49 protein-coding genes are annotated in these 55,030 nt (G+C 54.4%); 6 read left to right on the plus strand and 43 right to left on the minus strand.

Annotated elements, in window-relative coordinates; translation table 11 throughout:
• Positions 1 to 480 precede the first annotated feature (480 nt).
• The 15 genes from serS to E0L13_RS07365 all read right to left on the minus strand — a co-directional run bounded on the left by serS (position 481) and on the right by E0L13_RS07365 (position 18,826).
• Positions 481 to 1,764 (minus strand): serine--tRNA ligase, encoded by a 1,284-nt coding sequence (gene serS / locus E0L13_RS07295; RefSeq protein ID WP_168061397.1) that lies wholly within the window; start codon positions 1,762 to 1,764, stop codon positions 481 to 483.
• A 59-nt stretch (positions 1,765 to 1,823) separates the two neighbouring features.
• Positions 1,824 to 2,468, minus strand: a complete 645-nt coding sequence (locus E0L13_RS07300) for a histidine phosphatase family protein (protein WP_168061399.1) — start codon at positions 2,466 to 2,468, stop codon at positions 1,824 to 1,826.
• Between the two features lie 9 nt (positions 2,469 to 2,477).
• Complete coding sequence (gene serA / locus E0L13_RS07305) at positions 2,478 to 4,073, minus strand: phosphoglycerate dehydrogenase (protein WP_168061401.1); 1,596 nt, start codon at positions 4,071 to 4,073, stop codon at positions 2,478 to 2,480.
• A gap of 55 nt (positions 4,074 to 4,128) precedes the next feature.
• Positions 4,129 to 5,202 (minus strand): 3-phosphoserine/phosphohydroxythreonine transaminase, encoded by a 1,074-nt coding sequence (serC, locus tag E0L13_RS07310; RefSeq protein ID WP_168061403.1) that lies wholly within the window; start codon positions 5,200 to 5,202, stop codon positions 4,129 to 4,131.
• 717 nt (positions 5,203 to 5,919) lie between these two features.
• Complete coding sequence (locus E0L13_RS07315; RefSeq protein ID WP_168061405.1) at positions 5,920 to 6,645, minus strand: antibiotic biosynthesis monooxygenase; 726 nt, start codon at positions 6,643 to 6,645, stop codon at positions 5,920 to 5,922.
• 43 nt (positions 6,646 to 6,688) lie between these two features.
• A complete protein-coding gene (locus E0L13_RS07320; protein ID WP_168061407.1) occupies positions 6,689 to 7,522 on the minus strand; it encodes a 4Fe-4S binding protein in 834 nt (277 codons plus the stop codon).
• Complete coding sequence (locus E0L13_RS07325) at positions 7,519 to 8,124, minus strand: flavodoxin (protein WP_168061409.1); 606 nt, start codon at positions 8,122 to 8,124, stop codon at positions 7,519 to 7,521. Before E0L13_RS07325 ends, E0L13_RS07320 begins: the two co-directional genes overlap by 4 nt.
• 238 nt (positions 8,125 to 8,362) lie before the next feature.
• A complete protein-coding gene (locus E0L13_RS07330) occupies positions 8,363 to 11,575 on the minus strand; it encodes a S8 family serine peptidase (RefSeq protein ID WP_168061411.1) in 3,213 nt (1,070 codons plus the stop codon).
• A 571-nt stretch (positions 11,576 to 12,146) separates the two neighbouring features.
• On the minus strand, positions 12,147 to 14,429 hold the full coding sequence (locus E0L13_RS07335) for an adenosylcobalamin-dependent ribonucleoside-diphosphate reductase (RefSeq protein WP_168061413.1): 2,283 nt from the start codon (positions 14,427 to 14,429) through the stop codon (positions 12,147 to 12,149).
• Positions 14,430 to 14,578: 149 nt separating this feature from the next.
• Entirely contained in the window at positions 14,579 to 15,025 is a 447-nt protein-coding gene (locus tag E0L13_RS07340; protein WP_168061415.1) for a GNAT family N-acetyltransferase, read from the minus strand.
• Between the two features lie 23 nt (positions 15,026 to 15,048).
• The gene (locus E0L13_RS07345; protein WP_168061417.1) at positions 15,049 to 15,993 is read right to left on the minus strand and encodes an alpha/beta hydrolase; all 945 of its coding nucleotides are present in this window, start codon (positions 15,991 to 15,993) and stop codon (positions 15,049 to 15,051) included.
• A gap of 12 nt (positions 15,994 to 16,005) precedes the next feature.
• Positions 16,006 to 16,383, minus strand: coding sequence for a dihydroxyacetone kinase phosphoryl donor subunit DhaM (dhaM, locus tag E0L13_RS07350; protein WP_107195379.1), 378 nt, complete (start codon positions 16,381 to 16,383; stop codon positions 16,006 to 16,008).
• Positions 16,384 to 16,440: 57 nt separating this feature from the next.
• Positions 16,441 to 17,067 (minus strand): dihydroxyacetone kinase subunit DhaL, encoded by a 627-nt coding sequence (dhaL, locus tag E0L13_RS07355; RefSeq protein ID WP_168061420.1) that lies wholly within the window; start codon positions 17,065 to 17,067, stop codon positions 16,441 to 16,443.
• A gap of 14 nt (positions 17,068 to 17,081) precedes the next feature.
• Positions 17,082 to 18,071, minus strand: a complete 990-nt coding sequence (dhaK, locus tag E0L13_RS07360) for a dihydroxyacetone kinase subunit DhaK (protein WP_095630241.1) — start codon at positions 18,069 to 18,071, stop codon at positions 17,082 to 17,084.
• A 92-nt stretch (positions 18,072 to 18,163) separates the two neighbouring features.
• Positions 18,164 to 18,826, minus strand: coding sequence for a TetR family transcriptional regulator (locus E0L13_RS07365; protein ID WP_168061422.1), 663 nt, complete (start codon positions 18,824 to 18,826; stop codon positions 18,164 to 18,166).
• A 158-nt stretch (positions 18,827 to 18,984) separates the two neighbouring features.
• Here E0L13_RS07365 and E0L13_RS07370 point away from each other — a divergent pair, with 158 nt between their 5' ends.
• The gene (locus tag E0L13_RS07370; protein ID WP_168061424.1) at positions 18,985 to 19,536 is read left to right on the plus strand and encodes a flavin reductase family protein; all 552 of its coding nucleotides are present in this window, start codon (positions 18,985 to 18,987) and stop codon (positions 19,534 to 19,536) included.
• A 34-nt stretch (positions 19,537 to 19,570) separates the two neighbouring features.
• The gene (locus E0L13_RS07375) at positions 19,571 to 20,050 is read left to right on the plus strand and encodes a flavodoxin (protein ID WP_240924688.1); all 480 of its coding nucleotides are present in this window, start codon (positions 19,571 to 19,573) and stop codon (positions 20,048 to 20,050) included.
• Between the two features lie 231 nt (positions 20,051 to 20,281).
• Here the strand turns inward: E0L13_RS07375 and E0L13_RS07380 are convergent, their stop codons facing one another.
• Together E0L13_RS07380 and E0L13_RS07385 are read right to left on the minus strand one after the other, a co-directional pair.
• Positions 20,282 to 20,542, minus strand: a complete 261-nt coding sequence (locus tag E0L13_RS07380) for a hypothetical protein (protein WP_087478388.1) — start codon at positions 20,540 to 20,542, stop codon at positions 20,282 to 20,284.
• 139 nt (positions 20,543 to 20,681) lie between these two features.
• The gene (locus E0L13_RS07385) at positions 20,682 to 21,260 is read right to left on the minus strand and encodes an Rpn family recombination-promoting nuclease/putative transposase (protein ID WP_168061426.1); all 579 of its coding nucleotides are present in this window, start codon (positions 21,258 to 21,260) and stop codon (positions 20,682 to 20,684) included.
• A gap of 104 nt (positions 21,261 to 21,364) precedes the next feature.
• On the opposite strand from E0L13_RS07385, the gene E0L13_RS07390 reads away from it, so the two are divergent.
• Positions 21,365 to 22,264, plus strand: coding sequence for a LysR family transcriptional regulator (locus E0L13_RS07390; protein WP_168061428.1), 900 nt, complete (start codon positions 21,365 to 21,367; stop codon positions 22,262 to 22,264).
• Between the two features lie 74 nt (positions 22,265 to 22,338).
• Here E0L13_RS07390 and E0L13_RS07395 read toward each other — a convergent pair whose 3' ends face one another.
• The 14 genes from E0L13_RS07395 to E0L13_RS07460 all read right to left on the minus strand — a co-directional run bounded on the left by E0L13_RS07395 (position 22,339) and on the right by E0L13_RS07460 (position 35,947).
• Positions 22,339 to 23,295 carry an MBL fold metallo-hydrolase gene (locus tag E0L13_RS07395; RefSeq protein ID WP_168061430.1) on the minus strand — a complete coding sequence of 319 codons (957 nt, stop codon included), beginning with the start codon at positions 23,293 to 23,295 and terminating at the stop codon, positions 22,339 to 22,341.
• A gap of 22 nt (positions 23,296 to 23,317) precedes the next feature.
• Positions 23,318 to 24,502 (minus strand): MFS transporter, encoded by a 1,185-nt coding sequence (locus tag E0L13_RS07400; protein WP_168061432.1) that lies wholly within the window; start codon positions 24,500 to 24,502, stop codon positions 23,318 to 23,320.
• A gap of 73 nt (positions 24,503 to 24,575) precedes the next feature.
• Positions 24,576 to 25,685 carry an alpha/beta hydrolase gene (locus E0L13_RS07405; protein WP_206081575.1) on the minus strand — a complete coding sequence of 370 codons (1,110 nt, stop codon included), beginning with the start codon at positions 25,683 to 25,685 and terminating at the stop codon, positions 24,576 to 24,578.
• Positions 25,686 to 26,017: 332 nt separating this feature from the next.
• Entirely contained in the window at positions 26,018 to 26,557 is a 540-nt protein-coding gene (gene pyrR / locus E0L13_RS07410) for a bifunctional pyr operon transcriptional regulator/uracil phosphoribosyltransferase PyrR (RefSeq protein ID WP_168061434.1), read from the minus strand.
• 14 nt (positions 26,558 to 26,571) lie between these two features.
• Entirely contained in the window at positions 26,572 to 27,489 is a 918-nt protein-coding gene (locus tag E0L13_RS07415; RefSeq protein WP_168061436.1) for an RluA family pseudouridine synthase, read from the minus strand.
• 14 nt (positions 27,490 to 27,503) lie between these two features.
• Positions 27,504 to 27,938, minus strand: coding sequence for a signal peptidase II (gene lspA, locus E0L13_RS07420; protein ID WP_087478381.1), 435 nt, complete (start codon positions 27,936 to 27,938; stop codon positions 27,504 to 27,506).
• A 135-nt stretch (positions 27,939 to 28,073) separates the two neighbouring features.
• Positions 28,074 to 28,238, minus strand: coding sequence for a 4Fe-4S binding protein (locus E0L13_RS07425; protein ID WP_087478406.1), 165 nt, complete (start codon positions 28,236 to 28,238; stop codon positions 28,074 to 28,076).
• Positions 28,239 to 28,848: 610 nt separating this feature from the next.
• Positions 28,849 to 29,133, minus strand: a complete 285-nt coding sequence (locus tag E0L13_RS07430; protein WP_087478380.1) for a 4Fe-4S dicluster domain-containing protein — start codon at positions 29,131 to 29,133, stop codon at positions 28,849 to 28,851.
• 1 nt (position 29,134) lies between these two features.
• The gene (locus E0L13_RS07435; protein ID WP_087478379.1) at positions 29,135 to 30,433 is read right to left on the minus strand and encodes an FAD-dependent oxidoreductase; all 1,299 of its coding nucleotides are present in this window, start codon (positions 30,431 to 30,433) and stop codon (positions 29,135 to 29,137) included.
• 83 nt (positions 30,434 to 30,516) lie between these two features.
• On the minus strand, positions 30,517 to 31,227 hold the full coding sequence (locus E0L13_RS07440) for a ubiquinone/menaquinone biosynthesis methyltransferase (RefSeq protein ID WP_168061438.1): 711 nt from the start codon (positions 31,225 to 31,227) through the stop codon (positions 30,517 to 30,519).
• Positions 31,227 to 32,156 (minus strand): prenyltransferase, encoded by a 930-nt coding sequence (locus E0L13_RS07445; protein ID WP_168061440.1) that lies wholly within the window; start codon positions 32,154 to 32,156, stop codon positions 31,227 to 31,229. Before E0L13_RS07445 ends, E0L13_RS07440 begins: the two co-directional genes overlap by 1 nt.
• Entirely contained in the window at positions 32,156 to 33,181 is a 1,026-nt protein-coding gene (locus E0L13_RS07450) for a polyprenyl synthetase family protein (RefSeq protein WP_168061442.1), read from the minus strand. The genes E0L13_RS07445 and E0L13_RS07450 overlap by 1 nt, the downstream gene beginning before the upstream one ends.
• Before the next feature lie 36 nt (positions 33,182 to 33,217).
• Positions 33,218 to 35,386: an L-lactate dehydrogenase (quinone) large subunit LdhH gene (gene ldhH, locus E0L13_RS07455; RefSeq protein ID WP_168061444.1), complete on the minus strand. Its 2,169-nt coding sequence runs from the start codon at positions 35,384 to 35,386 to the stop codon at positions 33,218 to 33,220.
• A 15-nt stretch (positions 35,387 to 35,401) separates the two neighbouring features.
• Complete coding sequence (locus E0L13_RS07460; protein ID WP_087478374.1) at positions 35,402 to 35,947, minus strand: LUD domain-containing protein; 546 nt, start codon at positions 35,945 to 35,947, stop codon at positions 35,402 to 35,404.
• Between the two features lie 906 nt (positions 35,948 to 36,853).
• Here E0L13_RS07460 and cysE point away from each other — a divergent pair.
• Positions 36,854 to 37,600, plus strand: a complete 747-nt coding sequence (cysE, locus tag E0L13_RS07465; RefSeq protein ID WP_277344285.1) for a serine O-acetyltransferase — start codon at positions 36,854 to 36,856, stop codon at positions 37,598 to 37,600.
• 138 nt (positions 37,601 to 37,738) lie between these two features.
• On the plus strand, positions 37,739 to 38,671 hold the full coding sequence (gene cysK, locus E0L13_RS07470) for a cysteine synthase A (RefSeq protein ID WP_168061448.1): 933 nt from the start codon (positions 37,739 to 37,741) through the stop codon (positions 38,669 to 38,671).
• 135 nt (positions 38,672 to 38,806) lie between these two features.
• On the opposite strand, the gene E0L13_RS07475 is transcribed toward cysK, so the two are convergent.
• The 7 genes from E0L13_RS07475 to glpK all read right to left on the minus strand — a co-directional run bounded on the left by E0L13_RS07475 (position 38,807) and on the right by glpK (position 45,703).
• Entirely contained in the window at positions 38,807 to 39,109 is a 303-nt protein-coding gene (locus E0L13_RS07475; RefSeq protein WP_087478371.1) for a hypothetical protein, read from the minus strand.
• Complete coding sequence (locus tag E0L13_RS07480; RefSeq protein ID WP_168061450.1) at positions 39,102 to 39,956, minus strand: Rpn family recombination-promoting nuclease/putative transposase; 855 nt, start codon at positions 39,954 to 39,956, stop codon at positions 39,102 to 39,104. Before E0L13_RS07480 ends, E0L13_RS07475 begins: the two co-directional genes overlap by 8 nt.
• Before the next feature lie 155 nt (positions 39,957 to 40,111).
• On the minus strand, positions 40,112 to 40,483 hold the full coding sequence (locus tag E0L13_RS07485) for a DUF1667 domain-containing protein (protein ID WP_087478369.1): 372 nt from the start codon (positions 40,481 to 40,483) through the stop codon (positions 40,112 to 40,114).
• Between the two features lies 1 nt (position 40,484).
• Complete coding sequence (locus E0L13_RS07490; protein ID WP_087478368.1) at positions 40,485 to 41,753, minus strand: NAD(P)/FAD-dependent oxidoreductase; 1,269 nt, start codon at positions 41,751 to 41,753, stop codon at positions 40,485 to 40,487.
• Positions 41,753 to 43,219: an NAD(P)/FAD-dependent oxidoreductase gene (locus E0L13_RS07495; RefSeq protein ID WP_107195395.1), complete on the minus strand. Its 1,467-nt coding sequence runs from the start codon at positions 43,217 to 43,219 to the stop codon at positions 41,753 to 41,755. The genes E0L13_RS07490 and E0L13_RS07495 overlap by 1 nt, the downstream gene beginning before the upstream one ends.
• Positions 43,220 to 43,442: 223 nt before the next feature.
• Complete coding sequence (locus E0L13_RS07500) at positions 43,443 to 44,168, minus strand: MIP/aquaporin family protein (RefSeq protein WP_087478366.1); 726 nt, start codon at positions 44,166 to 44,168, stop codon at positions 43,443 to 43,445.
• Between the two features lie 32 nt (positions 44,169 to 44,200).
• Complete coding sequence (glpK, locus tag E0L13_RS07505) at positions 44,201 to 45,703, minus strand: glycerol kinase GlpK (protein ID WP_168061452.1); 1,503 nt, start codon at positions 45,701 to 45,703, stop codon at positions 44,201 to 44,203.
• Between the two features lie 348 nt (positions 45,704 to 46,051).
• Between glpK and E0L13_RS07510 the strand changes: the two genes are divergently transcribed.
• Positions 46,052 to 46,996, plus strand: a complete 945-nt coding sequence (locus E0L13_RS07510; RefSeq protein ID WP_168061454.1) for a sugar-binding transcriptional regulator — start codon at positions 46,052 to 46,054, stop codon at positions 46,994 to 46,996.
• Positions 46,997 to 47,159: 163 nt separating this feature from the next.
• On the opposite strand, the gene E0L13_RS07515 is transcribed toward E0L13_RS07510, so the two are convergent.
• The 5 genes from E0L13_RS07515 to E0L13_RS07535 all read right to left on the minus strand — a co-directional run bounded on the left by E0L13_RS07515 (position 47,160) and on the right by E0L13_RS07535 (position 53,120).
• Positions 47,160 to 47,468: a HEPN domain-containing protein gene (locus E0L13_RS07515; RefSeq protein WP_206081576.1), complete on the minus strand. Its 309-nt coding sequence runs from the start codon at positions 47,466 to 47,468 to the stop codon at positions 47,160 to 47,162.
• A complete protein-coding gene (locus E0L13_RS07520; RefSeq protein ID WP_168061456.1) occupies positions 47,461 to 47,802 on the minus strand; it encodes a nucleotidyltransferase domain-containing protein in 342 nt (113 codons plus the stop codon). The genes E0L13_RS07515 and E0L13_RS07520 overlap by 8 nt, the downstream gene beginning before the upstream one ends.
• Positions 47,803 to 47,933: 131 nt before the next feature.
• The gene (locus E0L13_RS07525; RefSeq protein ID WP_206081577.1) at positions 47,934 to 48,974 is read right to left on the minus strand and encodes an alpha/beta hydrolase; all 1,041 of its coding nucleotides are present in this window, start codon (positions 48,972 to 48,974) and stop codon (positions 47,934 to 47,936) included.
• A 1,199-nt stretch (positions 48,975 to 50,173) separates the two neighbouring features.
• Positions 50,174 to 50,590 carry a hypothetical protein gene (locus tag E0L13_RS07530; RefSeq protein WP_168061458.1) on the minus strand — a complete coding sequence of 139 codons (417 nt, stop codon included), beginning with the start codon at positions 50,588 to 50,590 and terminating at the stop codon, positions 50,174 to 50,176.
• 4 nt (positions 50,591 to 50,594) lie between these two features.
• Positions 50,595 to 53,120 carry an autotransporter outer membrane beta-barrel domain-containing protein gene (locus E0L13_RS07535; protein WP_168061460.1) on the minus strand — a complete coding sequence of 842 codons (2,526 nt, stop codon included), beginning with the start codon at positions 53,118 to 53,120 and terminating at the stop codon, positions 50,595 to 50,597.
• Positions 53,121 to 55,030 lie beyond the last annotated feature (1,910 nt).

Below are 55,030 nucleotides of genomic sequence, written 5' to 3' on the forward strand. Positions count from 1 at the left end.
CACTAAAAGGCTGATTTACATGCCAAGATGTTTCTGTCAAATATATACCCACAACAACTTGACACTGTCACGCTGTCCGACACACTTGACGGCCCTATGATAACTCGGTATAATAAAATTGAAAAAGGCATTACACCGACAAACGGTTGTAGCCCCTCATAATTAGCAAAAGTAAACCGCCTAAGTTTAAGGGACTAGAGGCGGTTTATCTCTTTTGTAACAAAAGTACCAACACGATAAGAAGTAACAAAAAGATATTCATATCGTTCATGGGCATCACCCCCATTCATTGGAAAATGGATAGGGGCGATACAACCGCCTGCCGTTTCGTGTGTAATGCCTGTGATAATCATACAGGACAACGCAGCGTTATGTCAATGCCATGCATACAGACGAATGCATCGAAAAAGAACGGGACATTTCTATGATACCATAGGAACGTCCCGTTTCTTTTTATATTTCTATATTATATAGCCAATCTTATTTCTGTTTCGTAATGACGTCGCAGTGCATGTACGGACGGAGGACTTCCGGTACGACGACGGAGCCGTCGGCCTGCTGGTAGTTTTCCAGGATGGCGGCGACGGTGCGGCCTACGGCGAGACCGGAGCCGTTGAGGGTATGGACGTATTCCGGTTTGTCCTTTGGCGTGCGGCGGAAACGGATGTTGGCGCGGCGAGCCTGGAAATCTTCCGTGTTGGAGCACGACGAGATTTCGCGGTATTTGCCCTGGGCCGGGAACCATACTTCGACGTCGAAGGTCTTCGCGGCGGAGAAGCCGATGTCGCCGGTGCAGAGGCAGACGACGTGGTACGGCAGGCCGAGAGCTTTCAGAATATCTTCGGCGTTGTGAGTCATCTTGTCCAGTTCTTCATAGCTCGTTTCAGGAGCGGAGAATTTGACCATTTCTACCTTGTGGAACTGGTGCTGACGGATGAGCCCGCGCGTGTCGCGGCCGGCCGAGCCTGCTTCAGCGCGGAAGCACGGCGTCATAGCCGTCAGGTAGATAGGCAGCTTGGAACCGTCGATGATTTCGCCGCGGTAGTAGTTGGTCAGCGGTACTTCAGCCGTCGGAATCATGTACATTTCTTCGCCTTCGACGTTCAGGCGGTACATATCTTCGTAAAATTTCGGCAGCTGGCCCGTGCCGATCATGGTGTCGCGGTTGACGATGTACGGCGGAATGACTTCGGTGTAGCCGTCTTTATAGACGTGCTGGTCGAGCATGAAGTTGTATACGGCCCGTTCGAGGCGCGCGCCGAGGCCGATGTAGTAGTAGAACCGTGCGCCCGTCGCCTTCGCCGCCCGTTCGGAGTCGAGGATGCCGAGGTTTTCGCCTACGTCCCAGTGATTGAGGGGTTCAAAGTCGAATTTCGGCAGTTCGCCCCATTTGCGGACTTCCGGGTTGTCGCTGTCGTCTTCGCCGACGGGAATCGACGGATTGCACATGTTCGGAATCATGAGCTGGATGTCAAGCATGTCCTTTTCTACGGCTTTGACTTCTTTATCGAGGACGTCGATATCGTCGCCGAGCTTCTTCATAGCGGCGATCTGGGCGTCGGCGTTTTCTTTATTCCGTTTCAGCTTGCTGATTTCCTGGGTCACCGTATTGCGTTCGCTCTTCATGGCTTCTACCTTCTGCAGGAGTTCGCGGCGCTTGGCGTCGAGTTCGACGAATTTGTCTACGTCGGCGCTGGCGTGACGCTTGGCAAGGTTGTCTTTGACTTCTTCAACGTGTTCGCGGATAAATTTCGTATCTAACATTGGTATTCTTCCTTTCGTTATGCAAAACAGCGTAAATTTGTACTGTTATATTATACTCGTTACAGCCCTTTTTGTTCAATACCGCTGAACAAATACCCCATGTGATTTGTAGAATTCAGCAGGACGAGACGCCAGCGGCCGTCCTGGCATTCGAGGACGTTGATGCAGGTGTTGTCCTGCTTGATCTGCCAGAAATGGCTCATGTCGAGGCCCAGGACGTCGCAGATAATCGCCTTGTTTACGGCGTCGTGGGCGGCGACGAGGACCGTCTTGCCGTCGTAGACCGCAGCGTATTCGTCGAAGGCGGCACGGACGCGGCGGCGCACGTCTTCCAGGGACTCGCCGCCCGGGCCGGGCATGGTGACCAGATGGGGCTCCGTGTGCCACTGGTGAAATTCCGTCGGGTACTGGGCTTCGATGTCGTCGGCCAGGCGGCCTTCCCAGTCGCCGTGGTTGATTTCCAGGAGCCGGTCGTCCTTCAGCACGTCAATGCCGTGGAGCTCGGCGCAGAAGGCACAGGTCATGTACGACCGTTCCAAGGGGCTGGAAATGGCTGCGTCGATGGGCGTATCCTTCAATCCCTGGGCAACCATATGGCCCTGCTTTAGGCCCCGTTCGCTCAGGTGTGTGTCTTCCTGGCCCTGATAGCGGCCTTCTATATTCCATTGCGTTTCGCCGTGGCGAATCAGTATGATGCGTACCATAGTGTCCTCCTAGTGCTGCACGTCGCAGTGAATGAGCTTCATATCGAGAATGCCGTCGATGGAGCGGAGCTTGAGCATGATGTCGTTGGGAATGTCGTCCTGCACGGCGATGGCCATGATGTTGTTGCCGGCCTGGGTCATGCGGCCGACCTGCATGCCCGTGATGTTGATGCGGGCCTGGCCGAGGATGGTTGAAATCTGGCCGATCATGTTCGGCTGATCGACGTGGGGCGCGAGAAGCAGGTAGCCTTCGGGCGTAAAGTCGACGCGGTATTCGTCGATCTGGACGATTTTCGCTTCGTTTTTATTGAACAGCATGCCGACGACGGAGTGTTCGCCTTTGGTCGTCTTGATGCGCACCGTCACGGCGTCGAGGAAATATCCGTTGTCGTGGGACTTGATTTCCTTGACGGCGATGTGGCGCGTCTTAGCGACTTCCGGCGCGTTGACGAAATTGACCGAATCCTGCAATATGGGGTTCAGGGCTCCCTTGAGGACGGCTGTCGTGAGGAGCCGCGTTTCCGTGTCGGCCAGCTCGCCTGTGTATTCGACCTGGATTTCCTTCATCGGCCCTTCCGTAAGGTAAACGCCGATGATGCCCATCCGTTCCATGAGGTCGAAATAGGGATGGATGACGTTGTACACGTTCATCGGTACGGGAGCCATGTTGACCGCCGTCGGCACGGGCTCGCCGTTGAGGGCGGCCATGACGCCTTCGGCGACGTCGACGGACACGCCGATCTGCGCTTCCACAGTCGATGCGCCCAGATGGGGCGTAATGACGACGTTGTCCAGTCCTTCAAAGGGATTGATGTCCTGTCCCAGCGGTTCTTCCGGGAAGACGTCGACAGCCGCGCCGGCTACGTGGCCGCTCCGCAGGGCCTCTGCCAGGGCGTTGATATCCAGCACAGCGCCGCGCGATACGTTGATCACCCGCACGCCGTCTTTCATCTTGGCGATTTCTTCTGCGCCGATCATGCCCGTCGTTTCCTTCGTCAGAGGCGTATGCATCGTGATGTAGTCGGACGTGCGCAGGAGCGTATCCAAGTCGACGGCTTCGACGCCGAGCTGCTTAAAGCGGTCTTCGGGAATGTACGGGTCGTAGCCGATAGTCTTCATTTCCATGCCCTGCATGCGCTTGGCAATGCCCGAGCCGATGCGGCCGAGGCCGATGATGCCGATGACCTTGTCTTTAAGCTGAATGCCCGTAAACCGTTCCCGGTCCCATTCGCCGGCCATCAGGGAATCGTGAGCCTGGGGGATGTGGCGGGTCATAGCCATGATCATGGCGCAGGTGTGTTCCGTCGCGGCTACCGTATTGGACGTCGGCGCGTTGACGACGATAATTCCCCGTTCCGTCGCCGTCTTGATGTCAATGCTGTCGACGCCGACGCCGGCCCGGCCAATGACCTTCAATTTCGCCGCCGCATCGATGACCTTTTCCGTCACGTGAGTCATAGAGCGGGTAATCAGGCCGTCGTACTCGCCGATGCACTCGATAAGGCCCGCTTCGTCTAAATTCGTTTTGACGTCTACTTCATAGCCGTGCTCCCGCAGCAGCTCTACCCCTTTGATAGAAACGTCGTCGCTGACTAATATTTTCATGTTCGTATCCTCCTGATCATCTACTGTATCGTGCGGGCTTCGCGCCCGCCGTAGGTTAATGGTTCTTTCTGAATTCTTCCATAAATTCGGCCAGGGCCCGGCAGCCTTCTTCGGTCACGGCGTTGTAAATAGACGCCCGGCAGCCGCCGAGGGACCGATGGCCCTTGAGGCCTACGAGGCCCCGTTCCGCCGCCTGGGCGACGAATGCCGCTTCCAGCTCTGCCGTCGGCAGGTTGAACGTCACGTTCATGAGGCTGCGCGAATCGGCAGCCGCGTGGCCCCGATAAAATCCGTCGCTGCCGTCGATAGCCGCGTATACGATACCGGCCTTCTGCACGTTGCGCCGGTACGCTCCTTCCAGGCCGCCGTTGTCTTCCAGCCAGTGCATGACCTTGTTGATAAAATAAATGCCGAAGACCGGCGGCGTATTATACGTCGAGTCGTGATCTACATAGGTCTTGTACTGGAGCACGACCGGCACGTCTTCCTTCGCCTGCGCCAGGAGCGAGTCCTTGATGATGGCTACGACGACGCCGGCCGGGCCGATGTTTTTCTGCGCGCCGGCATAGATGAAATCGAACTTCGACACGTCTACAGGCTGGCTCATGAAATCGCTGGACATGTCGCAGAACAACGGCACGTCGAAGGACGGATAGCCGTGCCATTCCGTGCCGTGAATCGTGTTGTTCGACGTCATGTACACGTAGTCCGTATCGGGCTGGACGACGAAGGTATCGGCCTTGGGAATATAGGAAAACCCGTCGGCCTTGCTGGACGCCACTTCGTAGACATCGCCGAAGAAGGACGCCGCCTTCATGGCCTTATCGGACCACACGCCTGTATTCAGATAGCCGCCGCGGCGCTTGAGAAAATTCATGGCGTGCATAGCAAACTGCAGGCTGCCGCCGCCCTGCATAAAGACGATATGATAGTCGTCCGGCACCTGAAGCAGCCGGCGCATGAGCCCTACCGTTTCGTCCTGCATATCCTGATAGGCCGCGCTGCGGTGGCTGATTTCTACGATGCTCATCCCCGTATGATTAAAATCGAGAAATTCAGCCTGTACCGCTTTCAATACGTCCAGCGGCATCGCCGACGGTCCGGCGTTAAAATTATACACTCGTTTCATACTTCTCATGTCCCCTCGTGCGGAGAGCCGCAGGGAAACTCTCTCGCTTATAATAAAAAAAACTCTCGTCCCTAAAAAGGGACGAGAGTATACTCCCGCGTTGCCACCCAGCTTGCCTTTCGGCCATCTCGTCGCGCTGTATCGGGCGTACCCGTCAAATTCGTCATTTGATGCTCCGGAGCGGAATGCTTTGCTGCCCTGCTGCCTCGCACCGTTCCGGCAGCTCTCTGTAACAGACACGCCAAGCTTTTTTCTCTTTCATCGCGTTTGGTTTCGTAAAATTAGGTCTATTATAAACACAAATGTATTATCTGTCAAGACACAGAAAGGTAAAAATCACGTATAGCGAACTATATGGCTGCCGCGCTATGACGACAGGCTGTGTTCGTATGCCGTTTGCGCAATAAAACATATATTCTGTTTGTCTGCGTCCTATGCTATATTAAACATGTTGCTCTTCTCTATTCCGGCAACGGAAAGGAGGTGCGCCGTGGAAACCACATTACTTTCTTTTTTACTATCTGTTGCGGCAGGTATACTCGCCAATTATATCTGCCAGTGGCTGAACAGATACCGATAAGAGCAATCAGCCCATAGTAAGACACCCCGGAAAGTCGCTACCTTTCCGGGGTGTTCGTGCGCTGTGGCACATTACTTTCTTTTCTACAATTAGTATAACGATAGTTACAGGTTCTGTCAATGAAAACTGCCCGTATATTATTTCACGCCCCGTTGGCTTAGCGTAATGCGGACGGGCTGATTTTCGATGTGATTCTGCATGACGATCATGTCTTGCGTATCGCGGCAGAAGGCCTGGTATGCCGGCGAAGCGACATACGCTTCATAGCCTTCTTCATCGGTAAAGATACCCATCGTATGGATTCGGGCCGGATTGTCCTTTTCAGCCGTCGCATAGAGTCCGACGACGTGCTCATCATCAGCGGCGGCCCGGCGGATTTCCTCGACCAATCGCTGCTCATAGGCTTCCAGGCATTCCGGCTTGACTTGGATCAAATCCATCTGTACGCTCGTCCCCACGCCGCTGTCTTTTTGTTCCAGGGCGATGCCTGTGGCTTCCAAAATCTTCACGCCCTTCAAATAGGGACGACGCGCTTCGTCATAGGCGCGGAAGCCGTCGCTCGCCGCGTGGATGCGGTAGGCGTCGTCGTCTTCATAGAATTCCAATACGCGCATGATATTGGGACTTTTGGCATCTACGGCTCCATACAGGGCGTAGGTGCCATCTTCCTTCGCAACTTCCGGAGCGACGTGCTTCGCCCCTAACTGCTGCAGGACGCCCATCTGCCCGTCAGCCGATTCGACGACGGCCCAGTGAATCAAGGGCATATTCCCGTCCGGCGTCCGCACGCTCGCCCCTTGGACAGATGCAGCGGCAAACAACGTACTCAGCGCGGCGGCAATACAAAGCAATTTTCTTTTCATCGATTTTGCACCTCCACAATCATACTGTTTGATATATACTCTTTTATTTTCCAAAAGGCCGCCTGATGCGGATGGCCTTCGTCGGGCAGGCGGCCATACAAGCGCCGCAGCCGATGCATTCCCTGTCGCCGACAGTGCGGATATCCATCGGGCACGTCTGCACACAGGCGGAGCAATGAATGCACGCCTTGACGTCTACGGTCATTCCCACGGCGGAAAACCGGTTGAACAGGCCGTAAAACGCGCCGAGAGGACAGAGAAAGCGGCAGAACGGGCGGTATATCCACAGCATCGCCACAAGCAGGGCCATGACCCAGAAAAACTTGGCATTCTGCACGGCAATGACTAAATTGTCGACACTGCCCTGAAACAGCGTCGGCAAAAACAGGGCCTCCAGGAAATTCCCCGGGCAAATCCAGGCGCAGAAGGCCGTAATCCCACGTCCTGTCACCAGCCCCGTATACAAGGGAACGGCTAATACAAACAAAGCGGTCATCACGTATTTTACGTAAGACAAATAATAGGTCATTCGGTTCTTTTTCAGCTTTGGAAATGGCACTTTATTCAACAGCTCTTGCAGCCAGCCCATGGGACAGGCCCAGCCGCAAATCATCCGGCCGAATAAGAGGCCAAACAATACCAGCATCCCCCAAAACTGCCAGGCCACGGCAGAAAAGGAACCGCTCAGCGCCTGCTGTGTCACGCCTAAGGGACACCCGGCAATGGTATAGCGGCAATACTGGCAGTTTAAGCCGGGCACACAGGCCTTGTCATAGGGGAAATCGACAGCCCGGCCCGTCAGGGGCGTAAAGGCGTTGGCGTTATATAACACAGCCGCGCAGAGCTGCACGGCATGGCGGCGAATCTGCAGCTTCATCGGTTCCTACCTCCTTGTATGGCATCTAGTCCCAGCGAATCCAACCACGACGCGACGGCTTCTTTGCAATTCCCAGCCTGGGACGCATGAACGGCCAACCCCTTAGCAAGGACGGCGTCCGGCGCGGCAGCCCGAATATCGTCGATGCTGCTGCCCCAGCCGCTCAGGCCGTAAGTCACGAAGGGAACGATGGTCTTCCCCTTCCAATCCGTCCCTTCTAAAAAGGTGAACACTCCCACAGGCGGCGCATTATACCAATTGGGGAATCCTAAAAGGACGACGTCGTAGCGGCTCATATCCGGCATCGGTTCGGCCAAGGACGGCCGGAGCCCTTCGTTGTATTCCGCCTTGGCCTGGCTCTGCATGGCCGGCGCATTCTTCGGATACGCAATGTTCGTCCGTATATGGTACAAATCGCCGCCCGTTTCTTGCTGAATCGCCTTGGCGACGGCCTCCGTATGTCCGCTCTGGGAATAATAGGCAATCAGTATGCGTTCCGGCGCGGCGGCCTGCACGGACTCCGCCGGCTGCGGATAGGACACAAAGGCCCAGCCAATGGTCACGACTAAGACGACGGCAATGAGTATTCCTCCAACTTTCACGGCGCACCTCCTGCGATGAATAAAACAATTTATTATAATTCGACGACGAAGGAAACTAGCCGCAGCCGTCTCCGGCTAAAAAAAGAAGGCGTCTCCTCGTCGAGACACCTTCATTATAAAACGCGGCCCTGGCTGCGTCTAATGCTTATGGCGGATGATAACATATTCATTTCCCGTATATCTTGGCCTATCCGATACGGCGATTGCCGTTCTCCTCGCCTCAGCTCGCACAGCGGCGTTAGAAGCGATAGGCGACGTTTACGGCGGCGCTCAGGTCGCGGCTCGTGCGGGACCAGCCCTGCTCTACGGCCCCGCCGATTTCCCAGCGGTCGGACAGCTCGGCCGAGGCGTAGGCCGACGCTACGACGTGATCCTTGCTATGGTTCATAGACTGTACGCCGAAGCCTATGCCATTTCCCTTGGCATAGGAAAATCCCGTATGCTGGGCGTCGCCGTCGAAGACGCGCCGATAGGCTACGGACAAGCCGTAAGTCTTGCCGTTAGTCTCCCGCTTCATATCGACGCCGAGTTCGCCCGTCAGGTAGTCGTCGCTGAACCCGCCGCTGCGGAGAGCAAAGACGCTGCCGTCTTCGCCGAAGCAGTCCTGCTGATAATGGGCGTAATCCAGGCCGACGTAGGGGCTGACGTGCCAGCCAGCTTCTTTCCCATAGTGCAGGTCGTAGGCGTATGTCGCACCGACGCCGAAGACCGTGCTGTCGTAGTCGCTCGTCACCTTGCTGGATGCGCCGCTGTGGCTGAAGGTGCTGCCTAAATACCGCGTCAGCTCGTTTTCCTGCCGGCCGTAGCTCACGTAGGCCGTCGCCGTGCCGGGGCGGTTCTTCGTGCCGCCGTACAGGCCGACGCTGTAGTTCTTATACGTACCGTCGGTGTCATAGCCGCTCAGGCTGTTGTCACTGTAGGCGACCAGCGCGCCGGCATAGGCGTCGCCGTCGTCGTAGAAATCATAGCCCACGGCGGCGTTCCAGCTGTGCCGTTTCAAGCCGTCGTCCATGCTGCCCCAGCCCTTGCCGGTAATAGCCCATACGGCGTCTTCCCGATCGGTCCGTTCCTGCTGCCGCACGGCCTGGCGGACGTCTCGGTTCTGCATGGCGTCGTAGGCCAGTTCCAGATGCATACTTTCGCTGCGGCTCAGGCCGTCTATCGCCGCGCGGACGTTTCCGCTGTCCAAGGCGTACAGGCGGTACATATCCTTCTGCTCGTCTTTATCCAGCGCGCTGTACAAGCCGTTTACAGCGGCAAAGCGGTCGGCAGCAATGCCGGCGTTGTTGTCAGCCTTCGTCGTCAAGTTGAGGCTGTCGCCGTCTTGTCTCACTTCACTGTCGAGCAAGCCGCTGAACGAACCGTTCAGGCTATCTGCTCCAGTTATTACGCCTACGCCGCCGCTCGTCAAAATCGTGCCCGTTACACCGGGGGCGGCATACTGCCCGGCTTGCAGGGTCATTTGGGAAAGGTCGGCGTCCTGTTGAACGTGGAGACGGGCATACGTCGTACCGTCTGTATTGGCGATAATCCTTCCCTTTCCACTAAACGTCCCTTTTACGTTCAAGGTCTGCGCCGTACCGTCGTCCTTTGTCACAGCGCCCCAGCTCCCAGCGGCGACGGCTCCATTATTATACAAGTTTCCATTAATGGTACCGCTACCGGCAATGGCGCCCGCATCCTCACTGTAGGCATCGCCGGCGACGGAGCCGTCGATCTGCAGGGTTCCGCCGGCGGCTATCGTCGCGCCTTTATAGGTATTTTTACCGGTCAGGGCCAGCGTCCCGTCTCCGGTCTTTTTCAGGCCGCCTTGGAGGCCTAAAAGGCCGTTGTCATCGACATATTTGTTATAGTCTTCTACATAGCGGTCGGCAAAGCTAACTGTGTCGTCTGTGCTGTCTAGGTCAAAGTTCTCCGTATAGTATACCCAGCGGTCATGCAGATCCTTAATATCGCCGTCTGCCCCGTCAAACGCCGTATTTTCGTCGCCCAAGGGATGTTCGGCAATATGTCCGGCCCGTATTTCGCCGATGTCGTTGCTCCATACCGAGTCATAGCCCTGCGTATCGACAGTGTATAAAGCTTGGTCTTTCTGCTCTCCGCCGACGGTATAATCGCCGCTCACATCGTCTTTCGTCAGGCGGCGCACGTTTATCGCCCCTAAGCCGTTCGTCGCCTTGTCGGCGTCGACGACGCCCTGGCCGAACAAGACGTCCATAGGCACGTCGGTATAGATATTAAGTTTTAGGGTTCCCTCATCGACGAGTTTCCGAATATAGTCGGCAAACTCCTGCCCGTTACTACAATCATAGGTATACCCATAAACATCCTTCATGTGCCAATCAAACTCATCTTTAAGCAATACCTTTAGACTCCCATCATCACTCTGATACTCTTGGTTATAGGCCTTACGAATTAAAGCATACGCTGCCTCCTGTTTTTGCGTTTCGCCTTCTGCGCCGTCGACAAGATATACGGAAAGGCCTTCTAACGAAGACCGGTTTGGTCCAAAGGACAGGGTGACAAACCCATTGTCTGAGTCTGACAGCTTAATGTTTTTATTGGCCGTACTCAGCAGGACGTCGCCGATTTGCTTGCCGCTCAAATAGGGATAGGCCTGCTGCACCAAGGCGCCGACGCCGGTCGCCATCGGGGTGGCAAAGGACGTCCCGTCTCTATAGATCGTCTCCCCTATCTCCAAGGCATCTGGTCCATATATTGTTGTACCGAAAGCGCTCAGGGAATAGTCTTCCGCATACGCAGACAGATTGGTAAACAGCGAAAGGGCGCCGACAGAAGCAAGTATAGAGCCGTCGTCTTGTTCCGCCAAATAGAAATGGCTCGCCGACGTGACGTTTACGATGTGATTCCGCAAGGCCTCGTCGCTGCCGGCATGAACTTGCAGGGAATCGCTTATTACCTGGCCGTCGTTCCCAGCGCTAAAAACAAGGAGTTTGTCCTGCCGCGCCGCTTCTGCCGCCTCGCCGTACCATACGCGCTCATCATTCCGTATCCTATCATAAAGAAACTCGTACTCTGCATCTTCTGTAAACTTGCTGCTGATAAAACCGCTCCAGGAATTATTGATAATTTTTATATTTTCATCGTCCAAAAATCCCGTATACCAATGATCGTTCGTAAAATTGCCGTACGCCGCAAAGGCAAGTCCGGCGTCGAAAGCTACGCCGTGCATGCCGAAATCGTTTTTATCGGCCATGATGATTCCCGACACCATCGTCCCATGTATTCGTAGATCCATATCACCGGGCAGTGCTTCATCGTCTGTCGGCTGCACGATCTGGACGGCCTGATCGATAAAATCGGGAATGTAAGGATTGATATTGTCATCTAAGACGCCGACGGTAACGCCCTTGCCCGTATAGCCCTTGGCGTACGTATCGGACAGGTTCATAAAATCATAGGGGCTTTGAACCCACCACCTTCCGTTCACGCCGTAATACTCGTCGGTTACAAATTCATTAGCCTCTGCAGGAAGTACGCCGGCAGGCATCGCCCAGCCCAACGCCAGCGTGGCTATCAGTGTTAATGTGGTTTGTGGTTTGTGGTTTGTGGTTTTTATTCATCGGTATACCTCGCTTTGATTTGTACCTTTTGCAGGGGTGAGCTTCCCGTCATAGCGCCAGGGTACGTTCTTTTTATAGTATATCATACGATTCTGATTTCTTCCTATAGGCTGCCGACGAGATGTATCTTCTTCGTATCCCATCGGATGGCAAGGGGACATCCCGCCAACGGCAGAACCCTTGTGTTGTCCTTCCTGCATGAAGCCGCATAGACGAGTTCCCATCCCGGTACGTTATTTTAAAATGCTGAAACGATGTTTGCGTCTATATGCTATACGAAGACGCTTTCGTTACAGCGCACCGTAAACTGACTCAGAGTCCTCATAGTACAGCCCATACGCGACGTCATTACCAGGAGCCGCATCGTTCCGCCTGTTCCCATAGAAAAAGCAGGCCGTCTCCGACAGACAGCCTGCTTGCAGTATTGTCGTTATCCTATTAATTGCACTTGCTCCAGCCGCAGTTTTTGCAGGTGTTGCAGCCCCCTTCAAAGACTAAGGGTTCGCCGCACTGAGGGCAGAAGATGCTTTCGGCCGTGACTTTTTTATCGGCCTTCGGTTTGACCGGCGCTTTTTTGACCGGCACGTCGCCCTGGGTCACGGCGGCGGACTGGCGCAGGTCCTCCTGCACTTCGTCGTACATGTCGAGAAGGGCGTTGCCGACGGCCATGGGGCAGCAGGAGCCCTTGCTCGTATCGCCCCGCGTAGCCCGGCGGACCGAGTAGGACGGGCAGTTCCCCGTCGAGTTGAGCTGGTCGATGATGGTGTAGATGTCGATGCCGGCGCGGGCGCTGATGGAAATCATGCGGGACAGGCCAATCATGAAGTTGTTGCAGCCGCCTGTCGAGCCCTTGCTCAGGTACGTTTCCAAGAGGGCTCCCGTTTCGGGATCGAAGAAGGCCAGGCAGTGCAGGCTGCCGCAACCCGTGACGAGCTTGCGTTTTTTGCCGATGACGTTGTCGTCGATGCTGACGATTTCGCCCCGTTCGAGGCCTGCGCCGGCGATGGGGGCGGCCTTCTTGTCGACGTGGGTCGTCAGGATGCCGGCCCGCTTGCAGCCGTCGCGGAACAAGGTCAGGCCCTTGCAGCCTTTTTCATAGGCCAGGAGGTAGAGGTTTTCCGTGTCTTCGACGGTGAAGCTGTTGGGCACGTTGACCGTCGAGCTGATGGAGGCGTCGATGTGCCGCTGCCATATGGCCTGCATGGCGACGCGCTGGTGGTAGTCCAGGGTCAGGGCAGTGACGAAGTATTCCGGCAGCTGGGAGTCGTCTTTAATGTTGTGAGCCTTCATGTACCGTTCGACGATAGGCGTGTAGACCTTATAGTAGACGTCCGTGCCGTGGAGGGACTCGGTTTTCCGTTCGTAGAAGTTGGCGTAAATGGGCTCGATGCCGCCGGAAATGCCCAGCATAGTCGACAGGGTGCCCGTCGGGGCGATAGTCAGGAGCTGGGAATTGCGCAGGCCCTTTTCCTTGACCAGGGCCGCCGTCTTTTTCGTCGTGTTGGCCTTAAAGAAGGGCGTTTCCATGATTTCGTCGATGTGGCACATGTCGAAGGCTCCCCGTTCGCCGGCCAGGTTCGCCGAGGCGGCGATGGCTGTATCGGTCATGGCGAAGCCGATTTCATCGCACAGGGCGACAGCTTCGTCGCTGCCATAGGTGATGCCCAGCTTAATGAGCATGTCGCCGAGGCCCATGATGCCCAGGCCGATCTGCCGCCACTGGCGCACGCTGTCCTGCTGTTCCTGCAGCGGATGGAGGGGCAGGCCTTCGTCGAGGACGTCGTTCAGGGCCCGCACGGCGATGGTCACGCAGCGGCGGAATTCGTTGAAATCAAAGAGGGACTTGTCCGAAAAGGGATCGCGGACGAAGTTCGCCAGGTTCAGGCTGCCCAAGAGACACGAGCCGCCGGCCGGCAAAGGTTCTTCGGCGCAAGGATTGACGCCGGCAAATTTAAATTCCTTCGTATTGGCCAGGAGATTCCACTGGCAGATGCGGTCCCAAAACAGGGCGCCCGGCTCGGCGTAGTCCCAGTTCGTTTCGGCAACGAGTCGGAAGATGTCGGCGGCGTTGACCATGCTTTCGATGACCTGGCCCGTTTCCTTCCGCGTGTAGTGCAGGCGGAACTGCTGGCGGGCCTTGACGGCTTCCATGAATTCGTCGCTTAGGCGAATGGAAATATTGGCCTTCGTCACCTTATTCAAATCGGTTTTCAGCTTGATGAATTCCAGGACGTCGGGATGGGCGCAGTCGATGGAAATCATGAGGGCGCCGCGGCGGCCGTTCTGGCCGATGAGCTCCGTCACGAGGGAATAGAGGGTCATAAAGGATATGGAACCGCTCGTCTCCTTCGCCGCGTTGTTGATGCGCGCGCCTTTGGGGCTGAGGCCGGAAATGTCGATGCCGCAGCCGCCGCCGTAGCTGTACGTGCGGGCCAGCTTTCCGGCGCGGTCGAAGATGCTTTCGATATTGTCTTCCGGCGGCGTCATGACGTAGCAGTTCGACAAGGTAATTTTCTTGCCTTCGTATTCCAATCCGCGGTTGGCCAAAATGCGGCCGCCGAAGAGGAATTTCTGCTCCTTCAGCAGCTGCGCCACGTCTTCGTCATGGCCGCTGACGCGGTCAATCCACTGCTCAAAGGTTTCGCCGTTGTTGCAGTACTTGTTTTTCCAAATATCCATGCCCAGCTGATTCTGTTCGCCCAGCCATTCCTGCTCGTTCATGAAACACCCTCCTATGCATTCTCATATATTATATATGGTATTGTATTATTATTACTTATACTGTATATAGTATTTGCAATGATTCCGTTTCCTATTATAGCAGTCTTGTACGGTCTTCGCAAGGAGATTCTTACTTGCCCAGAGGCCGTTCATAGGTCCCGGCGGAGGTATATCATGTCGACGAGGCGCACGCCACCTTCATAGATAGGATGGTCGTAGTGGTCTATGAAAAAATTTCTGACCCGGTGTGATTTTACAAATCCGCAGGCCTCATAAAAGGGTATCGTCAAGGGGCTGTCGTCGGTGCCGACCTGCAGCGTATGAAAGGCGCCCCGATAGCGCCGCCGGATATATTCGACGAAGGCTCGCCCGTATCCGCAGCGCTGCCACGGCCGGGCGACGGCCAGATTTTTAATCTCCAGCACGCCCTCTCCCTCGTCGGTCACGACGCAGACGGCGCGGACGCCGCCGTCTTCCATGACGTACAGGCGTCCGCGCTCCAAATAGGCGTCGATAGCCGACTCCTGCTCGTCTGCTATCAGCAGCAGGGGCAGGTATTTCTTTTTGTTATCCATTATTTCTTTGTATTCTATCATGCTGTGGTTTCCGCGACCTTTCGTTACTGCGTGTCCAAGAGAAATTCCGTGACGAGCTGCCGGTATTCCCTTCGGTTTGTAGAAATGCCGACGGCGTGGGGTGAGCCTTCGAAGACATGGACGTATTTCTCTGCACTGGCACAGTTTTCATAGAGGCTCCAGACCGTCTTTACCGGCACGAGGCGGTCCTCCTGCCCGTGGAGGAACAAGACGGGACAGCGTATCGACCGTACGGCGTGGGCCGGCTCGATGTCTGATAAAAACTTGCCCGTGTGATACCACATGGCCCCTTGGAAAAAGGGCATGAGAATGTCGTATTCCCAGACGAGGCGGTCGTCTTTTGCCGCCGCCATGAGCTTTTCCCGTCCCAGGGACACGATGTTGCCGTACGAGCTGTCAGCGACGACGAAGGCCGCGTCCCGTCCGGCGTCGCTGCCGGCGTACAAGAGCGCCATAGCCGCGCCCAGGGATACGCCGTGGAGGCCAACGGTCATCGATGCATCTTTTTCCTTCAGCCACTGTACCCATCGGCCAATGTCGTCGGCTTCCTGGACACCCCATTTGGTCTGGCCGCCGCTTTCGCCGTGGCCGCGCTGGTCTGCGAGCAGAACGTTGTAGCCCAGGCTGCGGTACATGCCGACGTAGGGCAGGCACATGGCCCGATTGTGATACAGGCCGTGCAGCAGGATTACCGTATGATGGGAGCCGCCCTGGTCTTCAATATATGTCCCCCGCAAGGGAACGCCGTCACGGCCCGTCGTCTCCGCTTCCTGCCAGTCGAACCGTTCCTCGCCGGCGGCGATTCGCTCTACGTCGCAGGACATGTTTTCAATGCCGAATATGACGTCCCACGGCGCAGAAGCAAAGCGCTCGAAGGCCAGATTGCCGATATACAGTCCCGCGCCGAAGGCCAGCACGGCAGCCAGGCAGACCAGCGTGCAGAGACATTTGAATAAACGCCGTATCATAGTCTCCCGTCCTTACAGCTTGCGGTCCCGTCCGCCTTCGACCTTTTCCTGCATCTCGTCTATGGCCGTGCCGCCTTCCGCTTCGACGGCAGCAATGACGGCGCCTTCGACAAAGGGGCAGTCGAGAAGGACAACGCGCTTGTCGTCCAGGGCTTCGACGACCATCTCGGCCGTCATGACGGCGCTGCCCATGTCCATGATGACGACGACGCCGTCTTCCGAATATACCGACTCGACGGCGGCGCAAATTTTTTCAAAGCTCGTGCCGAGGCTCCCGTCTTCCATGCCGCCGGCCGCGGCGACAGGAGCCGCCGGTGCCATCATCTTCGCCAGCTCGGCCGCGCCTTCCGCCGCCTTTTGGCTGTGCGATACCAATACGATGCCTACCATGTTTTTTTCCTCCTTCACAGGTAAGGCCGGCAATACAGCCGGCCCGTTTCTCTATCCTTATTCGTCTATGTGCTCGGCCATGGTTTGCAGCATGTACCACGACGACGTCGCTCCCGGGTCCTGATGGCCCAGGCTGCGCTCGCCGAGGTAGCTGGCCCGGCCTTTAGTGGCGATGATCGTCTTCGTATAGGCCACGCCCTGTTCGGCGGCCGCCGCGCCGTCCTGCAGGGCTTCTTTCAACGATTTGCCGTTTTCTACGGCCGCCTTGACCGCCCGCAGAGCCGGGCATAAGGCGTCGAGCATGGTCTTTTCGCCTTCCGTCGCCTTGCCGCGCATCTTGATGCCTTCGACGGCCGCTTCCATGGCCGCGGCGAAGGCCGGACCGTCCAGCTCGGTCATCCCCTTGCAGGCCATGCCGGCCTTCATGAACGCCGTGCCGTACAGGGGACCCGACGCGCCGCCGACAGTCGATACGAGCTGCATGCCCACGCCTTTAAGAAGGGTGCCGATGTCCGAATTGGCCCAGGTCGGCAGCTTTTGTTCCACGGCGGCAAAGCCGCGGGCCAGGTTGATGCCGTGGTCGCCGTCGCCGATTTCATTATCGAGCTGCGTCAGGAACTCTTTATTTTCTTCTATGGTTTTCGCAATGGCCGCTATGACTTCGGCTAATTTCTGCGTATTCAATCGCCCGTCCCCCCTTATTTCTTCCAAGCCAGCGTGTCGGCTTTGGCGTCGTAGAGCTTCTTCATTTCTTCGTCCAGCCGCAGCAGCGTCAGGGAGAATCCGGCCATTTCGATAGACGTCATGTAGTTGCCGACCATCGTGTCGTAGACGCGGACGCCCTTTTCCTTCAAGTAATCCTGCACAAAGTTGTTGACGATATACAGCTCCATGAGAGGCGTGCCGCCCATGCCGTTGACCAGGACGACGACGTCGCTGCCTGTATAATCTAAATCGGCGAGGATGCTGTCGAGAAGCATCTTGGCGATGGAATCAGCCGTGCCCAGGGCTTCGCGGTGCGTGCCCGGCTCGCCGTGGATGCCGATGCCGATTTCCATTTCCGTATCGGACAGCTCAAAGCCCGGCTTGCCCGCTGCCGGCACCGTGCAGGGCTCGATAGCCATGCCCATGGAGCGGACGTTGGCGATGACCTTTTCCGCCGCGGCCTTGACTTCTTCCAGGCTCGCGCCTTCGGCGGCCTTAGCCCCGGCGATTTTGTGCACGAAAATCGTGCCGGCTACGCCGCGCCGTCCCGTCGTGTATAGGCTGTCCTTGACGGCTACGTCGTCGTTGACGACGACATAATCGGCCTTGATTCCTTCGTCGGCAGCCATTTCAATAGCCATTTCAAAATTCATGACGTCGCCGGTATAGTTTTTGACGATGCACAGTACGCCTTTATCCGTCGCGACGGCCTTGATGCCTTCCAGCACCTGATCCGGCGTTGGCGACGTAAAGACCGTGCCGGCTACGGCGCAGTCCAGCATGCCTTCGCCGACGTAGCCGCCGTGGGCCGGTTCGTGGCCGCTGCCGCCGCCGCTGACCAGGGCGACCTTGTCTTCTTGCTTCGGCTCCCGCACGACAATCGTCCCGTAGTCGAGCTTGCGCAGCTTCTGCGGCGCCGCCTTGACCAATCCCAGGATCATTTCCTCTTCTACGTTTGCCACGTCGTTTATGATTTTTTTCATCGCGTCTTCCTCCCCTTTTCCATAAAAAATAAATGATGCCTGTCATTTGACTTTAGTATAGCAACATTTCAGAGAAATCACAATATATGCCTTCATCCCTGCGGTTGCTTCCGCCCTGCGCCGTAATAGTCCAAGTTCATGGCGATAAACCGCTTCATATTGTCCTGAAAGTCGACGGGCTCGACGGCGATGCCGGCCCGCTCCAAGGCCTGCCGCAGCAGGGGATTGTCGCAGCACATGCTGCATATGCCGACGGCGTGGAAATATACGGCCAGGATGCATTCGCAGGCCTCTTTCGTTTCGATTCCCAAATTTTGCGACAGTACGTCGGCCAGCTGTCCGGCCTTGTCAAAATACAGGGCTTTGAATTCTGCCAGCCTGTTGACGGATACATTGGTCTCGATAATGGATGACAAAATATCGCCGTAGCGCAGGTAGTCCCGATGAGCCGACAGGATACCGGCCCATACCTCGGCGTATACGCCCACGGCGTAACCGCATCCCCGCGGAAAGGCTGCCAGCAGGGCGTCCATATAGGCGCTCATCTTTTCGCCGCACAAGACCAGGAAAATGTCTTCCTTGCTGGTCACGTATTTATACAAATTAGCCCGGGTCCACGACAGCTCGGCGGCGATGGTCGTCAGCGTGATTTCATGATAGGGCTTGGCGGAAAACAGCCGATCGGCAGCCCGTTTCACTTCTTCCATGCGCGCTTCCTTCTGTTCGGCGCTCCGCGCCCTGACAAATTCCGACATATAGCCCTCCTCGTACGCAATCCTTCATGATATAACTCCATTATAGCCCATGAAGCTATACATTGACAAGAATCATCGCGTATGCTATTATTTTATTAAGTTACGTTATGTTATTTATTCATCAATTACTATACAGTGCGTTTTTACAGGAGGAATCTATGAAAAAGAATATCGGCGCCTTTCCCGCCTTGTATCCGACGCCCCTTACCCTGGTCGGCGCTATGGTCGATGGCAAGCCGAGCTGGATGACCGTCGCCCACGTCGGCATCATCGGTCACGACCGCATCCTCATCAGCTGCGCGAAGATTCACTATACCAACAAAGGTATCCGCCGGCACGGCGTCGTCTCGGTCAGCCTCGTCGACGAAGCCATGCTGCCTAAAGCTGACTGCGCCGGCAGCGTCAGCGGCCACCGGGACGACAAATCGAGGCTGTTCGAGTGGACGGCCGGCGAAACGGGCGCGCCGATACCGACGGAATCGCCCCTGGTCATGGAATGCCGCGTCGTTGACAATTACGAAACGGAAACGTTTGATAATTTCATTTTGGAAATCAAGGCCGTATGGGCCGAAGAAGGCGTCCTGACAGCCGACGGCAAGCCGGACTACGAAAAAATCGCACCGATCCTATTTGAATTTCCGACGTACACCTATCTCCGCACGGGCAAGCGCCTCGGAAAATGCCTGTCCTTCGCCGGAACGAAAAGGTAAGATTCTATATATATTTCATGACAAGGAGGATTTTATGATGAACAAACCCTTAGTAGCGTATTTTTCTGCCAGCGGCACGACGGCCAAGGCCGCGGCCGTATTAGCCCAGGCAGCCAAAGCTGATATCTATGAAATCGTACCGGAAACGCCGTACACCCCGGCCGACTTGGACTGGACCGACCGCAGCAGCCGCACGACAAAAGAAAAGAACGACCCGTCCTTCCGACCGGCCATAGGCGGCAAATCCATCGATGTCAGCTCTTACGACACCATTTACCTCGGCTTCCCTATCTGGTGGTACACGGCCCCGTCAATCATCAAGACCTTTTTGGAAAGCCACGATTTTTCCGGCAAGACGATCGTACTCTTCGCTACGTCCGGCGGCAGCGGCCTCGGCAGCACAGCCAAAGACCTGCAGCCGTCCTGTCCCGGTGCGACGATTAAATCGGGCAAGCTCCTCAACGGCCGCCAAACCGTCGAAAGCGCGACGAAATGGCTGAACAGCTTTAAATAATAGAATATCCCTACATATAAAACACACGAGTCCGATGGCCCTGCCCTAAAGGTGCCATCGGACTCGTGTGTTTTTACATAGTAACGAATAGGATGTCGTACTGCCGCCTTTCCGTCTGCGTATCTCAAAAACGCCTGCATATCCGGGCCCAGCGGTTTGCCATTGGTTTCTCAAAAAACGACTCCTATCTTACGACATAAGGCGTCCACTCTCACAGACGCCTTATACAGATTATAACAAATGATTCTTTTTCCCTAATTCCATGATATATTCTACCGAGGTTTGCGCACACTCTGCAATACTTTCTACGGAAAATCCCTTCCGCAGCATAGCCAATATCATCATGGTTTCTTTCTTTTTCTCGCCCGTTTTTTCACCTTCGGCAAAGCTCGCCAGCTCGCGCCGTTTGGTTTCCATTGCGTACGTCATATATTCTCGCCTCGTTTCCTTATGTTCCTTCACCCTCATGACTTCATCTTCTACGGCTTTCATAAATCTCCCCTCCGCCGCCTTTCCGTCTACGTATCTCAAAAACGCCCGTATGTCCGCCAACATCTCACTGTCGTCTTCGCAAAATCGAGAGCCTATCTTGCGAAATAAGACACCTGCTCCCGCAGATGCCTTAGTCAGACTACAATAAACAATTCTTTTTCCCTAATTCCGTAACATAGTCTGCCGATACACGCGCGCACTCAGCAACCTTACCGTCGACGTAACGCAAGAACGCTCGTATATCCGGGTCCAGAGCTTTGTCGTCGCCTTTACAGTTTAAAAATAGTTTTGTTCCTTCGTCTCCCAGTTCTATAGCTTCCTTTTCGATGCAGTGATTCCGAAAGGTATAGACGGGCAGGCCGTCGCCAAAAGCGTCGAAGGTGCAAATGAAGATAATGTACGACGGATTTAAGCAGTCGTAATCTTCGCCTGTCTCTAATATTTCCATATCAATCATGGCCTGATAATATCGCGTCCGCTTGGTCAGGCCACCGTTCGGTTCGTTTTCGCACGGCATTTCAATATCGAATACTCGTCCCGTATCATCTTTAACATATACGTCAAGACGGACGCTCTTGCTGTCCAATCGGATATCTATCGTTTTTTCCACATCTGGATAGGTAATGTCGGCGATTTTGATGTTTAAAATTTTTTCGATTAAATATTGACACAATCGTTTATTTCTCATTACTTTTCTTACTTGTAGTATATCAAACATCCGTACGTTTCGACAATATACCGGGCTATAACAAAACGGAAATGAAGGCTCCGCTGCATCTCGTATGATATAATACAGATAGATATTATAAAGGAGCTGAGGTCATGGAAATCCGCGTACTTCGATATTTTCTTACAGTAGTGCAGGAAGGCAGCATCACCCAGGCGGCAAAGGCCCTGCACGTCACGCAGCCGACCTTGTCGCGGCAGCTCATGGAGCTGGAAGGGGAATTGGGGCAGCAGCTGTTTATCCGCGGCAGCCGCCGCATCAGCCTGACCGAAGAAGGACTTCTCCTGCGCCAGCGGGCCGAAGAAATCCTCAGCCTCATCGACAAGACGACGACGGAGTTTTCCGCTATGGACGACGCCTCAATCCGCGGCGAAGTGCGCATCGGCTGCGGCGAAGGCGAGCCCATTCGCTTTATCGCCCGCACGCTGACGGCGATGCGGCGTTCCTATCCTTTCATCCAAACCCATTTCTACAGCGGCAACGCGCCCGACGTGCTGGACAAGCTGGATAAGGGCCTGACGGATTTCGCCGTCGTCTTCGGCCCCCTTGATTTGACTCCCTATCACTACCTGCGCCTGCCCGGAGCGCATCACTGGGGGCTGCTCATGCCCAAAGGCTGCCCCCTCAGCCAAAAAGACACTATCAGCCCTGCCGATCTCTTGTCTTTACCCCTCATTTGCTCAGCCCAGGCATTGGAACAAAATGAATTTGCCGGCTGGCTCGGCGTGCCCGTCGAGCAGCTTCATATCGTCGCCATATACAACCTCTTTTACAACGCATCCCTGCTGGTTCAGGAAGGGCTGGGCTATGCCACCTCCTTCGACAATCTCGCCCCAACCGGGCCGGACAGCCCGCTGTGCCATCGCCTCTTCCATCCGCCCCTCCAGGCGATCCCGTACTTGCTTTGGAAAAAATCGCACCGCTTTTCCAAAGCCAGCCGCATCTTTCTGGAGCATATCCGCAAAGATTTAACGGCCATCTCATTAGACACGTAATATCAAACAGCAGCAAATCCTCCCTATGTCCTATCATCAGGACACAGGGAGGATTCTTTATATTATCAGAAAAATTATGGCTTTGTGTCCGGGACGACGACGTAGCCGCCGTCCTTATCCTTGCGGACTTTGCCGATTTGCGGGAAGTGCATGCCTGCAATCAGGCGATCTGTCCGGCTCAGTTCTGACAAAACGCGTTCCCGCGTCTGCGCAGCCAATGCGGGATCAACGTCGTAAACGCTGCAATATTCGGTATGGCGCATCTGAATGGGCGCAACGTGAATCATATCGCCGACAATAGTCAGCCCCTTATTGCCGGACGTAACGTCATAGCACGTATGGCCCATAGTGTGGCCGTTGGCGTTGCGGGCCGTAATCCCCGGCAGGATTTCTTCGTCATAGTCAAATAAGGCAATACGGCCTTCATAAGCCTTTGCCACCTTTCGTGCCAGAACAATGTATTCCGCTTCCCTGTCGGCGCCTTGGACAATCCAGCGGTTATATTCCTTCGCGGCAATATGGAGCACAGCGTTGGGATAAACGGCCTTACCGCCGTGAAGCAGGCCGGAAATATGGTCTACGTCCATATGGGTGAGCAAAATATCTGTTACGTCGTCCGCAGATACGCCGTATTTCGCCAAGTAGTCCACTGTCCTGCCGTCTACGCCGCTTTCCGTGCCCCAGCCGCCGTCGACAAGGACCCGTCTATCTCCCGTTTGAATCAAATAGGTACGGGTAATCGTATGGAATTGCCCCTTCGGCATGAGGGCCATGCGGTCCGGGTACTGAGATAGGTCGGGAAAAATACTGCTTTCTAAAGTCAATGGGCTTTCATCAAAGGCATAGACAGTAATATCATTCAAGACGACTTCCTGGGCCGGCCCAAGGTCGGCATACTGCTGTACGACGGCCGCCGGCTTTGCCGGAACCGTCTGTGGAGCCGCCAGCACGGACGGCATCATCATCGCGGCTATGGCCGCAGCGAACACGGCTTTCGACAGAGTACGCCGCGTAATAAAATGCAAATTCATATCTATTCCTCCTTATAAAATATCATGAAACCTGAGCTATCGTTTCCTCTTTGCCAGAGCGGTGAAAAGCAAGCGACCGCAGCCGCAGGAACACGACGCTGACGGCGGCAAAGGCCGCGCCGCCCAGGAGAACCGCCGCCGTCCCCCACTGGGCAATGCACCAGCCGCAGAGGGCCGACGCGGCCATGGTACCGGCATTGGCTGACGTGAGGAAGATGCCGCTGGCAAATTCCTTTGCTTCCGGCGCAGTCTGGGTGAGGATGTACTGCTGCGTGCTGGCGTTGACGCCGCCGACGAATCCCCAGGCCACGACGAGGACGGCCATGACAGCCGCCGTCGCGCCGCCCAGCCATACCAAGGCGTACAGCGCCAGCAGAACCCAGGGAAAAGCCTGCACGGTCAGCCCCTCGTTCCAGCGGATAAGCCGCCCCGACAGGAAGCTGCCTGCGCTGTTGGATAGGCCGTAAACGAATAAAAACAGGCTCACAGCACCGCCGGACAAGGCCGTCACGACTCCCAAGTATTCGGCCAAATAGGTAAACACGCCGAATAAGGCGCCGTTCATGAAGACGATGGCAAAAATCGACATCCACACGGCAGGACGGCGCAGGATGCCGATTTGCTCGCCGTAAGTCCGTTTCGGGCCGGCCGGCATGGACGGAATACAAAACAACGTCGCTGCAAAAGCCGCCGCTGTGACAGCCGTGAAGAAGGCGAAGGCCGCCTGCAGCGATACGGCGTCGGCCAGGAAGTTGCTGACCGGTACGCCGAGAACCATGCCGGCAGCGACGCCGACCATGACCTTGCCGACGGCATCGGGGGCGTATTTCGGCGGCACCGCTTCCGCCGCCGCCGAAAAAGCCAGGGCGCAGTACACGGGATGGAAAAAGGCAGGAATAACCCGGGCCGCCAAGAGGACGGCAAAACTGTCCGTCACGGCCGATATGACGTTGCCGGCGATAAAGACGGCCAGCACGAAGAGCATCGCCTTTTTCCGCTCAAACCGCGACATGAGCAGTGGCATGACCGGCCCCGACACGGCGACGATGAGGGCAAACAAGCTGACCAACGCCCCCGCTTCGGAAATAGACACGCTGAAATACGCCGATACATACGGCAGAAGGCCGATAACCCCCATTTCCGTATTTAAAATGCCGAACACGCCGACGGCTAAAATAAAGATAAACAACCGATGTCCTTTCATCATGGCCTCCTATGGGCGGAACAGACGGCGGCGCCGCCGCGTCCGCTATGGACTGCCGCAGCGCCTGCCGTTTTCCTTAGTTCTTTAAATATTGATTGAAAAACTGGGTCAGCTTGCCAAAGGGAATGACGTCGGTCCTGTCGTACAAATCGACATGGCCCGCATTGGGAACGATGTACAGCTCCTTCGGTTCGCTCGCCAAACGATAGGCGTCTTCGCTGAATTCACGCGAATGGGCGTTGGCTCCGGCGATGAACAGCATGGGCCGCGGCGAAATCAAATCCAAGTCGTTGAAGGGATAGAAATTCATGAACTTCACGTTTGTCATCAGCGTCGGGTGGGTCGTGTGAGCCGGATCTTCGCCGGGCGTCGTATACGAGCCGCGGGACGTGCGGTAGTAATCGTAGAATTCGCGCTGAATCGGGTCCGTATCCTCCGTCAGCTCGTGGGTCGTGCCGCTCGTATATTGTCGTTCGCCGCCTCCAAATTCGACATAGCGCTGCTGGGCTGCCTGGGCGATGATCGCCTTGCGCTGTTCCAGCGATACGGAATGATGGAGGCCGTGGCGGTTGGCATCGCCCATATTGTACATGCTGACCGTTGCGATAGCCTTGAGGCGCGGGTCGATTTTCGCCGCGCTGATGGCGAAGCTGCCACTGCCGCAGATGCCGATGACACCCATGTTGTCCCGGTCTACGAAATCGCGGGTGCCGAGGTAGTCGGCGGCGGCGCTGAAGGCTTCGGCATAGGTATCGGGATTGACGCTGTTGCGCGGCATCCCTTCGCTTTCACCCCAGTAGGGCAGGTCGATAGCCAATGTCACATAGCCCTGTTCAGCCATTTTCTGGGCGTACAGGCTGGCGCTCTGCTCCTTCACGGCTCCCATAGGATGGCCGACGATAATGGCCGGCAGCTTCTGTCCGGCTTTCAGCGTCTTAGGAACGAAGAGATTTCCGGCGACCTTCATATCGTATATATCGGTAAACGTCACGGTTTTGCCGTCCACCTTGTCGCTGACGTAGAAATTATCGGCTCCGCGGGACATATCGCCGGGCGGCAGGGTCACATCGGCTATCAAACGCGGCGCGTGTTCCGCTATATCGGCCGCGGCGGCCAGCCCGCCGAATCCTAAAACGGATAGGCCTAACAAGGCCATGATAATATAGTTTCTGCTTCGTCCTTTCATAGGAATACCTCCTCCGATGTTCTGCTTCAAAAGTCCTTCTCTTGATAGCTCAAGTATATACTACAGGATGAGCAATAACAAATACTTAGAAAAAATGCCAATCCATGTTTTAAAAGCATGGATTGGCATATAAAAAAAACGGCAGCTCCCCTATAGAGCAGCTGCCGCCGCGCCATTACCGCAGGTATTTTGCGTACAGCATATACACGATAAAGGCGACGAGAGGGACGACGACGATTCCTACTAATTGACCTACCATAGTATCACTTCCTTAGAACGTACACGGTAAGGAGGCTGCGAAGCGTCCTATATCTCTTGTTATATATAGTATATCAGATTTGTTCCCGCAGGACGACCTGTTCCTGCCCGTCGACTTCGCGCAGCTGGACGGAAATATCTTCGCGCCGCGACGTGGGCACGTTTTTCCCTACGTAATCGGCGCGGATAGGCAGCTCGCGGTGGCCCCTGTCGACGAGGACGGCCAGCTCGATGTAGCGAGGCCGGCCCAGCTCCATGATGGCGTTCAGGGCTGAGCGAACCGTCCGTCCCGTAAAGAGGACGTCGTCTACTAAAATGACCGTCTTGCCGTCGGCGTCGAAGCGCGTCTGCCCCTTGGCAACCATGTTGATGGACGTCTTTTTGGTGTCGTCGCGATAGGCGGAAATATCCAGGTCGTAGACCGGCACAGCCAGGCCTTCAATAGCCGACAGTTCCGCTGCCAGCCGTTTAGCCAGCGGTACGCCCCGGGTATGGATGCCGACGAGAACCGTATTATCCAGCCCTTTGTTCCGTTCGATGATTTCGTGGGCAATGCGGCGAATCGCCCGGCCCATGGCTTTCTCATCCATGAGCAGATTTTTTTCTTTCCACATCGTACACACCTCGCTTATCTGTGCTGTTCGGCACGGTGCAGGCACGCTGCAAAATCGTCGGGCATAGGCGCTTCGAAGTGCATGGCCTCGCCCGTGACGGGATGGACCAGGTCCAGGCAATGGGAATGAAGGGCCTGCCCCTCAATGGGAAAATCATCTTTTTTATAGCCGTACAAGGGATCGTTGACGACGGGATGGCCGATGTAGGCCATATGGACGCGGATCTGGTGGGTCCGTCCCGTCTCCAGCTTGCATTCAATCCAGGTGTACTCGCCGTAGCGCTTGAGGACGCGGAAATGGGTCACGGCTTCGCGGCCGCCCTTAAAGGTGACGGCCATCTTGATCCGGTCCTTGGGATGGCGGCCGATGGGGCCGTCGACGATGCCCTTTTCTTCGGCAATGTTGCCGTGGACGAGGGCCCAATAGGTACGGCGGGCCGAATGGGCTTTGATCTGCGCGGCCAGTCCCTTATGAGCTTCGTCGTTTTTCGCAGCTACCATGACGCCCGACGTATCCTTGTCCAGGCGGTGGACGATGCCCGGGCGTATGACGCCGTTGATTCCGGACAGCTCGCCGCGGCAGTGGTACAGCAGGGCGTTGACCAGCGTGCCGTTGGGATTTCCCGCCGCCGGATGGACGACCATGCCCCGGGCCTTATTGACGACGATGATGTCCTTGTCTTCGTATACGACATTCAGGGGAATATCTTCCGGCACGGCCTGCAGCTCTGCCGGCTGCTCCATCGTCACGGCCACTTCGTCTCCTTCGCTCAGGCGGCGGTTGCTCTTCGCAGCCTTACCGTTGACCAGCACATCGCCCGTTTCGACAAGCTGCTGGGCAAAGCTGCGGGATATATCCATCGTCTTGGCCATATAGACGTCCAGCCGCGTATCGGCCCATTCTTCCGTTACGGTTACTCGTACTTCATCCATATTGGTCTCCTCGCTTACTCAGAAATATGTGTCCAGCTGTACCACAGCAGCAGGCATACGCCGACGACGATGCCGATATCGGCGATGTTGAACACCGGCCAGATGCGGAAATCGAAAAAGTCGACGACAGCGCCGTGCAGAAAGCGGTCCAAGGCGTTGCCGAAGGCGCCTCCCAGGAGCATGCCCGCGCCGGCCTGCACCGCCCGATGCTCCGGCAGCTTCTTGCGAAATACAGCGTACAATACAAACAATAGTATTGCCATAATCAGAAAAAGCCAGCGTTGATTTTCTAAAATACCAAACGCCGCGCCTCTGTTTAAAATATATGTAATATGAAAAAATCCCGGAATGACCGGAATCGATTCATGAAGCGTCATTCCTTGCTGAATCAGCCATTTGCTTCCCTGGTCCAACGCAATGATTACCAGGGCGATATACCATACCTGCACCCAAAACCTCCTATGTGCGCATCTTTCCGTACGATATCGTACAGTGATTCTATCCTATCATATTGACCGGCAAAATTCAAATAAAAAAGGAGACATATACATGTCTCCTTTTTTATCTTATAGTCGGGGGTGCTATTATTCAGCAGAGATAGCACCAGTCGGACATACGGATTCGCAAGAACCGCAATCGATGCAAGCGTCAGTGATAACGTACTTCGTTTCGCCTTCTTCGATAGCACCAGTCGGGCAAGCGCCTGCGCAGGAACCGCATTTTACGCATTCGTCAGAAATTACATGCATGTTTTTCACCTCCAGACTCATGTCGTTCGGGGAACTAGTCCCTTGTTCTTTCTCATTATTGCACGAATAGTTGAAAATGTCAATGACCCCGCATCGGGCAAAAAAAGTATTTTCAGCCATGTCCCAAACCATTCTCCCTCAGATATACAGGCACAGTCTGCCTTCTCTCTCCTGGGCTGCCCTAAATGCTCCAAACCGCCCGCAGCAGCTCAGAATGAATATCGTTCATTATCAGCATGAAAGATAAACGTTTTACGTTTCTGCTGCCATATACAGCAAAAGAGCCGGCGAGGGGGGCCGGCTCTTTCTAAGTGTAAGATACTATCGGGGGAAGATAATATCTTAGCTTTGCTGAAGACATAAGATAGGGGTGTTCGAGGGGTATATGAACAACTTATATCTTCAACTCGTCGTAGATGATCTGTTCTACACTTATTATAATAGCAGGTTACGGCCAAAAGTAAATTAAATTTAGATTAAAATTCGATTAAATTTTTACCATATATGCTCATACAGCATCGCTTTTTATGGGCTGCAGCATAAGCTCATACATGGAAAAAGCGGAAAGACAGCGCGTACGCCGCCCTTCCGCCTTTATGCAGGCCGTATATTAACCGTGATGATATTCTACGCCCATGGCGCCCTTCGGATGATTCCAGCTCTTGACGCCCTTGCCGCCGGAAATGACGCGGCACGTGCCGCATTCCAGGCAGCCTTCATGATTGAAGACCAATTTGCCGTCCGTGTATTTGTACAATTCAGCCGGACAAGCCATGACCAAGCGTTTGATTTCCGCTTCATCCTGATAATCTTCGTTGATTTCGATGTGGGATTCGTGTTCGTCCGTCACGAATTTAACTACGCCGAGTTTATCGTCTACGCTCATTTTTGCCATCTTACATCGCCTCCCAAGCTTTTTTGCCAAGATCAAAGAGTCCGTTCAAGCCGCCGTTGTTAGCCAAGACAGTCAAGGCGATCATCGGCAGGGCAACAGGCGCGCCGCCGTCTACTTTGTAGACCATGCCGGCAAATTCGTCGGCCATCTTCGGAACGTCGTTGAAGATGATGTGGTCTTCCAAGAGGCCCGGCAAGTTCTGATACTGTTTCATGAGCTTCATGATGAAGCTTTCGTCGAGGAGCTTCTTGTAGTACGACAGGCTTTCGGCCGAGAAGTCTTCTCTCGCTTTAGCCCGGACGACGGCTTCGCCGGCCAGACGACCCGATTCAATAGCCAGGTCCATGCCGCGGACCGTGTAGCCCAGGTTGACGACCATAGCAGCTGCGTCGCCGGCTACGATCACGCCGTCGCGTACGAGTTCGGGCATCATCTTGAGGCCGCCTTCCGTAACGAGGTGGGCCGAATATTCCGTCAGCTTGCCGCCTTTGACGAAGGGAGCGATAGACGGATGATTCTTCATGCGTTCTACCATATCGGGAACGCTGACGTCCACGCGGCCGATGTCGCTGATCGTCGTAACGATGCCCAGGGACAGGCTGTCCTTATTGGTGTAGATAAAGCCGCCGCCGAGGTTGCCGCCCGTCGGGTCGCCAGCGATCATCCAGGCAGCGCCTTCGTCGCCCTGGAGGCCGAAGCGTTCGTTAATGACGTCTTCGCCGAGGTAGATGACTTCTTTAACGCCTACGGCTACGTCTTTCGGGTCCAGTTCCTGTTTCATGCCCAGCTGCTGTGCCAGCAGGGAGTTTACGCCGTCGGCCAATACGATGACGTCGGCGTCGAATTCTTCGTCGCCGCAGACGACGCCCGTTGCCTTGCCGCTTTCATCGACGAGGACCTGGTCTACGCGGAAGCCTTCGAGAAGCATGACGCCGGCTTCTTCCGCTTTTTCAGCCATCCATTTGTCGAATTTCGAACGGAGTACAGAATAGGACGGATATTTCAGGTTCTGCAGCTTGTCGGAATTGTACTGGAAGCTCAAGGCTCCGCCTTCCGTCATGAGGGACAGGCGTTCCTGGGTAATCTTGCGTTCGATCGGAGCTTCTTCGGCAAAGTTCGGAATCAGGCGTTCCAGGCTGTGACCGTAAATACGGCCGCCGCTGGAGTTTTTAGAGCCGCAGAATTTGCCGCGTTCAATCAACATAACGTCGAGTCCGGCTTTTGCCATAGTCAGGGCTGCCGCCGAACCGGCCAAGCCACCGCCAACAACGATAGCATCAAATTTTTCTTCACTACTCATGTTCTTACCCTCCTTAACCGTGCGGTTCCAATGCGTCGGCTCCGCCGGTTTATGTATGTAAACGTATAGTATTTCCTGTTCGTTCAGATGTATCGGGGTTTCTGCCCGCTGTGCAGCGCGCAGGTTCCAAAGAGATGGCTGTCAGCGCGAACCTTCTCCAGGCCGACGGCGGCAAAGAGAGCCGTCAGCTCGCGCTTGCGGAGAAAGTCCCGCGTAGACTGCCACAACCACCGGTATTCCCTGCGATGGCGGAAGCCACCGCCCAATAGAGGCATGACGCCGCGGAAATACAGGTCGTAAAAGGGTCGAATCAACGGCGAGTCAGGTACAAAGGAATCGAGGCAGTATACCCAGCCGCCGGGGCAAACGACGCGGGTCATTTCCGTCAGGACCGCGCCGTAATCAGGCGTGTTGCGGAGACCGAAGGATATGGCCGCCGCCGAAAACGTATCGTCTGCAAAGGGAAGGGCCATGGCGTCGCCTTCCCGCCAAGTCAGGTTTTCCAGAGCCGCGCTCTTACGGCGGGCCACGTCCAGCATGGCCGGCGAGAAATCAAGACCTGTAACGGCTGCATCAGGCCGCCGGCTTGCCACGGCTACGGCGATGTCTCCCGTGCCGCAGCAGACGTCCAGAACGGCGCCGCCGTCCGGTACCTGCGAGGCTACAGCCTCGACGAGGCCCCGCTTCCACGATTGCTCCAGCCCCAGGCTGATGCGGCGGTTCGCGCCGTCGTAGGTCTGGGAAATGCCCTGGAAGATGCCGTACACGCGCCTGCGTTTTTCCATCGAATCCATCAGACCGTCCTCCCTGCCAGCACGGCCAGGGCCGCGCCGATCAAATACGCGCCGTTTCCCAGCACGTTGGCCATGGCGATGCACTTCATCTGCCGCACCCGCTCCTGCGGAATCAACGGCGATGTCAGCAAGAAGGCAAAGACCTTCCGGCCCGTCAAGGCCGTGAGAGCCGGCACGACGAGGCCTGAGAGGCCGCCGTACCAGACGGGAATGACGAGGAGGCTCACGATCCAGCAGACGACGGCTGCCCGGTACAGCCTTACGGCCTTCGGTCTTCCCACTACGACGGGAAGGGTCTTGCGCCGGGCCTGCCTGTCCTTTTCGATATCGCTGATATTATTGGTCATCATGACCAGGCCGATTCCGATGATGAAGGGAATGGCTAGTATCAGAGCCAGGCCATCGACGATGCCGTGTACGGCTGCCGCTACTCCCAGCGGAATGAGGCCGCCCATGACGCCGCCGGAGACGAGTTCGCCTACGGGCAGGTAGGATAAGGGCGTCTTGCCGCCTGAATAGGCCAGGACGACGAGGCCGCCGACAAGGCCGATGCACCAGGGCGCAGGGCCTGCGCCGACGATGACCGGCAGCGCCAGCAGGGCCGCCGCGGCCAGATAGGCGAAGCCTAAATACAGGGCCTGCTTCGGCGCAATGTCCTCGTATACCAGTACGGCGTCGTGGACTTCGACGAAGTCGTCCGTCGTGTCCGTTCCCTTTACGAAATCGAAATAATCGTTCAGCGTATTGACCGACGACTGCATGAGGATGCACGCCCCCAGCAGGAGAACGGCCTGGAACCACGATAGGTCGTAGCCGGCCAGCAGGCAGTACAGCTCGCCGAAGACAGCCGGATAGACCGCGGCTACCCACGAATGGGGATTGGCCAGCCGGACGGCAGCCGTCACGGTCATGGCCTGTCGTCCCGCCATTACACCGCCCCCAGCTTGCTGACGAGCTTGCGCAGGAGAGGCGCCGCGTCGCACGGCGGCAGAAACGCCAGCAGTTCTTCTGCCCGGCGCTGGTAACGGCGGATATACCTCCACGCCTCTTCCATGCCGCCGAATTCCGCTACGAGGCGTTCCATCGCCCGAATATCTGCGGCCGTCAGCGTACCGGCTGCGCTGCGCTCCATGTACGGGGCCAGCGCGGCCCGGCCGCCGGGCCGTTCCAGGGCGATGAGGACGGGCAGCGTGTAGATGCCTTCGCGGAAATCCTGATGGACGGTCTTGCCGTTCAGGGCCTTGTCGTCCGTAAAGTCCAGCAGGTCGTCCCGCAGCTGGAACATATACCCCAGGCATTCGCCAAAGGATTCCAATATGCCGGCGTGCTGTTCACTGCAGCCGCTTTCCATCGCGCCGATGCGGCAGCAGGCCATGAACAGGGCTACGGTCTTGCCGTGGATGTTGCGCAGGTACTCGTCAATCGTTACCGTATCCTTGTACCGGCACATAGCCTGTCCGATTTCGCCGCTGCACATTTCCTCTACCGTCTTCGACAGGACCATGCCGGCCCTGTTCAAGCCTTCCTTCATGAGGTGATAGCTGATGCGGCTCATGAGGAAATCTCCGGCATAGACAGCGGCGTTTTTTCCGTACCGGCTCTGGATGGACGGCTTGCCCCGTCGGAAGGGAGCGTCGTCTACGACATCATCGTGAATCAGCGAAGCCAAATGCGTCATTTCGACGATAGCCGCCAGCTTATACAGCCTTTCCTGCGCGTCGCCGCGTTTGGGTCCGTATTCCGAGGCCATCATCAACAGGCGGGGCCGTATCATCTTTCCTTCTGACGCCGTCGCGTCGGTAAGTACCGCGCCGGTCGGCGTTCCGGCAAAGGTATGGGCCGTAAAGGCCTGTATATAGTTCTTTATCTGCTCTATTTGCTCATCACTGACGTTGGCAAAATACTTCGGCATAAATTTCCGAACGCTGTTTTCTAATAATGTCTGTTTTATCATCGCCGTTCCCATACACCTTTCCGGCCGTGTTAGGAGTTATTGTTTTTCTCTTTTTTCTACGAGAATCTGGGCCGTATGTTTTACCTGGATGTTGTTCAGGCCGCGCGCGTCGAGACCGCCTTTGATCTGGAGCAGGCAGCCCGGGCAGTCGACAGCCACGGTGTCGGCGCCGGTAGCCACGATGTTGTCGATCTTTTCTTCGAGCATCGGAGCGGACATTTCGGGGAATTTAATCGAGTAGGAGCCGCCGAAACCGCAGCATTTATCGCAGTTGTTCATTTCCACGATTTCTACGCCCTTCGTGCCTTCCAGGAGTTCGCGCTGTTCTTTATATACGCCCATGTAGCGTTTCATATGGCACGAATCGTGATACGTAACCTTCATGGGAACGCCGTCGCCGTTGTCCGGGAGACCGCCGAGCATGTGGAGCAGCTTGGAGAAGTCGTAGGACTTGTCGCTCAGTTCGGAAGCCTTCTTGTACATTTCCGGATCATCCTTGAACATTTCTTTGTAATCGCGCAGGGCGTGCGTGCAGGTCGGGCAGGCCGATACGATGTAGTCGTATTTTTCTGCTTCCATCGCTTCGATGTTGAGCTCAGCCGCCTTCTTAGCGTTGTCTGCGTCGCCCATGTACGTTGCCGGAGCCCCGCAGCAGGACTGGCCGAGAGGCATTTCTACGACATAGCCGGCCATGTTGAGGGCTTTGACGACGGCTGTCGCGATGTCTACGTATACGAAATCGAGGAGGCAGCCCGTGAAGATCGCGATCTTGCCCTTCGGATTGGGAACGTCCTGTTTGATCGACGGCAGTACGTCGCGGAACGGCTGCGGAGCGATGCTCGGCAGGCTGCGGCCCGACGTCAGGCCGGACAGGAACATCGGCATATGACGGATCATCGGCTGGCCTTTGGTAATCGCGCCCTGAGCAACGGAAGCGATGCGCAGCATGGAATGGAACAGATGGCGGTCGGCAACCGTGTCAAGACAGAATTTATGAATCGGGTTGAGGCCGTCTTCCTGAGCGTACTTCGTGCGCAGCTTCAGGATCATGCCGGCAATGTCGAGCTTGCCGCCGCAGACCGTGTTGCACGTGCCGCACTGGAGACAGATATTCTGAATTTCTTTACCGCGTTCACGGCTGTTGAGGAAGGCCGTAAGCAGCGTACCGATGCCGCCGGTGTAAATATTGCCGCCGTATACGTGGCCGCCTACGAGACGGAAGGCCGGACATACGTTGAGGCAGGCTGCGCAGCGGATACAGCAGAAAATATCCTGATAATCGGGGTCGGCCATGATCTTGCGGCGTTCCGGCGTATCGAGGATGATGATGTGGAAGCTCTTCTTCTGCTTCGTATCGTTTTCCTCATCCGTTACGACGTCCGTCGCACCGGTATAGAAGGACAGGTACGTCGTCAGGTTCTGAGCCGTGCCGTTGCGGGGCAGGACCTTGAAGATATAGCGGATATCGCTCATCTTGGCGACGAATTTTTCAATGCCGAAGATGTACATGTGGCTGGCCGGCAAGGTACCTACCATACGGCCGTTGCCTTCGTTGCTCATGGTGATGACCGTGCCCGTTTCGGCGACGGCGGCGTTGGCGCCGGATACGCCCATTTCAGCGGTCAGGAATTTTTCACGCATGACGCGGCGAGCCGTTTTAACTTCCTTGGAAATATCGGGAACTTCTTTTTCTTTCGTATAGGACGTAAACAAGTCGGCTACGTCTTCCTTGGAGTAGTGAATGGCGGGCATTACCATGTGGGACGGCGTGTCGCCGGCGATGGCGTTGATGAATTCGCCCAAGTCCGTTTCCTGAGCGTGAATGCCTGCGGCTTCAAAGCCCGGGTTGAAGTGGATTTCTTCCGATGCCATGGATTTCGATTTGACGACGAGTTTGACGTTCTGTTCTTTCGCTACCTTTAAAGCATAGTCGAAGGCTTCCTGCGGCGAATGGGCGCGGAATACGACGGCGCCGTTAGCCGTGGCGTTCTTTTCGAATTCGTCGAGGAGTTCGTCGATGTGGTCGCGGGCGTAGGATTTTACTTCGTGAACCTTTTCCCGCAGAGCTTCAAAGTCGTATCCTTTATACACGCGTTCGCGGTTGCCGGGATACGCAGTCGTAAAGTTTTTCAGCGCTTTCTGCAAAGGCGCGTTGTCCATTGCGCGCTCGATTTCTTGTTTCAACAAATCCATTTCAGTTGACATGTGTCATTCCCTCCTTTACTCATCTTCCACAACAATGACGGCATACTGGCGCGGTCCGTGAACGCCGACCGTGCTCACGCATTCGATGTCGGCCGTACGGCTCGGGCCCGTAATGATGCCGGCAAATTTCGGGAATGGCTTCGTTTCGGCCATAATGTCGATCATGGAATCGAAATCGTCGACGATCTTCGACAATTTGATAATGCCGACATATACGTCCGCTACGATTTCTACGATACGGTCGTCAATATCATCCTTCATTTGGACGAGGGAGCCCAGGTTTGCGACGCCGTAATCGGCTTCCGTTACGCCGCCTTTATCATAGGGAGCGTTTTTGCGGAAGTGATCCGTGTCTGTCTTGATGCCTGCTGCCTTCAAGGCGTCGGCTGCGCCGGCTTCTTTGAGGAGCGGCGTTTCGACCAGAGCTACATCCTTTACATCCTTTTCCTGGAAAATCTTGACAAGAGTTGCTGCTACGTCGGCTTTTTTAGCCAAATAGCATTCCCCAGCGACGCTGGTTAATCCTTTTTGGAACGTTTCGTACAATTCTGCTTTTTCCATGTTCACACCTCTTTACGTCAAATATAAAATTTAAATGAATGCATGGCATACTATTAAAGTATTAATATAAGTATAGCATTTTATACAATTTATGCAACGAGTCTGACGCAAAGTCGCAATATATTTTGTGAAACGATACTCGCATATCCATGCTTTATAGTCATATTTGCATATATGACATAGCAATACACTTGACAAGTTTATATTACTTAAATTAATACCTCTGCAGTATAATATTCGCTATTTCACTAGGTTTTATCAGGTATTTTGCATGCCGCTATGTCTTTTTATCATGACTTTTTCGGCATTTTACTATGATTAAAAATTATTACTTATAGGGTTAATCCCGCACGTTTTTCCAACAAAGCTCCTTCCATGTTCCACTTTGACTATTCGTATTTATATTATTAATTTTCATTTTTATTTGTTTTAAAATTCATTCATTTTGCATTATAATTCCATTTTGTATACATTATTCGTTATTTTATGACGCAATGTTATGTTCTATTTCCACTGCATCACCTGTCCTGCAATGTGCATCTGAACATTACAATAATTCATTTCAACTTGACACGCATCGCATTCCAAATAGCCCGTTTTAGAATACGGAAAAATGTAAATTTTTTATAACCTTGCAAAAAATACCTTGACAAACGTTCAAACAAACGGTATTATGTTCCCAACGAAAAATGCAATGACCAAAACAAGTACACGTACGAAAGCTATACAGAGAACGGGAGTCACCGGCTGAGAGCTCCTGCCGCCGCCTAGTACGATGGAATGCCTTTGGGAGCAGGGCAGCTGAACATATAGTAGGTTGTCACGGTTTGCCGCCGTTATAGGTCTTGAGGTGCAGCGCATCGCTGAGATGCCTGCAAATCAGAGTGGAACCGCGGGCCGCCGTCTCTGTTTAGGGACTGCGGCTTTTTTGTATTTCAGCATTTATTCGTACGACACAAGGAGGCACCATTCATGTTTAACACCCTGAGAAAGGACATTCACGTCATTAAGGAACGAGACCCGGCCGTAAAAAATACCCTGGAAGTCCTGCTGTGCTACTCGGGACTGCACGCTATCTGGGCATACCGCCTGGCTCATTTCTTCTACCTGCACAAATGGTTTGTCACGGCCCGCATCATTTCGACTATCGCCCGCTTCTTCACGGGAATTGAAATCCACCCGGGCGCGCAGATCGGCGAAGGGCTGTTCATCGATCACGGCATGGGCATCGTCATCGGCGAGACGACCATTATCGGCAACAACGTATCCCTCTATCAGGGCGTGACCCTCGGCGGCACGGGCAAGGAAAAGGGCAAGCGCCATCCGACTATCGGAGATTACGTCGTCGTCGCCTGCGGAGCAAAGGTACTCGGCTCCTTTACGGTCGGCGAAGGCTCGAAAATCGGCGCCGGCTCCGTCGTCTTAAAAGAAGTGCCGCCCTATTCGACAGTCGTCGGCATTCCCGGCCGCGTCGTCCTCCAGCAGGGCAAAAAGATCAGCCATTCGGAGCAGGACGTCGATTTGGATCACAACCGCCTGCCCGACCCTATCGAAGACCAGATTGCCGCCTTGCAGCAGCAAGTCGCCATCCTCCAGTCGCGCGTAAGCGCTATGGACACCGCCGAGCCGCATCTGCGCAGCCTCAGCCGCTAAGGACATCTCCTCCCCCGTAAAAGGCGTGGAGTCCGTTATCTTTGTATAGTTAAAATATACTCGTTAAGTATATTTTATGGTATATTTTTACTATTTTAGTTTCAAATCATACTACATACAGTATAAGGAGTGATTTTCATGAAAAAGATATATACATCCATCCTCGATCTGATCGGCCGCACGCCCCTGCTGGAGCCGGCCCGTTTCAACGCCGCCCAAGGCGTCGGCGCCCGCCTGCTCGTCAAATTGGAAGCATTTAATCCCGGCGGTTCAGTCAAGGACCGTATTGCCAAGGCTATGATTGAAGACGCCGAAGCGAAGGGCCTGCTCAAGCCGGGAACGGTCATCATCGAGCCGACGAGCGGCAATACGGGCATCGGCCTGGCCGCCGTCGCCGCCGCCAAAGGCTATAAAGCCATCTTCACCATGCCGGAAACCATGTCCGTCGAACGGCGCAAGCTCATCGCAGCCTACGGTGCAGACATCGTCCTGACGGAAGGGGCCAAGGGCATGCAGGGAGCCGTCGACAAGGCCGAAGAATTGGCCAAAGAACTGCACGGCTTCATCCCCGGCCAGTTTACCAATCCGGCCAACCCGGCCATCCACAAGGCCACGACAGGCCCGGAAATCTACGACGATACAGACGGAGCCGTCGATATCCTCGTCGCCGGCGTCGGTACCGGCGGCACCCTGAGCGGCACGGGACAATATCTGAAGGAACAAAAGCCGTCCGTCCAGGTCGTAGCCGTTGAACCGGCCGATTCGCCTCTCCTGTCCGAAGGCCACGCCGGCCCCCATAAGCTGCAGGGCATCGGCGCGAATTTCGTCCCCGAAACCCTCGACAAGACCATTTACGACGAAGTAGCTGCCGTCACGACAGACGAAGCCTATACGGCAGCCCAGGCTTTTACAAAAGCCGAAGGCCTCCTCATCGGCATTTCCGGCGGCGCAGCCCTCCATGCCGCGGCAGAAATCGCCAAGCGGCCGGAAAACGCCGGCAAGACCATCGTAGCCGTCCTGCCGGACAACGGCGACCGCTATCTCTCGACGCCGGGATTCATCAAGCTGTAATATACATATATAATATAATAACGCAAGGATAGGCAGTATCATATATCCTGCGAACCATACAAAAACAAGACGTTCCCTAACAGGCCGCATTGCGGCAGCCGTCATGGGAACGTCTTGTTTTATATTATAGATTTATTATACGCCGCGTTTCAAGGCATCCAGTTCCGCTTCGCTCAGCTCCGTAATACTGGCGACTTGACGGATATCCATGCCGACAGCCAGCATGTTGGCTGCCACCTGCATAATCCCCAATTTTATACCTTTCTTAATCGCTTCATTTATACCTTTTTCAAAACCTTCTCGCAGCCCTTCACGTCTTGCTTCCTCCATATCGGAAATATACTCTCTCTCGGCCTTTTCGCGCTGCAAGCGGCGCCACCGCTGTATCTGCTCTTCCGTAAAAGGCTCTGCCGCCGGTATCGTCGTATCCTTATGCATCACAGCCTCCTGCCGCAGCCGTTTTCAAAGCTGCGAGTTCCTGTTCGCTCAACCCGGTGATGGCAGCTACGGTATGCCGGTCGATTCCGTTTTCCAACATCTTTACCGCCATCTGCACGATTCCCTCTTGCAGTCCTTCATTTCTCGCCTCATCCATAGCAGAAATATAGTCTCTCACGGCTTTTTCGCGCTGCGAATATTTTCTCCGCATGATTTCGTCTTCTGTAAAGGCCGTTTCAGCCTGTACGACTTCTTTCATTACCGGATCGCTCATGGCTAATTCCTCCGTTTCCCTGTCTCCGCAGTTGGAAAAGTACGCCGTCCAGCGCCCCAGCCGATGGAGGGCCTTTACGTCGCTGTACGTAAACTTCTTCAATTCAATAAAGTGCATGGCAAAATGATCGGTCAGCCGCCTGCGGGATACGTCGTTGCAGATAGAGTACGCATTGTGCCAGCTTGCTTCCGGCAGATGGTCAAACTCCGTCAGAATGATGGACACCGACGGCTTCAGCGCGTTGTAGCCGTCGCCCCGCTTCATCTGTCTGCCGTACATTTCCGCCCAATAGAATAAAAACCGCTCGGCCAAATGAGCCTGCCGCCGCACCTGCACCTCGACGTTGATCAGCATCCCCTGATCGGTTTTCGCCAGTATATCGAGCTTGGCCGGCTTTCCGTCCGCCCGCTCCGAGTCCAAATCCTTGTCGAGAAAGAACACGTCGGCAATCTGCGGCGCATCGTCGCCGTACAGGACGGCGTTCAAAAAGTGGATCGTCAAATGCTTGCGCTTCTCGCTTCCCAATAAATACTTGACATAAAAATCGTTGAGTCGGTTAATCGTCGTAGGCATTCGGCTTTCTTCCTTTCCTATATTATATCACAAGCAGGCCCTCCATTTCGCCTGCAGACAGGGTAAAAGAAAAGGACCGCCATGATCTTATCATGACAGTCCTTTGATGAAGGTTGCATTATATTGGCATATACTGCGTCTTCCTTGCGTGGTCCTTAAATCTTATCCATATCGCGGCTGGCTACGATGTCCACGCCGAGGCCCAGGATATCGGCTACGATGACGTCGCCGGTCTTAACGGGGGCTTCGATGGAAACGGCCCGCAGCGCCTGGGCGCATTCGAGGATTTTGCCCTTCGGCAGGGTCGATTTCGATACGACCGGCAGGAGAGGCAGCTCGCCGCCGGAAATGCGTACCGTCGAGGTCAGCATGCGCTGGGGATTGGTCAATTCCTGATGGGCGTACGTTTCGCCGCGGGGGCAGGTATTGCCCGTTACGTCCGTAATCGCGCCGTCCGTCAAGGTAACGGTCAGCAGGCAGCCCATGGGGCAGTTGATGCAGTTCAGTTGTTTCGTTTCTACACTCATGTTACGCTTCCTCCTTTACGGAAACAGTCCAGTCGGCATGATGGCCTTTCGCTTTGTCAGCCGGCACGTTGACGGCAATCATTTCGCTCGGTTTAGCGACAGGGAGGACTCTGCTCACTAAGACGTCGTCGCCGCTCGTAACCGTCAGGCGGCATTTCTTGAGAGGACGGCGGACGCGCATGAACAAGCGGACCGTTTCGCCTTCGGCTGCGGCGCGGATGTGTTGGGGCACGCAGGTGCGTACTTCGTCGGCCGGTTCGACCTTGACGTCGGCGACTTCGCCTTCCATCTGGCCCAGGGCCTTCAAGGCAGCGAACTTGCCGGCGATTTCCGCTTCTTCCGATACGAAGTCGACGAGGTCGTGAACGTGAACGACGTTGCCGGCGGCGAAGATGCCGGGCATGCTCGTTTCACGGTGCTGGTCGACGATGGGGCCGCTCGTCAGCGGATGCATGGCGAGACCTAAGCCGCGGGACAATTCGTTTTCCGGAATGAGGCCGACAGACAGGAGCAGCGTGTCGCAGTCAATGTCAAATTCCGTACCCGGAATGGGCTGCATATGGTCGTCGACTTTAGCAGCCGTAATGCCCGTCACGCGGTCTTTGCCGTGAATGGCCGTAATCGTATGGGACAGGTACAAGGGAATGTCGTAGTCGTACAGGCACTGTACCATGTTGCGGGTCAGGCCGTTGGAGAAGGGGCAGATTTCGAGAACAGCCTGCACCTTGCAGCCTTCGAGGGACATGCGGCGGGCCATGATGAGGCCGATGTCGCCGCTGCCGAGGATGACGATCTTCTTGCCCGGCAGGTAGCCTTCCATGTTAACCATGCGCTGCGCTGCGCCGGCAGTGAATACGCCGGCCGGACGGTAGCCCGGCGTGCGGATGGCGCCGCGGGTACGTTCGCGGCAGCCCATGGTGAGGATGATCGTCTTGCCCTGTACGGTGATGAGGCCGTGTTTCGGGCTGACAGCCGTGACGGTTTTATCTTCATGGACGTCGAGAACCATCGTATCGACGAGGATTTCGATTTCCGGTTTATCCTTTACCAGGTCGTAGCATCGCTGCGCGTAGCCCGGGCCGGTCAGCTCTTCCTTGAAGTGATGCAGGCCGAAGCCGTTGTGGATGCACTGCTGGAGAATGCCGCCCGCTTCGCGGTCGCGTTCGAGGACGAGGATTTTCTTCGCGCCGTTTTCCCAAGCGCTGTATGCGGCCGAAAGACCTGCCGGGCCGCCGCCGACGATGATAATATCATACAGTTGTTCAGCCATTATGCCTTACCTCCGCTCTGAGTTTCTTTATCGTAGAACATATAGGATTTTCTCATTTCCTTGCGAACTTCCGTTACGGGGATGTTCAGTTCGCGAGCCAAAATCTGCGTGACGCGGGGACCGCAGAAGCCGCCTTGGCAGCGGCCCATGCCGGCGCGGGTGCGGCGTTTTACGCCGTCGACGGTGCGCGCGCCTACAGGGCGGCGGATGGCGTCGATGATTTCGCCTTCCGTAATCGTTTCGCAGCGGCAGATGACGCGGCCGTATGCAGCGTCCTTCGCGATGAGGGCTTTCTTGTCGTCATCGCTGAGGGTGCGGAAGCAGGGCTGGGCCGGACGGCCTTTCTTGTAGTCTTCCTTCTGCGCCGCGCCCGTTTCGGCGACGATTTCGCCTACGATAGCCTTGGCGATAGCCGGGGCCGACGTCAGGCCCGGAGACTGGATGCCCGCTGCCTGGAAGAGGCCCTTGGTCTTTTCAGAGTGGCCGATGATGAAATCGCCCGTGCTGGATACGGCGCGGACGCCGGCAAATTCCGTAATCGCTGCGCCGGCCGGAATGTTCGGCACGAGTTTGCGGGCTTTTTCGAGGATTTCGTTCATGCCCGGAATCGTGACGGCCGTGTCATCTTTTTCACTGCCGTCCAGGTCGTGGGCGTTCGGGCCTACGAATACGTTGCCGTGAGTCGTCGCGCAGACGAGGATGCCCTTGCCCATTTTCGTCGGCGTCGGGAAAATCGGCGAGTATACGAGGTCTTTCTGCGCCGTCTTGTCAAAGAGGATGTATTCGCCACGGCGCGGCGTGATGGTAAAGGAATCGTCGCCGGCCATACGGCTTACGTCGTCGGCATGGACGCCGGCGGCATTGATGACATATTTCGTTTCAATCGTGCCCTGGTCCGTTTCGACGGCTTTCACTGCGCCGTTTTCTACGGTAATGCCCGTTACCTGGCATTCGCGGAGCACTTCGGCACCGTTGATGACGGCGTTTTCAGCAAAGGCCAAGGCCATGCCGAAGGGCCAGCAGATGCCGGCAGTCGGAGCCCAAAGAGCACCTTTGATATCCTTGCTGAGGTTCGGTTCCTTTTCGCGGACCTTGTCGCCGTCCCAGATTTCAAGGCCGGGAACGCCGTTGGCCTGGCCCCGTTCGAGGAGTTCCTGCAGGACGCTCATTTCTTCGTCGTCTACGGCGGCGACGAAGGAGCCTGTCCATTCGATTTCCAAATCCAGTTCGTCCTTCAGCTCATGGTACATGGCGTTGCCTTCTACGTTCATGCGGGCCTTCATGCTGCCAGTGGGAGCATCGAAGCCGGCGTGGAGAATCGCGCTGTTGGCCTTTGTCGTGCCGGCAGCCAGTTCCGGTTCCTGTTCTACCAAGACTGCACGAAGGTTATATTTTGCCAATTCATACAGTATGGCAGCGCCGGTAATACCGCCGCCGATGACGACGACATCTGCTTGTTTTGTCATGTTCACAACCTCTTTCTTTGCGGAATCCAATACAATAGTGTTTACCTGATGGTTTCATTATATCTGTTTGTGAAAATAATTGCAATAGCAATTTTACAAAATTCCATTTTTGCATTGTGCGGAATTGAGCTATGAGAAAATCGCCGCATGGGCAAGCCCTTCCTATAAAACAGGGACTCCTGTCATCGTCAGAAGTCCCTGCGCGTAACCGCTTATAGAATTATTAGAAAATGCTGAGAGCCGAAGCTACGCCGTAGGCTACCAACGCGCCGATGATCGGAGCGACGACGGGAACCCAGGCATATCCCCAGTCGGAGCCGCCTTTGCCGGCAATGGGCAAAATCGCATGAGCCAGGCGAGGACCGAGGTCTCGGGCCGGGTTGATGGCATACCCCGTCGGACCGCCGAGGCTGAGGCCGATAGCCCAGATCAGGACGCCGACGATGTACGGGCCTACGCCGGGAGGAATCGCGCCGACCTGCTTGGAGAAAATCATCCAGATGACAAATACCAGGAAGAACGTGCCGATGATTTCGCACAGGATGTTGGCCGGGTAGTTGCGGATGGCCGGAGCCGTGCAGAAAATACCCAATTTAGCCGCCTTGTCTTCCGTTTCCGCCCAGTGGGGCAGATATGCCAGCCAGACGATGGCCGCGCCGGCCATGGCGCCGAGAATCTGGACGACCGACGTCGCCAGGAACTGTTCAAAGGTGTAAATGCCGATCATCGTCTTCGCCAGCGTGACGGCAGGGTTCAAGTCACCCTGGGGCGCGCCGAGAGTCGTCGCCGTAAATACGCCGAGGGTTACGGCAAAGCCCCATCCGACGGTAATGCAGATCCAGCCGCCGTTCTGGCCTTTCGATTTGGTCAGCGTGTTGCAGGCGCAGACGCCGGCCCCGAACACGATAAGCACCATGGTACCAAAAAATTCACCGATTAAGTTATCCATATACAGACACCCGCTTTCTGAACGCTACGCCATTAGTCTTCGTCGTCGAGCCAGTGCATGGCATGTTTGACAGCCTTGCGCCAGCCTTTGTAATATGCCGCCGATTTGTCGGCATCCATCGTCGGTTCGAAACGGTTCTGGAGCTTCCAGCTATGGCGCAGTTCGTCCTTCGATTCCCATACGCCGACAGCCAGACCGGCCAGGTATGCCGCACCGAGAGCCGTCGTTTCGATGACTTGAGGACGGTCGACAGGCACGCGGAGAATATCGGCCTGGAACTGCATGAGCATGTTGTTGGCGCAGGCGCCGCCGTCTACCTTCAGAGAAGCTAATTTGATGCCCGAGTCGGCTTCCATCGCACTGAGGACATCCATCGTCTGATACGCCATGGAGTCAAGCGTTGCCCGGACGATGTGGGCTTTCGTCGTGCCGCGGGTAATGCCGATAATCGTGCCGCGGGCGTTCATATCCCAGTACGGAGCGCCGAGGCCGACGAAAGCCGGTACGACGTATACGCCGTCCGAATCGGGAACGCGCTTGGCCACCCATTCCGAGTCGGGAGCCGTGTCGATGAGACGGATGCCGTCGCGGAGCCACTGAATAGCCGAACCGGCGACGAAGATAGAGCCTTCCAATGCATATTCTACCTTGCCGTCGAGGCCCCAGGCAATCGTCGTGACGAGGCCGTTTTTCGATGTGATCGGTTCCGTGCCCGTATTCATGAGGAGGAAGCAGCCCGTGCCGTAGGTGTTCTTCGCCATGCCCGGTTCAAAGCAGGTCTGGCCGAAGAGAGCCGCCTGCTGGTCGCCGGCCGCGCCGGCAATCTTGACGGGAGCGCCGAGAATGGCCGGGTCCGTGTAGCCGTACACGTCGCTGGACGGACGGACTTCCGGCAGCATGCTCTTCGGCACGTCGAGATACGAAAGGAGCTGGTCGTCCCATTCGAGGGTCTTGATATTGAACATCAGCGTACGGGACGCATTGGAATAATCCGTTACATGTACCGTGCCGCCGCTGAGCTTCCAGATGAGCCACGAATCAATGGTACCAAAGAGGAGCTCGCCCTTTTCGGCCTTTTCTCTCGCCCCTTCGACAGTATCCAAAATCCATTTTACCTTCGTACCGGAGAAATAGGTGTCAATGACCAGGCCCGTCTTTTCCTTGAACTCGTCAACCAGGCCCTGTTTGATCAAATCTTCACAAATAGCCGCAGTCTGGCGGGACTGCCAAACGATGGCGTTGTAAATGGGGCAGCCCGTCGTCTTATCCCATACGACAGCCGTTTCGCGCTGGTTCGTAATGCCGATAGCCGAAATGTCGGCCGCTGTCAGGCCGCTCTGTTCCAAAGCGCCCTTCATGACTTCCACCATCGTATGGAGGATTTCGTTTGCGTCATGTTCTACCCACCCAGGCTGCGGGAAATGCTGGGTAAATTCCTTCTGGCTGACGCTGACGATGCGGGATTCTTCGTCAAAAATAATCGCGCGGTTACTCGTCGTCCCCGCATCCAACGCCATAACATACTTCTTCTGCATAATACCAAACTCCTTTCAACACATCTCTTTTCTCTTCTCTTCTTTCAGGTTCAGCATATGGGTTATGCGTTGTCTTAATTATATTAGCATATGAAAATAATTGCAATATTTATTTTACATTTTTTCTTAGTATTGCATATCATATATAACCAGTCAATTCATTATGTCTTTTTCGCATTTTACAAGCAGAGTATGCTATTTATAGAATATTTGTCATTAAAAGATACCCTCTATTTTAGGTTTATTTTTGACAATACATATCCTTGCTGCCTCATCCTGTGATATAATAAGATAATACAAACAGCTATATGAACTACATTGCCATTTTTTCAGATAAGGCGGATTACCATGCAAAACAATAAAAACAAAATAGCCATCAGCGCTGCTAAACTATATTACCAATCCGGATACAGCCAGACCGAAATAGCCAAAGAGCTCAACCTGTCCCGCCCGTCCGTATCGCGCATTCTCCAGTACGCGAAAGACATGGGCTTCGTCCGCATTGAAATCTTCGACCCTATCGAAGACCAGAGTCTCCTGGCAAAAAAAATCGTTTCCGCCTTCGGCCTCAAGGACGCCTGCATTGCCAACGCGCCTATTGAAGACGAAGAAGACATCAAAAAATACATCGGACAGGTAGGCGCCGAATACCTCAGCAAAATCGTCCAGGACGGCGACATCATCGGCGTCGGCTGGGGCACGACCATGCACTGCTTGTCCCACGCCCTTCTGCCCCACCCCCTGCGGGGCGCGCAGATCGTCCAGCTCGAAGGGGGGATTACCCTGGCCGCCGGCGAAACCTATGCCAACGAAATTCTCGAACGCTTCGCCAAAAACTACGAAACCATCGCCCAATATCTGCCCCTGCCCGTACTGTTCGATTCCAAAACCGTAAAAGATATGGTCTATAAGGACCGCCACATCAAGCGCGTCCTGGAGCTGGGCCGCAACGCCAACATCGCCTTGTTCAGCGTCGGCACCGTCCGCGACAACGCCCTCTTTTTCCGTCTGGGCTACGCCGACGAAGAAGAAAAGGAATTTCTCAAAACCCACGCCGTCGGCGATATCTGCTCCCGCTTCTTCGACAAGGACGGCAATATTTCCAGCCCCGAGCTGAACAACCGCACCGTCGGCATCGACCTCGACTGCCTGCGGACCAAGGAATACAGTATCCTCCTGTCAGGCGGCGCAGCCAAGGTCGCCAGCATACGCGCAGCCCTAAAAGGCGGCTACGCCAACGTCCTCATTACGGACCAGTTCACGGCTAAACGCCTGCTGCAGGAAGAAACCTAATTCCATATGCTAAAAAAATCGCAGCCCCGGCGAAAGAATGGCTCTCATTCTTCCGCTGGGGCTGCGTCTGTTTATGTACGACCTATGTCTTCCAGATATTGCCGAACGGCCTCTATAAATTCCCTCGCATGAGTTAACTGCTCATGCGCATCGTCTTCGCTGACTAAAAAGAAATCGGCATAATCGCAATTGTTTCGAATTTGGAAGGCAATACTAATATACTTTGAATACTTTTTTCAAATATACCCGTCTTGATATAGGTTTTCTGAAAATACGAAATAACGCCGGCATGCTTTGCATAATCGATTCCATCTAAGGCCAGCACTGCCCTCATAGCTGAAAAAATGGCATAATACGATCGATTGATAGCATCTTTATAACACCCAATGCGATACAACATGTCGGCGGCTTTCAGTTTTTCCGAAGCATTCTCCAAGCGATATGCCATAAGGGCGGTTTTAGCGTCAGGCACCGATTTCGACTCCTTCCTTAGCAATGTTGGCATAATACGGCAGCACGCCGTCATATGCGGCAAACTCTGCCGCCGGAATCACCGTAGGCGAAATAATAACATCATATTCTAACTCCAGCTCTGCCGAAATATTCCATATCTCCTTTAATTTCCGCTGCAATTCGCCGCGTTCTCCCTCAACGATGGCAACTAAATCTATATCCGAATCCTTTTCAAAGTCGCCGCGAGCATACGAACCATATAAATAGATATGACGCAGCGCCGTTCCGTATGCAGTCCGATAAGCCTGGGCAATTTCCGCAATAACGGCATGTAAAACAGCATCAGAGCACATATCGATTCCTCCCTTCCCACGGCACTCTATAGTATGTATTATATATGATTTTTACGCGCCGCAACAGATAGAATATCCATATAGACAAAAAGGCTGCCCCTCAGGCAGCCTTTTCCTGTCATATATCCGATTTATGGGTTCAGCGCTTCGTCCAGTACGCGGACGTATTCGTCGATAGCCCGCTCCGAATAGGCCGTTCCCTTGGCAATGGCCTCGAAGGCGTGATATGCCCGGGGATAGAGGTGAAATTCCACCGGTACGCCGGCCTGAGCCAGGCGCTGCGCATAGCGTATCGTATCGTCGCGGAAAGGGTCCAGCGTGCTGACGCAGGTATACGTCGGCGGCAGACCCGACAAATCGTCAGCCCTCGCCGGGGCCATATAGGCCGTCGCCCGATCCGTCCCGACGGCGTCGCCGATGTAGGCCTTCCAGGCAAAGACATTGGACACGTTGTTCCACACTCTCATGTCCATGACTTCACGGCTGGCCGGCGAGGCCATGCGGTCGTCCAGCATGGGATACAAAGGCATTTGAAAGGCCGGCCGTATTTCGCCTTTGTCTCTCGCCATCAAGGCCACGGCAGCACAGAGATTCCCGCCGGCGCTGGCTCCGGCAACGGCAATGCGCTCATCGTCGACGCCTAAGGATGCAGCGTTGTCAAAAAACCATTTCAGCCCCGTATAGGTGTCGTCGATGGCCGCTGGATAGGGATATTTCGGGGCCAGCCGATAATCGACAGATACAACGACCGCCCCTACCTCCTTGGCAAACCGCAGGCTCTGGGCCTCGTCCTGCTCAGGCACGCCGAATAAGAAACCGCCGCCGTGAATCCAGTAAATCCCCGGCAGCGCCGCCTCGGCCTGTATGGGCTTGTACACCCGCAGGCGCAGCTTCTCCGAGCCGTCTCCATTAGGAGTATACACGTCGTACACCTGCACGGCCTCGTCCTTCGGCAAATTCGGCGAACCGACTAAGGCTCCGGCCCGCCGGTTAATATCCTCCAGCGCGCCGGGCTGATTAAAATCCAGAGAAGATCCCTGTTCCAGCGCCGGCCGCAGCTGCGGATCCACCTTTTCCAAATACGACGTCTCACCGGCAAAGGCCGTCATAGACGATGCGGCAATCACAGCGCAGATAACAGCACTGCGCAGCATATGTTTCCATGAGTACACGATTTACATCTCCCTTATGCATAGAATATGATGATTTATTTTATCATATCAAAAGACGCGGCATTCTTTCAACAGGGTGGAAGCGCTAAGGGCCGCAAAAGCAAAAAAAAGCTGCGCTCCATGAACCGGTTTTCTCCCAGTTTCACGGAGCACAGTCTTTCCCTAAGCGACATGCCAACCGAACATACAATCGTTTTCTTCTTGACAACCGCCCCTTCGTCCAGTACCATAGAACGCAAGAGGCCTTTGTACATGCCAAACGGCAGCGCGGTAATATGCCAACCATCCTTACACAGAACAAACAAAAATAGCCGCCTCCATCTCCCCATAGATCGCGACTATTTTTGTTCGTAAAATAATTGGGGCGAACCGTTTGTCGGTGCAGCGCCTCGTTTTTCATCTCTATCTTAGCATAGCCCCATCAGCCCGTCAAGGCGTATGCCAAACGAACATACGGGCGATTTTCTCTTGATAAAATACCTGCCTATCTTGTACCATAGAACGCAAGAGGCCTTTGTACATACCAAACGGCAGGCGGTAATCGGGCCCCGGAATCGGGGTGATGTGTATGGGATTTGACCAGATAAACGTAACGTTGTTACTCCTTATCGTGTTGACCATCCTCACACAGAACAAACAAAAATAGCCGCCACAGTTCCCATCTGATGCGACTATTTTTGTTCGTAAATCTATTGGGGCGAACCGTTTGTCGGTGCAGCGCCTCGTTTTTCATCTCTATCTTAGCATAGCCCCATCAGCCCGTCAAGACGTATGCCAAACGAACATACGGACGATTTTCTCTTGACAATACTCCTTTATATCCTGTACCATAAAAGGCAAGAGATGCTATGCATTCCAAACGGCAGCGCGGTTAAATTATGCCCCTAGAAACGGGGTGTTGCATATGGATATAGCCCAAGTAAACGTAACGTTGTTGCTTTTAATTGTGTTAATCATCGTATTGCAGCACACGCAAAAATAGCCGCCTTCCAGAGCACCAATCTGTTTGCGGCTAATTTTGCAACATAGTATTGGGCTAACCGTTTGTCGGCTAGCATCTCTTTTTTCACATTTATCTTAGCATACCTGCGCCGCCTCGTCAAGGTGTCGCCTTCTTCCATATATTACATTATTATATATATGCAAAAAGAGTCAGAACGCAGTTCGCCTGTTCTGACTCTTTTCGTATAAACACGATCCTATGTTGACCGCTTTCGATGGGCGGAAAACCATTGTATGCGGCAGTCGGCGCTGCAGAAGCTCGTCCGGCGGTCTTTGGCTTCCGCGACGACGACGGTCCGGCCGCACTGCTTACACTGAAAGGTACGCGGCACGGCCTGGCACGCTTTGGTTTCCGAGTGCTTCCAGTACAGCCGCTCGCAGCGGGGCGAGCAAAACTTTACCCGTTTGTCGGCGCGGTTCCTCACGAAGACGAGGGTCCCGCAGCGCAGACAGCGGAAGGAGCGCACCGTCTTCCCGCAGGCTCGCTGAGATGGAGGAGCTTCGTCCCGATGGCGATAGGCGTAGCGCCGGCAGGCGGCGCTGCAATAGGTCTGCGTCGACCGGTCCGCCATAAACTCCTTGCCGCAGACGGGACATTTCGCCAGTCGGTTCATGCCCTTAGACTTTCCAGTTCATGCCGACGTTGAACTGATACGTGTCTTCGTTGTCGTTGCCAAAGGTCTTTTCCACGTCGAGGAACATGTACGTTCCCTTGCTGAACTGGTGGGAGAAACCGAGGCCTACGTCGTACCAGGTGCCTTCGTTTTCGTAGGTCGTGTCGAGGCGGCCCGTGGCATCGAAGGCGCTGATATCCTGATCGCCCAGGAATTCATGAAGCACGTCGGCCTTGACATAGAAGGTATTGTTTTCGCCCATGTCCTTGCCGAGGCGGAAACCGACACGGCCGATGAGGCTGTCGATAGCATCCAGTTCGACGCTCGTGCCCTGGCTCGTCGTGTAGTCGGCGTCGGTCACGTGGGCGTACTGGAGCTGTACCTGGGGCTCGAAGTACCAATCCTTGCCGATGTCCTTCTTGCGGCCGTATTCGGCGCTGGCCGAGTAGACGAAGTTGCTGTAGTCGCCGGTAATCTTTTCGCCCAATTCGCTGTAGATGTCGAAATCATTGGACAATCTGCCGAATTTCAGGACGTAATCGGAATAATGGCCCTTATTGCCCAGCCACGTATCGTAGAACCATACGCCGCCGCGCCGTACGTCGCCGTCACCGGCTACGTTATGGTAATCCGTCGTGCCGCGCATGTAGTCGATGGCAAAGCCGCGGCGGTGTTCGCCGTCTTCCCGGTCGTCGACGCGTTTGTCATAGCCCAGCTCCATCATGGTGTTCTTGCTGCGGAAGGCGTCGGACTTACCGATGCGGTCGTGGCGGATGCGCACCCACAAGCCTTCGTCGCCGTCGATGTAGCGCGCTTCACCCATGCGCTTGTTCAGGCGATCCATGTAGATGGCGTTGGAGTAGTTGACCTTGGACATGTCGATGATGGTCTTACCGGCATTGGATAATTCCGTCGACTTGACGTCGATGAGCTTGAAGTTCGTCTCAACGTTCAATTCCTTCCCGTTCATATCCGTATTCTTGCCCATGTCTTCCGTCGTATCAGACGCATCTGTCGACTCCGGCGAAGCGACGGCCGCTAAGGTCATGATGCCGTTCGCGGCGGCTTCCTGCGGTTCGTCCTTAAAGAGATTATCTACCAAATCATTCCCCGGTTTTGCTTCGTCCATCTCTCCCTTACCGCTCGTGCTGTTATACGCGCTGTTTTCCTCATTTCCATCATAGTTGTCCGTGCCGACTTCATATTCGATGTTATACACGCCGTTGCCATACGTGCCGGCGCTGAACGTGGCATGAGACTCCTTGCCGACCGTCGCAAAGCGCAAGCCGTCAAACCCATCCTGATACATGTCTTCTACAGTCACGGCGTTTTTCAAATTGATGAAATACTCGCCTTCGGCTTTCTTCATGTACAGCATATCGCTGACGCTTCGTTCCCCGTCAAGCTGCATCGTAAACATGGCGTTGCCCTTCATTTCGCCGATCGTCAAAGCCTGTACCGTTTTATTCAATTCCGAATCCGTCGCACTGAGGTCGATTTCGACGTGTTCGCTATGTCCCGTATCCACTTTCGTAATCCAGCTCTGGCCCGTAACCGTCCACTTCGAGCCTTCGCCCATGGTAAGGTTTACTTCACCGCCCGTAAGGATTTCGCTGCTGAAGGCCGGGTTGAAGAAAGTCTCTCCCTCTCCATTCGCCGTGCCGTGACCGCTGTTTGCAACCGTTCCGGCGTCGCCATAGTCGTCGGCGCGTCCCGTCAAGGTGCCGCCGTTGCCTAGGCTGACGTTTAACACGCCTTTATTACCGGAAAGCAAATTGCCGTGAATATCAATACCTGAGGTATTCACCGCACGTGTTACCCCTTCTTGAGCCTGAATCGTTACCACGCCGCCATACGCCGCTAACACATCGCCCTCGATGTAGGATTTAACGCCGTTGGCATTGGCATAATTGATAGTTACTTTTGCCAGACTATCGTCATCAACAGGATAGTTTGTAAAATCATCTGCGTCCAAATTCGTTGCTGTCCCTGCGGCAACGGCAACATCCATAGAGTTGGGAGATTTATCATATTGATTGGTGCGAATGTCCGTATACCCATCTACATTGATTTTCCCTTTATCGTAAGCCCAGATGCTTCTTTCGGCAGTAGTATCATCCTCTTTATTGGCATACGTACGGATGGTATTGTTGCCGGAAAGGTGAATCTCTGCCCCGCCCTGCGCGTAAAGTGCAGAAACAACATCCAAGTTTCGCATCGTTTCATCTTTACTTTGATCCAAGTCGCCGGCCTTATCAATCACAGCAGCCGAACCGATATAGTTTACCACGTCGCCGCCAGCAGCCCTGCTAAAGGTACTGCCTTCTGCATCCAGCTTGCCAATCGTAACGCTGCCAACGCCGTTCTTCTCGTCGCCCGTCGCATAGACGGCGCCGTACACAGTATTGAACGAGCCGGCTTTCATATCGACAGTACCGCCATCACTGGCGTTGATTGCATACTTATCGCCATATGTATCTCCAGAACCGTCTGTATCAGCCAGCGTTGAAAGTTCTGTCGAATTTGCCAAAATGGTATTATATTCTGCACCTTTTAAGGATACATTCCCTTCTTTTGTACTTTCAATACCATTACCTGCGCCGTTATCAATAAGCGAAACCGCATTCCCCTGCGCATCAAGCGTAATCGTAGATTTATTGGAACTGGAAAGACCGGCTTTGTTTGTACCCGTTCCGCCATTTACACTTACAGCATTTACGCCGTCAGCAGTTAAACCCGTACTGTTGTTCTCACCGGAAACCTTAACGCCAATATCTTTGCTGTCTATATTAATATTTGTCCCAGCATCTACAAATACTTGTCCATTATTGCCGCTGCCGGTACTACTGATACCAATCTTGCCATAAATATCAGTTTGCCCTTTTTCAGAAATAACATTAACTACATTGCCACTACCTTTACTAGATAACTCAATTCCAATGTCGCCGTCATATACCTCTCCTTCAAAATAAGCATTCCCAATAGAGTTGTCTTGACCGGCTCTGATGTTTATAATACTCTTTTGACCACGAGAATAAATACCACTAGAGCTACCCATAATACGGTTGGTATGATCAGCCATCACATTAATAGTAGCTGAACCGGAAGAAAATATACCGGTGCCAACGGTTAATATGTCATTGCGATACGCTGATTCTCCCAACGTACTCTTGTCACTCCATCCGTCAGGATTCGCATTTTCAGAAGCTATGATATTAATTTGTCCATCTTGCCTAGCTGAATAAACACCATGGGAGTCTACATTGATAGTATTGTTTCCCTTAGTATTTAAAGAAACTGTCCCAGACGTATTATAAATACCGTAACTCCCACCGGCTGTTATAGAAACGTTATTGGAATTTAAAGAAGTAGTGGCACTACCAGTAGAGTTAATGCCATCGCCATCTTCTGTTGTTATAGTAATCGTATCCGAGTTTAAAGTCGTTGTACCACCCATAACATCAATGCCATTACTATCATCCTTACCTACTGTGGTTATATCAATTTGATTAGAATTTAAAGTAGTGGTGCCGTTCCAAGTACTAATACCATGACCTGTCGTAGTAGAAAGGTTGATTGTACCGCCATTTACGATGATTTCTCCTTTTGAATATCCATTGTGTATAGCTGCTCTTTTATCCTTACTCTGATAACTTGTACCATTCGTAGAAATATTAATCTCACTGTTATCACTGCCGTAAATATAAATGTTGCCGGCTTGATTATCAATGCCATTACCATCAGCGTTAATGGTTAAGCTTTGGACTTCGTTGTCTTCTGAGCCTACCAAAACAGTACTTGGATATTTATTATCACTACCGAGTGTTGTTCCTGTTGTAAGAATACCATTATCTCCAGAATTGAGTGTAACATTATTAGCCAAAATCTGAACTGTTGCATTTTCTGAATACCCGCTTTGGATGGAATTAGAACCAGACTCAACAGTCAAATCGCCGTCAATCACATTTACCGTGCCATTAGGTCCTATACCTACTCCACCCGTAGTTACAACTAAATTATCCCCTGCTTCAATCTCAGTATAATTGGGATTCCATGCTTCATTCCATAGTTTTCCACCCATTTCAATATCTTCTGCCCATGCCGCGCCGTACACGCCGGTGCTTAACAGTAAGCCCAGCACGACGGCTTTTCCTAAGTTTCGTTTGCCTATCATATGATTTCCTCCTTGCCCATGGCCATACGGCCTCGCCCTCACGATCAACCAGCTCCAGTTTTTTTTATCGGACGAATAACCTATACTGCCATGCTATATTTCAATACGTACGATGTATGATGACTAAAAGGGGATATGCATACGAGCCGTTTCCTATCGGCTGTATACACATACTCTTTATCAGTATAACGCATACCCACCCCCCCCCCTATGTCAAGTGAAAAATGCCTATTTTTCGCGGTATTTCAGCCATTTTTTTGCGTACA

It is taken from the genome of Megasphaera sp. SW808 (assembly GCF_012027795.1).
Lineage (GTDB): Bacteria > Bacillota > Negativicutes > Veillonellales > Megasphaeraceae > Megasphaera > Megasphaera stantonii.

What these genes read in the sequence shown, in the direction of transcription:
- cysK (WP_168061448.1), top strand. Translation starts at nt 37,739, where the DNA reads ATGAAAAAGATATATACATCCATCCTCGATCTGATCGGCCGCACGCCC.
- ldhH (WP_168061444.1), bottom strand. Translation starts at nt 35,386, where the DNA reads ATGTCAACTGAAATGGATTTGTTGAAACAAGAAATCGAGCGCGCAATG.
- serS (WP_168061397.1), bottom strand. Translation starts at nt 1,764, where the DNA reads ATGTTAGATACGAAATTTATCCGCGAACACGTTGAAGAAGTCAAAGAC.
- E0L13_RS07380 (WP_087478388.1), bottom strand. Translation starts at nt 20,542, where the DNA reads ATGAAAGCCGTAGAAGATGAAGTCATGAGGGTGAAGGAACATAAGGAA.
- E0L13_RS07415 (WP_168061436.1), bottom strand. Translation starts at nt 27,489, where the DNA reads ATGGATGAAGTACGAGTAACCGTAACGGAAGAATGGGCCGATACGCGG.
- E0L13_RS07430 (WP_087478380.1), bottom strand. Translation starts at nt 29,133, where the DNA reads ATGGCAAAAATGAGCGTAGACGATAAACTCGGCGTAGTTAAATTCGTG.
- dhaM (WP_107195379.1), bottom strand. Translation starts at nt 16,383, where the DNA reads ATGGTAGGCATCGTATTGGTATCGCACAGCCAAAAGGCGGCGGAAGGC.
- serA (WP_168061401.1), bottom strand. Translation starts at nt 4,073, where the DNA reads ATGAAAATATTAGTCAGCGACGACGTTTCTATCAAAGGGGTAGAGCTG.
- E0L13_RS07450 (WP_168061442.1), bottom strand. Translation starts at nt 33,181, where the DNA reads ATGATAAAACAGACATTATTAGAAAACAGCGTTCGGAAATTTATGCCG.
- E0L13_RS07530 (WP_168061458.1), bottom strand. Translation starts at nt 50,590, where the DNA reads ATGAACCGACTGGCGAAATGTCCCGTCTGCGGCAAGGAGTTTATGGCG.
- E0L13_RS07385 (WP_168061426.1), bottom strand. Translation starts at nt 21,260, where the DNA reads ATGTTTGATATACTACAAGTAAGAAAAGTAATGAGAAATAAACGATTG.
- E0L13_RS07520 (WP_168061456.1), bottom strand. Translation starts at nt 47,802, where the DNA reads ATGTGCTCTGATGCTGTTTTACATGCCGTTATTGCGGAAATTGCCCAG.
- E0L13_RS07445 (WP_168061440.1), bottom strand. Translation starts at nt 32,156, where the DNA reads ATGGCGGGACGACAGGCCATGACCGTGACGGCTGCCGTCCGGCTGGCC.
- E0L13_RS07390 (WP_168061428.1), top strand. Translation starts at nt 21,365, where the DNA reads ATGGAAATCCGCGTACTTCGATATTTTCTTACAGTAGTGCAGGAAGGC.
- serC (WP_168061403.1), bottom strand. Translation starts at nt 5,202, where the DNA reads ATGAAACGAGTGTATAATTTTAACGCCGGACCGTCGGCGATGCCGCTG.
- E0L13_RS07345 (WP_168061417.1), bottom strand. Translation starts at nt 15,993, where the DNA reads ATGATACGGCGTTTATTCAAATGTCTCTGCACGCTGGTCTGCCTGGCT.
- E0L13_RS07300 (WP_168061399.1), bottom strand. Translation starts at nt 2,468, where the DNA reads ATGGTACGCATCATACTGATTCGCCACGGCGAAACGCAATGGAATATA.
- pyrR (WP_168061434.1), bottom strand. Translation starts at nt 26,557, where the DNA reads ATGTGGAAAGAAAAAAATCTGCTCATGGATGAGAAAGCCATGGGCCGG.
- E0L13_RS07460 (WP_087478374.1), bottom strand. Translation starts at nt 35,947, where the DNA reads ATGGAAAAAGCAGAATTGTACGAAACGTTCCAAAAAGGATTAACCAGC.
- E0L13_RS07485 (WP_087478369.1), bottom strand. Translation starts at nt 40,483, where the DNA reads ATGAGTGTAGAAACGAAACAACTGAACTGCATCAACTGCCCCATGGGC.
- E0L13_RS07490 (WP_087478368.1), bottom strand. Translation starts at nt 41,753, where the DNA reads ATGGCTGAACAACTGTATGATATTATCATCGTCGGCGGCGGCCCGGCA.
- dhaK (WP_095630241.1), bottom strand. Translation starts at nt 18,071, where the DNA reads ATGAAAAAAATCATAAACGACGTGGCAAACGTAGAAGAGGAAATGATC.
- E0L13_RS07370 (WP_168061424.1), top strand. Translation starts at nt 18,985, where the DNA reads ATGAAAAAGAATATCGGCGCCTTTCCCGCCTTGTATCCGACGCCCCTT.
- E0L13_RS07320 (WP_168061407.1), bottom strand. Translation starts at nt 7,522, where the DNA reads ATGAAGCTGCAGATTCGCCGCCATGCCGTGCAGCTCTGCGCGGCTGTG.
- E0L13_RS07400 (WP_168061432.1), bottom strand. Translation starts at nt 24,502, where the DNA reads ATGATGAAAGGACATCGGTTGTTTATCTTTATTTTAGCCGTCGGCGTG.
- E0L13_RS07435 (WP_087478379.1), bottom strand. Translation starts at nt 30,433, where the DNA reads ATGAGTAGTGAAGAAAAATTTGATGCTATCGTTGTTGGCGGTGGCTTG.
- E0L13_RS07500 (WP_087478366.1), bottom strand. Translation starts at nt 44,168, where the DNA reads ATGGATAACTTAATCGGTGAATTTTTTGGTACCATGGTGCTTATCGTG.
- E0L13_RS07475 (WP_087478371.1), bottom strand. Translation starts at nt 39,109, where the DNA reads ATGCATAAGGATACGACGATACCGGCGGCAGAGCCTTTTACGGAAGAG.
- E0L13_RS07365 (WP_168061422.1), bottom strand. Translation starts at nt 18,826, where the DNA reads ATGTCGGAATTTGTCAGGGCGCGGAGCGCCGAACAGAAGGAAGCGCGC.
- E0L13_RS07425 (WP_087478406.1), bottom strand. Translation starts at nt 28,238, where the DNA reads ATGCATGTAATTTCTGACGAATGCGTAAAATGCGGTTCCTGCGCAGGC.
- glpK (WP_168061452.1), bottom strand. Translation starts at nt 45,703, where the DNA reads ATGCAGAAGAAGTATGTTATGGCGTTGGATGCGGGGACGACGAGTAAC.
- E0L13_RS07510 (WP_168061454.1), top strand. Translation starts at nt 46,052, where the DNA reads ATGCAAAACAATAAAAACAAAATAGCCATCAGCGCTGCTAAACTATAT.
- E0L13_RS07315 (WP_168061405.1), bottom strand. Translation starts at nt 6,645, where the DNA reads ATGAAAAGAAAATTGCTTTGTATTGCCGCCGCGCTGAGTACGTTGTTT.
- E0L13_RS07440 (WP_168061438.1), bottom strand. Translation starts at nt 31,227, where the DNA reads ATGGATTCGATGGAAAAACGCAGGCGCGTGTACGGCATCTTCCAGGGC.
- E0L13_RS07395 (WP_168061430.1), bottom strand. Translation starts at nt 23,295, where the DNA reads ATGAATTTGCATTTTATTACGCGGCGTACTCTGTCGAAAGCCGTGTTC.
- E0L13_RS07340 (WP_168061415.1), bottom strand. Translation starts at nt 15,025, where the DNA reads ATGATAGAATACAAAGAAATAATGGATAACAAAAAGAAATACCTGCCC.
- E0L13_RS07335 (WP_168061413.1), bottom strand. Translation starts at nt 14,429, where the DNA reads ATGAACGAGCAGGAATGGCTGGGCGAACAGAATCAGCTGGGCATGGAT.
- E0L13_RS07405 (WP_206081575.1), bottom strand. Translation starts at nt 25,685, where the DNA reads ATGAAAGGACGAAGCAGAAACTATATTATCATGGCCTTGTTAGGCCTA.
- E0L13_RS07495 (WP_107195395.1), bottom strand. Translation starts at nt 43,219, where the DNA reads ATGACAAAACAAGCAGATGTCGTCGTCATCGGCGGCGGTATTACCGGC.
- E0L13_RS07375 (WP_240924688.1), top strand. Translation starts at nt 19,571, where the DNA reads ATGATGAACAAACCCTTAGTAGCGTATTTTTCTGCCAGCGGCACGACG.
- E0L13_RS07480 (WP_168061450.1), bottom strand. Translation starts at nt 39,956, where the DNA reads ATGCCTACGACGATTAACCGACTCAACGATTTTTATGTCAAGTATTTA.